Origin of the sequence: Pseudomonas sp. 5P_5.1_Bac1, assembly GCF_025466015.1 — a bacterium.
Classification (GTDB): Bacteria; Pseudomonadota; Gammaproteobacteria; order Pseudomonadales; family Pseudomonadaceae; genus Aquipseudomonas.
This window is the reverse complement of sequence record NZ_JANLNX010000081.1, coordinates 55301-112971: the sequence shown is the minus strand read 5'-3', so window position 1 is coordinate 112971 and position 57671 is coordinate 55301. Positions and strand designations below refer to the sequence as shown.

The 57671-nt window shown below is 58.9% G+C and carries 53 protein-coding genes, 1 other RNA gene and 2 pseudogenes (2 of these 56 running past the window's edge); 35 read left to right on the top strand and 21 right to left on the bottom strand.

All coding sequences use genetic code 11. The features are described 5' to 3' along the window. The 9 genes from ccoO to hemN form a co-directional block, all read left to right on the top strand. On the top strand, positions 1-228 hold the 3' portion of the coding sequence (gene ccoO / locus NTD82_RS16955) for a cytochrome-c oxidase, cbb3-type subunit II (protein WP_262129538.1). The gene continues 381 nt to the left of window position 1, outside the view; 228 of the gene's 609 nt are visible here — the last part of the coding sequence; its start codon lies beyond the left edge, outside the window; its stop codon occupies positions 226-228. A 5-nt stretch (positions 229-233) separates the two neighbouring features. Next, the gene (locus NTD82_RS16950) at positions 234-437 is read left to right on the top strand and encodes a cbb3-type cytochrome oxidase subunit 3 (RefSeq protein WP_095157061.1); all 204 of its coding nucleotides are present in this window, start codon (positions 234-236) and stop codon (positions 435-437) included. Then, entirely contained in the window at positions 434-1414 is a 981-nt protein-coding gene (gene ccoP / locus NTD82_RS16945) for a cytochrome-c oxidase, cbb3-type subunit III (RefSeq protein ID WP_095157060.1), read from the top strand. Before NTD82_RS16950 ends, ccoP begins: the two co-directional genes overlap by 4 nt. Before the next feature lie 286 nt (positions 1415-1700). Then, positions 1701-3119: a cytochrome c oxidase accessory protein CcoG gene (gene ccoG, locus NTD82_RS16940; RefSeq protein WP_262129536.1), complete on the top strand. Its 1419-nt coding sequence runs from the start codon at positions 1701-1703 to the stop codon at positions 3117-3119. Positions 3120-3131: 12 nt separating this feature from the next. After that, positions 3132-3668 (top strand): FixH family protein, encoded by a 537-nt coding sequence (locus NTD82_RS16935; protein ID WP_262129535.1) that lies wholly within the window; start codon positions 3132-3134, stop codon positions 3666-3668. A 91-nt stretch (positions 3669-3759) separates the two neighbouring features. Then, a complete protein-coding gene (locus tag NTD82_RS16930) occupies positions 3760-6213 on the top strand; it encodes a heavy metal translocating P-type ATPase (RefSeq protein ID WP_262129534.1) in 2454 nt (817 codons plus the stop codon). Positions 6214-6225: 12 nt separating this feature from the next. Beyond that, the gene (gene ccoS, locus NTD82_RS16925) at positions 6226-6453 is read left to right on the top strand and encodes a cbb3-type cytochrome oxidase assembly protein CcoS (RefSeq protein WP_262129533.1); all 228 of its coding nucleotides are present in this window, start codon (positions 6226-6228) and stop codon (positions 6451-6453) included. Beyond that, a complete protein-coding gene (locus NTD82_RS16920) occupies positions 6446-7129 on the top strand; it encodes a sulfite exporter TauE/SafE family protein (protein ID WP_262129532.1) in 684 nt (227 codons plus the stop codon). Before ccoS ends, NTD82_RS16920 begins: the two co-directional genes overlap by 8 nt. 82 nt (positions 7130-7211) lie before the next feature. After that, positions 7212-8594: an oxygen-independent coproporphyrinogen III oxidase gene (gene hemN / locus NTD82_RS16915; RefSeq protein ID WP_262129531.1), complete on the top strand. Its 1383-nt coding sequence runs from the start codon at positions 7212-7214 to the stop codon at positions 8592-8594. Between the two features lie 14 nt (positions 8595-8608). Here hemN and NTD82_RS16910 read toward each other — a convergent pair whose 3' ends face one another. After that, positions 8609-9067 carry a hypothetical protein gene (locus tag NTD82_RS16910; RefSeq protein WP_262129530.1) on the bottom strand — a complete coding sequence of 153 codons (459 nt, stop codon included), beginning with the start codon at positions 9065-9067 and terminating at the stop codon, positions 8609-8611. Between the two features lie 154 nt (positions 9068-9221). Between NTD82_RS16910 and fnrA the strand changes: the two genes are divergently transcribed. Together fnrA and NTD82_RS16900 are read left to right on the top strand one after the other, a co-directional pair. Beyond that, on the top strand, positions 9222-9956 hold the full coding sequence (gene fnrA / locus NTD82_RS16905) for a Crp/Fnr family transcriptional regulator FnrA (protein ID WP_095157052.1): 735 nt from the start codon (positions 9222-9224) through the stop codon (positions 9954-9956). Positions 9957-10012: 56 nt separating this feature from the next. Continuing rightward, positions 10013-10561: an adenine phosphoribosyltransferase gene (locus tag NTD82_RS16900; RefSeq protein ID WP_262129529.1), complete on the top strand. Its 549-nt coding sequence runs from the start codon at positions 10013-10015 to the stop codon at positions 10559-10561. A 172-nt stretch (positions 10562-10733) separates the two neighbouring features. On the opposite strand, the gene recR is transcribed toward NTD82_RS16900, so the two are convergent. The 4 genes from recR to NTD82_RS16880 all read right to left on the bottom strand — a co-directional run bounded on the left by recR (position 10734) and on the right by NTD82_RS16880 (position 14530). Further along, positions 10734-11336 carry a recombination mediator RecR gene (recR, locus tag NTD82_RS16895; RefSeq protein ID WP_095157050.1) on the bottom strand — a complete coding sequence of 201 codons (603 nt, stop codon included), beginning with the start codon at positions 11334-11336 and terminating at the stop codon, positions 10734-10736. Positions 11337-11429: 93 nt separating this feature from the next. Continuing rightward, positions 11430-11756 carry a YbaB/EbfC family nucleoid-associated protein gene (locus tag NTD82_RS16890; protein WP_028945400.1) on the bottom strand — a complete coding sequence of 109 codons (327 nt, stop codon included), beginning with the start codon at positions 11754-11756 and terminating at the stop codon, positions 11430-11432. Positions 11757-11820: 64 nt separating this feature from the next. Then, a complete protein-coding gene (dnaX, locus tag NTD82_RS16885) occupies positions 11821-13944 on the bottom strand; it encodes a DNA polymerase III subunit gamma/tau (RefSeq protein WP_262129528.1) in 2124 nt (707 codons plus the stop codon). A gap of 103 nt (positions 13945-14047) precedes the next feature. Further along, a complete protein-coding gene (locus NTD82_RS16880) occupies positions 14048-14530 on the bottom strand; it encodes a DUF2938 domain-containing protein (protein ID WP_262129527.1) in 483 nt (160 codons plus the stop codon). A 78-nt stretch (positions 14531-14608) separates the two neighbouring features. Between NTD82_RS16880 and NTD82_RS16875 the strand changes: the two genes are divergently transcribed. From NTD82_RS16875 to NTD82_RS16865, 3 genes are all read left to right on the top strand, one after another. Beyond that, on the top strand, positions 14609-14989 hold the full coding sequence (locus NTD82_RS16875) for a helix-turn-helix domain-containing protein (protein ID WP_262129526.1): 381 nt from the start codon (positions 14609-14611) through the stop codon (positions 14987-14989). 383 nt (positions 14990-15372) lie between these two features. Continuing rightward, positions 15373-15597 (top strand): hypothetical protein, encoded by a 225-nt coding sequence (locus NTD82_RS16870; RefSeq protein ID WP_095157046.1) that lies wholly within the window; start codon positions 15373-15375, stop codon positions 15595-15597. A gap of 107 nt (positions 15598-15704) precedes the next feature. Further along, positions 15705-16154: a hypothetical protein gene (locus NTD82_RS16865; RefSeq protein WP_262129525.1), complete on the top strand. Its 450-nt coding sequence runs from the start codon at positions 15705-15707 to the stop codon at positions 16152-16154. A gap of 123 nt (positions 16155-16277) precedes the next feature. On the opposite strand, the gene NTD82_RS16860 is transcribed toward NTD82_RS16865, so the two are convergent. The 4 genes from NTD82_RS16860 to NTD82_RS16845 all read right to left on the bottom strand — a co-directional run bounded on the left by NTD82_RS16860 (position 16278) and on the right by NTD82_RS16845 (position 18251). Then, complete coding sequence (locus NTD82_RS16860; RefSeq protein WP_262129524.1) at positions 16278-16817, bottom strand: hypothetical protein; 540 nt, start codon at positions 16815-16817, stop codon at positions 16278-16280. Positions 16818-16907: 90 nt separating this feature from the next. Further along, positions 16908-17498: a hypothetical protein gene (locus NTD82_RS16855; RefSeq protein ID WP_262129523.1), complete on the bottom strand. Its 591-nt coding sequence runs from the start codon at positions 17496-17498 to the stop codon at positions 16908-16910. Next, positions 17495-17869: a hypothetical protein gene (locus tag NTD82_RS16850; protein ID WP_262129522.1), complete on the bottom strand. Its 375-nt coding sequence runs from the start codon at positions 17867-17869 to the stop codon at positions 17495-17497. The genes NTD82_RS16855 and NTD82_RS16850 overlap by 4 nt, the downstream gene beginning before the upstream one ends. A 13-nt stretch (positions 17870-17882) precedes the next feature. Next, positions 17883-18251 carry a PAAR domain-containing protein gene (locus NTD82_RS16845; protein WP_262129521.1) on the bottom strand — a complete coding sequence of 123 codons (369 nt, stop codon included), beginning with the start codon at positions 18249-18251 and terminating at the stop codon, positions 17883-17885. Between NTD82_RS16845 and NTD82_RS16840 the strand changes: the two genes are divergently transcribed. After that, on the top strand, positions 18250-18567 hold the full coding sequence (locus NTD82_RS16840; protein ID WP_262129520.1) for a hypothetical protein: 318 nt from the start codon (positions 18250-18252) through the stop codon (positions 18565-18567). The two genes, NTD82_RS16845 and NTD82_RS16840, sit on opposite strands and share 2 nt — an antisense overlap. A 1247-nt stretch (positions 18568-19814) precedes the next feature. Here the strand turns inward: NTD82_RS16840 and NTD82_RS16835 are convergent. Then, positions 19815-19916, bottom strand: a pseudogene (locus NTD82_RS16835) (hypothetical protein); the annotation flags it as partial. A 622-nt stretch (positions 19917-20538) separates the two neighbouring features. On the opposite strand from NTD82_RS16835, the gene NTD82_RS16830 reads away from it, so the two are divergent. The 6 genes from NTD82_RS16830 to NTD82_RS16805 all read left to right on the top strand — a co-directional run bounded on the left by NTD82_RS16830 (position 20539) and on the right by NTD82_RS16805 (position 28005). Beyond that, the gene (locus NTD82_RS16830) at positions 20539-21867 is read left to right on the top strand and encodes a site-specific integrase (protein ID WP_262129519.1); all 1329 of its coding nucleotides are present in this window, start codon (positions 20539-20541) and stop codon (positions 21865-21867) included. Positions 21868-22362: 495 nt separating this feature from the next. Then, positions 22363-23070 (top strand): phage antirepressor KilAC domain-containing protein, encoded by a 708-nt coding sequence (locus tag NTD82_RS16825; protein WP_262129518.1) that lies wholly within the window; start codon positions 22363-22365, stop codon positions 23068-23070. A gap of 321 nt (positions 23071-23391) precedes the next feature. Continuing rightward, positions 23392-24003 carry an ATP-dependent Clp protease proteolytic subunit gene (locus NTD82_RS16820; protein WP_262129517.1) on the top strand — a complete coding sequence of 204 codons (612 nt, stop codon included), beginning with the start codon at positions 23392-23394 and terminating at the stop codon, positions 24001-24003. Between the two features lie 7 nt (positions 24004-24010). Beyond that, positions 24011-24844, top strand: a complete 834-nt coding sequence (locus tag NTD82_RS16815; protein WP_262129516.1) for a hypothetical protein — start codon at positions 24011-24013, stop codon at positions 24842-24844. 1232 nt (positions 24845-26076) lie between these two features. Then, positions 26077-26649, top strand: a complete 573-nt coding sequence (locus tag NTD82_RS16810) for a hypothetical protein (RefSeq protein WP_262129515.1) — start codon at positions 26077-26079, stop codon at positions 26647-26649. An 873-nt stretch (positions 26650-27522) separates the two neighbouring features. Continuing rightward, on the top strand, positions 27523-28005 hold the full coding sequence (locus tag NTD82_RS16805; RefSeq protein WP_262129514.1) for a GNAT family N-acetyltransferase: 483 nt from the start codon (positions 27523-27525) through the stop codon (positions 28003-28005). A 350-nt stretch (positions 28006-28355) separates the two neighbouring features. Here NTD82_RS16805 and NTD82_RS16800 read toward each other — a convergent pair whose 3' ends face one another. After that, a complete protein-coding gene (locus NTD82_RS16800) occupies positions 28356-29378 on the bottom strand; it encodes a DUF4238 domain-containing protein (RefSeq protein WP_262129513.1) in 1023 nt (340 codons plus the stop codon). A 190-nt stretch (positions 29379-29568) separates the two neighbouring features. On the opposite strand from NTD82_RS16800, the gene NTD82_RS16795 reads away from it, so the two are divergent. Then, positions 29569-30297, top strand: coding sequence for a recombinase family protein (locus tag NTD82_RS16795; RefSeq protein ID WP_262129563.1), 729 nt, complete (start codon positions 29569-29571; stop codon positions 30295-30297). A gap of 438 nt (positions 30298-30735) precedes the next feature. Here the strand turns inward: NTD82_RS16795 and NTD82_RS16790 are convergent, their stop codons facing one another. Then, positions 30736-31263, bottom strand: a complete 528-nt coding sequence (locus NTD82_RS16790) for a hypothetical protein (RefSeq protein ID WP_262129512.1) — start codon at positions 31261-31263, stop codon at positions 30736-30738. A 234-nt stretch (positions 31264-31497) separates the two neighbouring features. On the opposite strand from NTD82_RS16790, the gene NTD82_RS16785 reads away from it, so the two are divergent. From NTD82_RS16785 to NTD82_RS29370, 3 genes and pseudogenes are all read left to right on the top strand, one after another. Beyond that, the gene (locus NTD82_RS16785) at positions 31498-31722 is read left to right on the top strand and encodes a helix-turn-helix domain-containing protein (RefSeq protein WP_262129511.1); all 225 of its coding nucleotides are present in this window, start codon (positions 31498-31500) and stop codon (positions 31720-31722) included. A gap of 297 nt (positions 31723-32019) precedes the next feature. Continuing rightward, positions 32020-32409: a response regulator gene (locus tag NTD82_RS29375; RefSeq protein ID WP_410017062.1), complete on the top strand. Its 390-nt coding sequence runs from the start codon at positions 32020-32022 to the stop codon at positions 32407-32409. Then, positions 32399-32751, top strand: a pseudogene (locus NTD82_RS29370) (helix-turn-helix domain-containing protein); the annotation flags it as partial. The gene NTD82_RS29375 and the pseudogene NTD82_RS29370, both read left to right, overlap by 11 nt. Positions 32752-33214: 463 nt before the next feature. On the opposite strand, the gene NTD82_RS16770 reads toward NTD82_RS29370, so the two are convergent. The 6 genes from NTD82_RS16770 to NTD82_RS16745 form a co-directional block, all read right to left on the bottom strand. Then, positions 33215-35272, bottom strand: coding sequence for a hypothetical protein (locus NTD82_RS16770; RefSeq protein WP_262129509.1), 2058 nt, complete (start codon positions 35270-35272; stop codon positions 33215-33217). Between the two features lie 290 nt (positions 35273-35562). Continuing rightward, an RNA gene (ffs, locus tag NTD82_RS16765) (signal recognition particle sRNA small type) lies at positions 35563-35659 on the bottom strand. 121 nt (positions 35660-35780) lie between these two features. Further along, complete coding sequence (gene ligA / locus NTD82_RS16760; protein WP_262129508.1) at positions 35781-38138, bottom strand: NAD-dependent DNA ligase LigA; 2358 nt, start codon at positions 38136-38138, stop codon at positions 35781-35783. Between the two features lie 87 nt (positions 38139-38225). After that, the gene (zipA, locus tag NTD82_RS16755; protein WP_175651577.1) at positions 38226-39092 is read right to left on the bottom strand and encodes a cell division protein ZipA; all 867 of its coding nucleotides are present in this window, start codon (positions 39090-39092) and stop codon (positions 38226-38228) included. Between the two features lie 201 nt (positions 39093-39293). Further along, entirely contained in the window at positions 39294-42782 is a 3489-nt protein-coding gene (gene smc / locus NTD82_RS16750) for a chromosome segregation protein SMC (protein WP_262129507.1), read from the bottom strand. Between the two features lie 2 nt (positions 42783-42784). Beyond that, entirely contained in the window at positions 42785-43444 is a 660-nt protein-coding gene (locus NTD82_RS16745) for a GntR family transcriptional regulator (RefSeq protein ID WP_095157038.1), read from the bottom strand. A 398-nt stretch (positions 43445-43842) separates the two neighbouring features. On the opposite strand from NTD82_RS16745, the gene xdhA reads away from it, so the two are divergent. The 4 genes from xdhA to guaD all read left to right on the top strand — a co-directional run bounded on the left by xdhA (position 43843) and on the right by guaD (position 49984). Continuing rightward, positions 43843-45297, top strand: a complete 1455-nt coding sequence (gene xdhA / locus NTD82_RS16740) for a xanthine dehydrogenase small subunit (RefSeq protein ID WP_262129506.1) — start codon at positions 43843-43845, stop codon at positions 45295-45297. Beyond that, positions 45290-47689 carry a xanthine dehydrogenase molybdopterin binding subunit gene (gene xdhB, locus NTD82_RS16735; RefSeq protein WP_262129505.1) on the top strand — a complete coding sequence of 800 codons (2400 nt, stop codon included), beginning with the start codon at positions 45290-45292 and terminating at the stop codon, positions 47687-47689. Before xdhA ends, xdhB begins: the two co-directional genes overlap by 8 nt. Positions 47690-47823: 134 nt before the next feature. After that, entirely contained in the window at positions 47824-48669 is an 846-nt protein-coding gene (gene xdhC / locus NTD82_RS16730; protein ID WP_262129504.1) for a xanthine dehydrogenase accessory protein XdhC, read from the top strand. A 10-nt stretch (positions 48670-48679) separates the two neighbouring features. Further along, on the top strand, positions 48680-49984 hold the full coding sequence (guaD, locus tag NTD82_RS16725) for a guanine deaminase (RefSeq protein WP_262129503.1): 1305 nt from the start codon (positions 48680-48682) through the stop codon (positions 49982-49984). A gap of 90 nt (positions 49985-50074) precedes the next feature. On the opposite strand, the gene NTD82_RS16720 is transcribed toward guaD, so the two are convergent. Then, complete coding sequence (locus NTD82_RS16720; protein ID WP_095157033.1) at positions 50075-50845, bottom strand: GntR family transcriptional regulator; 771 nt, start codon at positions 50843-50845, stop codon at positions 50075-50077. Between the two features lie 355 nt (positions 50846-51200). Between NTD82_RS16720 and NTD82_RS16715 the strand changes: the two genes are divergently transcribed. After that, a complete protein-coding gene (locus NTD82_RS16715; RefSeq protein ID WP_410017061.1) occupies positions 51201-52550 on the top strand; it encodes an NCS2 family permease in 1350 nt (449 codons plus the stop codon). Between the two features lie 172 nt (positions 52551-52722). Here the strand turns inward: NTD82_RS16715 and uraH are convergent, their stop codons facing one another. Then, positions 52723-53076 carry a hydroxyisourate hydrolase gene (gene uraH / locus NTD82_RS16710; protein ID WP_095157031.1) on the bottom strand — a complete coding sequence of 118 codons (354 nt, stop codon included), beginning with the start codon at positions 53074-53076 and terminating at the stop codon, positions 52723-52725. Positions 53077-53466: 390 nt separating this feature from the next. Here uraH and puuE point away from each other — a divergent pair, with 390 nt between their 5' ends. From puuE to NTD82_RS16690, 4 genes are all read left to right on the top strand, one after another. Continuing rightward, entirely contained in the window at positions 53467-54396 is a 930-nt protein-coding gene (gene puuE, locus NTD82_RS16705) for an allantoinase PuuE (protein WP_262129502.1), read from the top strand. Continuing rightward, positions 54393-54908, top strand: a complete 516-nt coding sequence (gene uraD, locus NTD82_RS16700) for a 2-oxo-4-hydroxy-4-carboxy-5-ureidoimidazoline decarboxylase (RefSeq protein ID WP_095157029.1) — start codon at positions 54393-54395, stop codon at positions 54906-54908. The genes puuE and uraD overlap by 4 nt, the downstream gene beginning before the upstream one ends. Positions 54909-54976: 68 nt before the next feature. Further along, entirely contained in the window at positions 54977-55480 is a 504-nt protein-coding gene (locus NTD82_RS16695; protein ID WP_095157028.1) for an ureidoglycolate lyase, read from the top strand. A gap of 48 nt (positions 55481-55528) precedes the next feature. After that, entirely contained in the window at positions 55529-56881 is a 1353-nt protein-coding gene (locus NTD82_RS16690; protein ID WP_262129501.1) for a urate hydroxylase PuuD, read from the top strand. Positions 56882-56927: 46 nt separating this feature from the next. On the opposite strand, the gene NTD82_RS16685 is transcribed toward NTD82_RS16690, so the two are convergent. Continuing rightward, complete coding sequence (locus tag NTD82_RS16685) at positions 56928-57062, bottom strand: hypothetical protein (RefSeq protein ID WP_256680109.1); 135 nt, start codon at positions 57060-57062, stop codon at positions 56928-56930. Here NTD82_RS16685 and NTD82_RS16680 point away from each other — a divergent pair. Next, a protein-coding gene (locus NTD82_RS16680) for a nucleobase:cation symporter-2 family protein (RefSeq protein WP_095157026.1) crosses the window boundary here: on the top strand, positions 57061-57671 show its beginning. 745 nt of this gene lie beyond the right edge of the window; only the first 611 of its 1356 coding nucleotides appear in the window; its start codon is at positions 57061-57063; its stop codon lies off the right edge, out of view. The genes NTD82_RS16685 and NTD82_RS16680 overlap by 2 nt on opposite strands.

Below are 57671 nucleotides of genomic sequence, written 5' to 3'. Positions count from 1 at the left end.
CGCAACGTCGTACCCGAGTCGAAAATGCCGTCCTACCCGTGGCTGGTAGAGAACAAGCTCGACGGCAAAGACACCGCCAAGAAGATGGAAGTCCTGCGCACCCTGGGCACGCCGTACACCGATGCTGACATCGACGGTGCTCGCGACGCGGTCAAGGGCAAGACTGAAATGGACGCCCTGGTCGCCTACCTGCAGGGTCTGGGCACCATCATCAAAAGCAAACGGTGATTGCGATGGATATCGGGATGATTCGTGGCCTGGGCACCGTCGTGGTGATGGTGGCCTTCGTGGGCCTGGCGTTGTGGGTGTTCAGTTCTCGGCGCAAGTCCGAGTTCGACGAAGCGACACTGCTGCCCTTCGCGGATGATCCCGAAGCCAGCGAGCACGTCGAACAAGCGCAAGCGCAAGCGAAAGCGTCTAGGAGTAACAACGAATGACTACCTTCTGGAGTCTGTACGTCACCGTTCTGAGTCTGGGTACCATCTTTGCCCTGACCTGGCTGCTGCTGTCCACCCGCAAGGGCCAGCGTAGCGAAACCACCGAAGAAACCGTGGGCCACTCCTTCGATGGCATCGAGGAGTACGACAACCCGCTGCCGAAATGGTGGTTCATGCTGTTCGTCGGCACCATCATCTTCGCTCTCGGCTACCTGGCGCTGTACCCGGGCCTGGGCAACTGGAAAGGCATCCTGCCCGGCTACCAGTACCTGGACACCGACAAGAAGACTGACTTCGCCAACGGTCAGGCCGGCTGGACCGGCGTTCACGAGTGGGAAAAGGAGATGCAGCGGGCCGACGCCAAGTTCGGGCCGATCTTCGCCAAATTCGCAGCCATGCCCATCGAAGAAGTAGCGAAAGATCCGCAAGCCCTGAAAATGGGCGGGCGCCTTTTCGCCTCAAACTGCTCGGTCTGCCACGGTTCCGACGCCAAGGGTTCCTACGGCTTCCCCAACCTCACCGACAGCGACTGGCGCTGGGGCGGCGAGCCGCAAACCATCAAGCAGACCATCATGGCTGGCCGCCACGGCGTGATGCCGGCGTGGTCTGAAGTGATCGGCGAGCAAGGCGTGGCCGACGTTGCTGCATTCGTGCTGACCAACCTCGATGGCCGCACCCTGCCGGAAGGCACCAAGGCTGACGCCGCCAACGGCCAGAAGATCTTCGCCGCCAACTGCGTGGCCTGCCACGGTCCGGAAGGCAAGGGGACTCCAGCGATGGGCGCGCCGAACCTGACTCACCCGCAGGCGTTCATCTACGGTTCGAGCTTCGCCCAACTGCAGCAAACCATCCGCTACGGCCGTCAGGGCCAGATGCCGGCGCAGCAGGAAATCCAGGGCAACGACAAGGTCCACCTGCTGGCGGCGTATGTCTGGAGCCTGTCGCAGAAAGACCAGAAACCGGCTGAGGCTCAGTAAGTTTCACGGCTGACAAAAGGCTCCGTCAGTGCAGACTGGTGGGGCCTTTTTTCTTGGTGGGGATGCAGAGGTGTTTTTTCAGGGGCTCAATCACCCTGGTCATGACCTGGATCAATTGACACCGCCAATACACCATTGTCGAGCATTACCCAACGCGACCCAGTGTCGCACCCGCGCCCCAGAATGCCAGCACAGGCGTATCATGCGGGCCAGAGCAGAAACACTTCTGACTGCGGTCGGCATGCACTGACCGCGGCATCTTTCCACTGCCGTGGGACTGTAAACGATGAGCAAGCAGATTCCTGTACAAGACATCACCCCGCCTGCCAACAAGAAGAAAAACGAGAGCGTGGACCTCTACGCCGCGCGGGAAAAAATCTACACCCGAGCCTTCACCGGTATTTTCCGCAACCTGCGAATGGCAGGCGGCGCACTCCTCTTTCTCCTCTATTTCGGCACCGTCTGGCTGAACTGGGGCGGTCACCAGGCCGTCTGGTGGAATCTGCCGGAGCGCAAGTTCTACATCTTCGGCGCCACCATCTGGCCGCAGGATTTCATCCTCCTCTCCGGCATTCTTATCGTCGCCGCCTTCGGCCTGTTCTTCATCACCGTATTCGCCGGGCGCGTCTGGTGCGGCTACACCTGCCCGCAGAGCGTCTGGACCTGGATCTTCATGTGGTGCGAAAAGGTCACCGAAGGCGACCGCAACCAGCGCATGAAACTGGACAAGGCGCCGATGAGCGCCAACAAGGCTGCCCGCAAGACCGCCAAGCACACCCTCTGGCTGCTGATCGGCTTCGTCACCGGCATCACCTTCGTCGGCTATTTCGCACCGATCCGCGAACTGATGGTGGACTTCTTCACGGGTGAAGCGGACGGCTGGGCCTACTTCTGGGTCGGCTTCTTCACCCTCGCCACCTACGGCAACGCCGGCTGGCTGCGCGAACAGGTGTGTATTTACATGTGCCCGTACGCCCGCTTCCAGAGCGTGATGTTCGACAAGGACACCCTGATCGTTTCCTACGACCCGCGTCGCGGCGAGACCCGTGGCCCGCGTAAAAAAGACATCGACTACAAGGCCAAGGGCCTCGGCGACTGCATCGACTGCACCATGTGCGTCCAGGTCTGCCCGACCGGCATCGACATCCGCGACGGCCTGCAGATCGAGTGCATCGGCTGTGCTGCCTGCATCGACGCCTGCGACAACATCATGGACAAGATGAACTACCCGCGCGGCCTGATCAGCTACACCACCGAGCACAACCTGTCCGGGCAGAAGACCCACATGCTGCGGCCGCGGCTGATCGGCTACTTCGTGGTCCTGCTGGTGATGATCGGCGCGCTCGCCAGCGCCTTCTTCATGCGTTCGCTGGTAGGCTTCGACGTCAGCAAGGACCGGGTGCTCTACCGCGAAAACGCCCAGGGCCGGATCGAGAACGTCTACAGCCTGAAAGTGATGAACAAGGATCAGCACGACCACGTCTACGTGCTGGAAGCCGAGGGCCTGCCGGGACTGCGCCTGGAAGGCGCACGGGAGATCCGCGTGGCGGCCGGCGACATCGTCAGCCTGCCGGTACAACTGTCGGTGGCGCCGGAACAACTGCCGTCGACCACCAACGACGTCACCTTCATCCTCAAGGACGCCGACGACAGCGGCACCGAGGTTGAAGCCAAGAGCCGGTTCATCGGCCCGCAAATCCGCTAAGAGAGTCTTTCAATGCCTGCAGCAAGCGCTCACAGCCCCTGGTACAAGCACCTCTGGCCCTGGATCATCATCGGCATTTTGGCCACCTCGGTGACCCTGAGCCTGACCATGGTCAGCATTGCCGTGAACAACCCGGACAACCTGGTCAACGACAACTACTACGAGGCCGGCAAGGGCATCAACCGCTCACTGGACCGCGAACTGCTGGCGCAGACCCTCAACCTCAAGGCCAGCGTGCACCTGGACGAAGTCATCGGCGAAGTCGAACTGCGCCTGAGCGGTGACAGCCAGCCGCAGGCCCTAGAGCTCAATCTGATCTCGCCGACCCAGCCGGAGAAGGACCGCAAGATCGCCCTGACCCTGAGCAGCGAGCCGGGTCGGTATCTGGGCCAACTGGATGATCGGGTCGAAGGTCGTCGCTTCGTCGAACTGCTGGGAACCCAGGAAGGCAAGACCTGGCGGCTGTTCGAAGAGGAAGATGTTGCACACGACGTGACCCTGATGCTGGGTGACGAGGCGCTCAAGGGGGCTGAGCACCTCGATAAATAAACCGCCAACGCACGCACGCTCGCGCCTTACCTCTGTAGGAGCGAGCGTGCTCGCGATGCGACCCACACCATAAATCTGCACTAAGACAGCCATGACCACCCCCACGCCTTGCTACCACTGTGCCCTGCCCGTCCCGGCCGGGAGCCGCTTCACCGCCGTGGTCCTCGGCGAGGCGCGGGAATTCTGCTGCCCTGGCTGCCAGGCGGTGGCCGAGGCCATCGTCGCCGGCAAACTGGAGAGCTACTACCAGCACCGCAGCGAAGCCAGCGCCAACCCCGACGCCCTGCCGCGGCAACTGGTGGACGAACTGGCCCTGTACGACCGCGCCGACGTCCAGCAACCCTTCGTCCGACATGATGGCGAGCTGGCGGAAACCACCCTACTGATCGAAGGCATCAGTTGCGCGGCGTGCGGCTGGCTGATCGAGAAACACCTGCGCGGCGTACCCGGGGTCGCCGAGGCCCGCCTCAACCTGTCCAACCATCGCTTGCTGGTGAGTTGGGCCGACAGCCAGTTGCCGCTGTCGAAGCTGCTCGCCGAACTGCGCCACATCGGCTACGCCGCCCATCCGTACCAGCCCGACCGCGCCGCCGAACAACTGGCCAGCGAGAACCGCACCGCCCTGCGCCAACTCGGCGTCGCCGGGCTGCTGTGGTTCCAGGCGATGATGGCAACCATGGCCACCTGGCCGGAATTCAACATCGACCTCAGCCCCGAGCTGCACATCATCCTGCGCTGGGTGGCGATGTTTCTGACCACACCCATCGTCTTCTACAGTTGCGCGCCGTTCTTCCGCGGCGCCGCCCGCGACCTGCGCACCCGCCACCTCACCATGGACGTCTCGGTCTCGCTGGCCATTGGCCTGGCCTACGGTGCCGGTATCTGGACCGCGATCACCGGCAGCGGCGAGCTGTACTTCGACGCGGTGGGGATGTTTGCCCTGTTCCTGTTGGCCGGGCGCTACCTGGAACGCCGCGCCCGCGAGCGCACCGCCGCCGCCACCGCGCAACTGGTCAATCTGCTGCCGGCCTCGTGCCTGCGCCTGGACGACACCGGCAACAGCGAGCGGATTCTGCTGCGCGAACTGCAGATCGGCGACCGCATCCTGGTCCAGCCGGGCGCGGTACTGCCGGCGGACGGACGGATCGTCGAAGGTCAATCGAGCGTCGATGAATCGCTGCTGACCGGCGAATACCTGCCCCATCCGCGCCAGCGCGGCGATGCCGTCACCGCTGGCACCCTCAACGTGGAAAGCGCGCTGACCGTGGAAGTTATGGCGCTCGGCCACGACACCCGACTCTCGGCGATCGTGCGCCTGCTGGAGCGGGCTCAGTCGGAAAAACCGCGACTGGCAGAAATCGCCGACCGCGCTTCGCAATGGTTCCTGCTGTTCAGCCTGATCGCCGCCGCAGGCATCGGCCTGGTGTGGTGGCAGATCGATCCGTCACGGGCTTTCTGGATTGTTCTGGCGATGCTGGTGGCCACTTGCCCTTGCGCCCTCTCCCTCGCCACCCCGACCGCCCTCACCGCCGCCACCGGCACCCTGCACAGCCTCGGCCTGTTGCTGACCCGCGGCCATGTGCTGGAAGGCCTGAACCAGATCGACACGGTGATCTTCGACAAGACCGGCACCCTCACCGAAGGCCGCCTGACCCTGCGCTCGATCCGTCCGCTGGGCGCGCTGGACGCCGATCATTGCCTGCGCCTTGCCGCCGCCCTGGAAAACCGCTCCGAGCACCCCATCGCCCGCGCCTTCGGCCGCACCGTGGCGGTGGCGGACGCCGTTCAGAGCAGCCCCGGCCTGGGTCTGGAAGGCCGAGTCGAAGAGCGCCTGCTGCGTATCGGCCAGCCGGCATTCGTCTGCGCGTTGAGCGGTGCGGCAGTGCCCGCCATGCCGGACGAACCCGGACAATGGCTGTTGCTGGGCGATAGCCAGGGCCCGCTGGCCTGGTTCGTTCTTGACGACAGGCTGCGCGTCGATGCCGCCGACCTGCTGGACGCCTGCCGCGCCCGTGGCTGGAAAACCCTGCTGCTGTCCGGCGACAGCTCGCCGATGGTTGCCAGCGTCGCCGCCGAACTGCGCATCGACCAGGCTATCGGCGGCCTGCGCCCGGACGACAAGCTGCAACAACTGAAAGCCCTGCAGGCCGAAGGCCGCAAGGTGCTGATGCTTGGTGACGGGGTCAACGACGTGCCGGTCCTGGCCGCCGCCGACATCAGCATCGCCATGGGCTCGGCCACCGACCTGGCCAAGACCAGCGCCGACGCGGTGCTGCTGTCCAATCGCCTGGACACCCTGGTGCAGGCCTTCAGCCTCGCGCGGCGCACACGGCGGATCATCATCGAAAACCTGCTCTGGGCCGGTCTGTATAATGGCCTCATGCTGCCGTTCGCCGCCCTGGGCTGGATCACACCGATATGGGCGGCGGTCGGCATGTCGGTCAGCTCGCTGATCGTGGTCCTCAATGCCCTGCGCCTGACCCGGCTGCGCGGCGCGCCGGCGTCAAACCGTCCGGCCAGCGCCACCCACCCCGCAACGGCCTGACCAGGAGATCCCATGCCCGCCCTCTACGTGATGATTCCTGCCGCCCTGGTACTCGTCGGCATCGCCCTGTACATCTTCTTCTGGGCGGTGGACAGCGGCCAGTACGAAGACCTCGACGGCCCGGCCCACAGCATCCTCTTCGACGACCAGGACCCAAAGCACCAAGCCGCGGTGCAAGAACGACAGGACCCGCCGAACGCCAACCCCGACGAGCCGAAAGAGCCCAAGCCCCGTGTCTGACCTGCTACCCCTGGTGAGTTCGGCACTGATCCTCGGCCTGCTGGGCGGTGGCCACTGCCTGGGGATGTGCGGCGGTCTGATGGGCGCCCTCACCCTCGCCATCCCGCCGGAACAACGCGGCCGTCGCCTGCAACTGTTGCTGGCCTACAACCTCGGTCGCGTACTCAGCTACGCCAGCGCCGGGCTGCTGCTGGGCCTCGCCGGCTGGGCGCTGGCCGGGAGCCCCTTGGCCACGGCGATGCGCGTGGTCGCGGCGCTGCTGCTCATCAGCATGGGCCTGTACCTGGCCGGCTGGTGGAGCGGCCTGACCCGCATCGAAAGCCTCGGCCGCGGCCTGTGGCGGCATATCCAGCCAGTGGCGACGCGTCTGCTGCCGGTCTCCAGCGTGCCGCGGGCCTTGCTGTTGGGCGCGCTGTGGGGCTGGTTGCCGTGCGGTTTGGTCTACAGCACCCTGCTCTGGGCCGCCAGCCAGGGCAACGCGGTGGACAGTGCCCTGCTGATGCTGGCCTTCGGTGTCGGCACCTGGCCGATATTGCTGGCCACCGGCCTCGCCGCCGAGCGCAGCAACGCCCTGCTGCGCCGCCGTGGCGTGCGGGTAGCCGGGGGACTGCTGGTGATCCTGTTCGGGCTGTGGACCCTGCCCGGCCCGCACCAGCACTGGCTGATGGGTCACTGAAGCGGATTTGATACAAATCAACACTGATGTACGTGTGGCTCCCTAGACTCCGGACACTGCCGCAATTCCTGGGACTGCCACCATGCACGACGCCCTCCAATGGGACTCTGACCTGATTCGCCGTTACGATCTGGCCGGCCCGCGCTACACCTCCTATCCGACCGCAGTGCAACTGCACAGCGAAATCGGCTCCTTCGACCTCCTGCACGCCCTGCGTGACAGCCGCCGAGCGGCGCGTCCGCTGTCTCTCTACGTCCATGTGCCGTTCTGCGCCAACATTTGCTACTACTGCGCCTGCAACAAGGTCATCACCAAGGACCGCGCCCGCGCACAGCCTTACCTGCAGCGGCTGGAACAGGAAATCCAGTTGATCGCCTGCCACCTCGACCCCGGCCAGACCGTCGAGCAACTGCACCTGGGCGGTGGCACGCCAACCTTCCTCAGCCACGTCGAACTGCGCCAGTTGATGGCGCAACTGCGCAAGCACTTCAACTTGCTAGACGATGACTCGGGCGACTACGGCATCGAAATCGACCCCCGCGAGGCGGATTGGTCGACCATGGGCCTGCTGCGCGAACTGGGCTTCAACCGCGTCAGCCTCGGCGTGCAGGATCTCGACCCGGTCGTCCAGCGGGCGATCAACCGCCTGCAAAGCCTGGAACAGACCCGCACCATCATCGAAGCGGCGCGCACCCTGCAATTCCGCTCGATCAACCTCGACCTGATCTACGGCCTGCCCAAGCAGACCCCGGAAGGCTTCGCCCGCACCGTCGAAGAAGTGATCAAGCTGCAGCCGGACCGGCTCTCGGTATTCAACTACGCGCACCTGCCCGAGCGCTTCATGCCGCAACGGCGCATCGACAGCAGCGACCTGCCAGCACCGGCGGCGAAGCTGGAGATGCTGCACAACACCATCGAGCAACTGACCCGCGCCGGCTATCGCTACATCGGCATGGACCACTTCGCCCTGCCCGATGACGAACTGGCCATCGCCCAGGAAGAGTCGACCCTGCAGCGCAACTTCCAGGGCTACACCACCCATGGTCATTGCGACCTGATCGGCCTCGGCGTGTCGGCCATCAGCCAGATCGGCGACCTCTACTGCCAGAACAGCAGTGACCTCAACGAATACCAGAACGCCCTGGATGCCGCGCAACTGGGCACCAGCCGCGGGCTGATCTGCACCCAGGACGACCGCGTGCGCCGGGCCGTGATCCAGGACCTGATCTGCCATTTCGAACTGGATTTCGAACGCATCGAACAGGCCTTCACCATCGATTTCCGGGGCTACTTCAAGGATTTGTGGCCGGCACTGGAAGGCATGGCCAAGGACGGCCTGATCGAGCTGCGCAACGACGGCATCAGCGTGCTGCCAGCCGGTCGCCTGCTGGTGCGCTCGGTGTGCATGGTGTTCGACGCCTACCTGGACCTGAACAACCGCCAGCGTTTTTCGCGAGTGATCTGAGTCGCGTGCGCGGCTCAGGCATTTAGCAACTTGATTGCCTTGCCGACCTGGTCCGGCGTCAGCGCCAACTGCCCCATGGCCCGGACCAGGCCGAAGTTGACGGTGTTCAATGAAGCAGACAATGCACTGACCCGGGCTTCCAAGGCCGCCGTCTTTTTCTGCATTTCCACCGGATCAAGGGAACGATCCCGCATCAGAGACTGCAACTGACGCTGGGCTTCAGCCAATTCCCGCTGCAGCTTGCGGATCATCTTCAACAATTGGCGAACCGACTCCGGCAAGCCGCTTTCGTCGATATCCGCGTCATCTTGACGCTGGCCCGACACCTCCAGCCCCTTGAGAGAAAGGCTGACCTTCACCCCTTCACCCGGTGTTGTGGTGCCCTCACCTTCTTCTCCGCGCTTCGCCTGAACGGGCTCGGAATGCCCGGAAACAGAGGCCTGGCGAGTGGCCTGAAGATCGACGGTCAACATGCTGGTTCTGCCTGAGAGACGTGATGCAATTGTTATCGGCTTGAAACCCGCGAACTTGAGCGGGGAGCGCACCAAAACAGAGCACGCTGGCCTCAACCGTCCCGGCTGAGTTACCCTTGTGTTCTATGTGTGCTTTCCCACAAGGAATGATGAAATGTCTGAGCCTGTTAAACTGCGCCCTCACAACCAGGCCCATTGCAAGGATTGCAGCCTGGCGCCTCTGTGTCTGCCTCTGTCACTGAACATGGAAGACATGGATTCGCTGGATGAAATCGTCAAACGTGGGCGCCCGCTGAAAAAAGGCGAGTTTCTGTTCCGGCAGGGTGACAACTTCGGTTCGGTTTACGCGGTGCGCTCCGGCGCCCTGAAAACCTTCAGCCTGAGCGACGGCGGCGAAGAACAGATCACCGGCTTCCACCTGCCAAGCGAACTGGTGGGTTTGTCGGGCATGGACACCGAAACCTACCCGGTCTCGGCCCAGGCGCAAGAGACCACGTCGGTATGCGAAATCCCCTTCGAGCGGCTGGACGAACTGTCGGTGCAATTGCCGCAACTGCGCCGGCAACTGATGCGGGTGATGAGCCGGGAAATCCGCGACGATCAGCAAATGATGCTGCTGTTGTCGAAAAAAACCGCCGACGAGCGAATCGCCACCTTCCTGGTCAACCTCTCCGCGCGGTTCCGCGCCCGCGGCTACTCGGCCAACCAGTTCCGCCTGAGCATGTCGCGCAACGAAATCGGCAATTACCTGGGCCTGGCGGTGGAAACCGTGTCCCGCGTGTTTACCCGCTTCCAGCAGAACGGCCTGATCGAAGCCGAAGGCAAGGAAGTGCGGATTCTCGACCCAATCCAGCTCTGCGCGCTGGCCGGTGGCGCACTGGAAGCCTGAAATCCTCGGCAAACGGGTATACTGGCGGGCGTTTTGCCTTTCAGGATACCCGCTCCATGCCCAGCGAAAGCTTTGACCTCAAATCCCTGATCCGCCCGGTTACGGACTTTCCCAAACCCGGCGTGATCTTCCGTGACATCACCCCGCTGTTCCAGTCGCCACGGGGCTTGCGCCATGTCGCCGACCAGTTCATCGAGCGCTACGTCGAGGCCGAGTTCAGCCATATCGGCGCCATGGATGCCCGCGGTTTCCTGATCGGCTCGATCATCGCCCACCAGTTGAACAAGCCGCTGATCCTGTTCCGCAAACAGGGCAAGCTGCCGGCCGACGTGATTTCCGAGTGCTACCAGACCGAGTACGGCGAAGCCTTCCTGGAAGTGCATGCCGACAGCCTGTGCGAAGGCGACGCCGTGCTGATCTTCGACGACCTGATCGCCACCGGCGGCACCCTGCTGGCCGCCGCGAACCTGGTCCGGCGCATGGGCGCGGCGGTGTTCGAAGCCGCGGCAATCATCGACCTGCCAGAGCTGGGCGGTTCGCAGAAACTGCAGGACGCCGGGATTTCGACCTTCTGCCTGACCGAGTTTTCGCTGAGCGAATATTGATCCCCCGATAACGCAGGCCGCCGCCCGGTAGGAGCGGATTCATCCGCGATTGGGCGCGCAGCGGCCATAAAACCTGAGCCCCGGGTGTGCCAGACAAACTCGTGGCTCAGACTCTGCGACCGCTTCACCGCCGTTCGCGGATAAATCCGCGCCTACGGGGCCCGCGTCAGACTCAGAGCGACATCGGTTTGCGCCCCGCAAACGAATGCGCCAGCGTCCCGCCATCCACCAGTTCCAACTCGCCACCCAGCGGCACCCCATGGGCGATCCGCGAGCCCACCAGGCCCTTGTCCGCCAGCAACTGCGCGATGTAATGCGCGGTCGCCTCGCCTTCAACGGTGGGGTTGGTCGCCAGGATCACTTCGGTGAAGGTGCCCTGCTCCGCGATCCGCGCCATCAACTGCGGAATCCCGATCGCCTCCGGCCCAAGCCCGTCCAGCGGCGACAAATGCCCCTTGAGCACGAAGTAGCGACCGCGGTAACCGGTCTGCTCCACCGCATACACATCCATCGGCCCTTCCACCACGCACAACAGCGTGTCGTCGCGCCGTGGATCGGCACATTGCGGGCAAAGCTCCTGCTCGGTGAGGGTGCGGCATTGCCGGCAGTGGCCGACCCCTTCCATGGCCTGGCTCAGGGCCTGGGCCAGACGAACACCGCCGCTGCGGTCACGTTCGAGCAACTGCAAGGCCATGCGCTGGGCGGTTTTCTGACCCACGCCCGGCAAGGTGCGCAAGGCATCGATCAACTGGCGAATCAGGGGACTGAAGCTCATGGTAAAAGGCCTGGCAACTCATCGAATGGGGAGAAACGACGATGGGAGCGACGGCCTTGCAGCCGTGCTCCCACCGGGTGAAACAGATGCGTCTTAGAACGGCATCTTGAAGCCTGGCGGCAACTGCATGCCCGCAGTCATGCCACCCATTTTTTCCTGGCTGTTCTGCTCGACCTTGCGCACGGCGTCGTTGACGGCGGCGGCGATCAGGTCTTCCAGCACTTCCTTGTCTTCCTGCATCAGGCTGTCGTCCAGGCTGATGCGCTTGACGTCATGACGACCGGTCATGACCACGCTGACCAGACCGGCGCCGGATTGACCGGTCACTTCGGCGTTGGCCAGTTCTTCCTGCATCTTGGCCATTTTTTCCTGCATCTGCTGTGCCTGCTTCATCAGGCCGGCCATGCCACCTTTCATCATGGGAATCACCTCGGTATCAAGTTACTTGGCACACCGCGCACCAGGCGCGGCGCTGGGTATCCGGTTATTCGCCCTGGCTGGCCAGGGCATCGACAGGTTCAATAGTATCGTGGCGCACGGTGGCACCGAACTTCTGGATCATCTGCTGGATGAACGGATCGTTCTCGATCGATTCCTCGGCCTCGCGCTGGCGATCGGCGCGCTTGCGGGATGCGGCCTGGGCCGGCGTTTCCTGCTCGGGGCGGATCAGCTCGATGGTCAGCGTCAGGTTGCGGCCCAGGTGCTGGTTCAGCGCGTCATTCAGGCGGCGCTGCTGGGTAGCGTTGAACAGCGCGCTGTGGCCCGGATCCAGGTGCAGCAGCCAGTGATCGCCGTCCACGGCCATCAGCGTACAGTTGGCGGCGATATTACCGGTCATGCCGGAGATCGGCAGGCTCGGGAACATTTCCAACCATTGTAGAGCCAGGCCGGTCGCTGGCTGTGCCGCCGGTTCGGGCTCCGGCTCGGCAGCCGGCTCAGCAGCATGTTCGCTGGCGAGTTCGTCCAGGTAGCTGTAGCTCGCCGGATCGACCTCGCCGCCATAGTAATCATCATCCAGCGGCGGCTCGTCATCGCGATCCATGCCGGCTGGGCTGTAGCTGTGGTCGTCCGGCGGCGGCTCGTCGTACCGCTCGGCCGCTGGTGCTGGCGTAGCGACCGGTGCGGGTTCGGGCTCGGGAACAGGGGTCGGCTCGGGCTGTGCTTCAGGCTCGGGCTTGGGTTCCGAAGCGGCTTCAACTGCCGGTACCGGGCTCGGCTCGTCCCACGGAAGATCGATTTTCTCCGCCACCGGCTCGGGCTCGGTCTCGGGCTGAACCTCGGCAACCGACTCAGGTGCAGGCTCCGGCTCGACGGCTGGAGCTGGAGCTGGAGCTGGAGCTGGAGCTGGAGCTGGAGCTGGAGCTGGAGCTGGAGCTGGAGCTGGAGCTGGAGCTGGAGCTGGAGCTGCAACAGGCTCGGGGGCTGGTGCGGCAATCGCAACCGGAGCCACCGGCGCTGGGGAATCAGTTGTGGCCTGGCTGATTCCCACTGGCTTTAGCGTCGTGCCCGGAGCATCGCCGCTGTCCGCCGGGCGGAACGCCAGCATGCGCAGCAACACCATCTCGAAACCACCACGCGGGTCCGGCGCCAACGGCAAGTCGCGGCGACCGATCAGGCCCATCTGGTAGTAGAACTGCACATCCTCGGCCGGCAGCGCCTGGGCCAGGTCCAGCACCCGCTCGCGATCGCCCTGGCCGTTGTCCACCGCCTCGGGCAGCGCCTGGGCGATGGCCACGCGGTGCAGCACATTGAGCATTTCCGACAACACGCCGTTCCAGTCCGGCCCCTGCTCGGCAAGGTGCCGTACCGCTTCGAGCAAGGCACGGGCATCGCCTTCCAGCAATGCTTGGAGCACACCGTAGACCTGACCGTGATCCAGCGTGCCAAGCATCGCCCGCACGTCGGCAGCCAGCACCTTGCCTTCGCCAAAGGCGATGGCCTGGTCGGTGAGGCTCATCGCGTCGCGCATCGAGCCATCGGCGGCGCGACCCAGCAGCCAGAGCGCATCGTCCTCGAACGGCACGTTCTCGACACCCAGCACATGGCTCAGGTGCTCGACCACACGCTCGGGGGTCATGTTCTTCAGGGAAAACTGCAGGCAACGCGACAGGATGGTCGCAGGAAGCTTCTGCGGGTCCGTGGTAGCCAGGATGAACTTGACGTAGGGCGGCGGCTCTTCAAGCGTCTTGAGCAAGGCATTGAAAGAGTGGCTGGAAAGCATGTGCACTTCGTCGATCAGGTAGACCTTGAAGCGCCCGCGGCTCGGCGCGTACTGCACGTTGTCCAGCAGTTCGCGAGTGTCCTCGACCTTGGTCCGGCTCGCGGCGTCGATCTCGATCAGGTCGACGAACCGGCCCTCGTCGATCTCCCGGCACACCGAGCAGGTGCCGCAGGGGGTCGAAGTAATGCCGGTTTCACAGTTGACACATTTGGCGATGATCCGCGCGATGGTGGTCTTGCCGACACCGCGGGTACCGGTGAACAGGTAGGCGTGGTGCAGGCGCTGATTGTCCAGCGCATTGATCAGGGCCTTCAGCACATGGGTCTGGCCGACCATTTCGCGGAACGAGCGCGGACGCCATTTACGTGCAAGAACCTGATAACTCATGAAAAACCATCGCAGCCTGAACGAGCGGGAAGATCGCTAATGCTAGCGGAGCGGGGGCAAAATTGCATCCTGCCATTCCGTCTCGGGCCCGGAAATCGCGGCATCAAGGGCTGCACGTCAGCAACAACGCCGCCAGATACAGCCCCAGACCGAAAACACCGTGGGTCATCAGGCTACGCAGACGGTTTTTCCCCGGCGTCGGCGTCCGCGAGGCAAAGAACCCCGCGCCCATCGCCGGCTGCATGACACAAAACGGCGCAATCACCGAAACAATGCCGAACAACAGCGCGGGCAGCAGCGTCGGCGCCCGCAGCCAGCCCTGCCCCATCACCGCCACCAACAGCGCGGCGAACAGCACACCCACCGCGTAATGGATGATCCAGCCCCACATCAATTCGTTTGCCACAGGCTCAGTCCGGGCAATCGCCGCATGGTGAAAACGACCGCGAAACAGATGCCCCGCCCAGCGCCCGACCATGGCGAAATTGAGGGTGGTGATACCCAGGCGCTTGAGCAATAGGGCCCACAGGTCCATGACCAGCGTGGCGCCGATACCGATCAGCAGAGTGGAAAGAAGGATGGACATGCAAAACTCCTCGGCACGTTGACGAAACATGCCGCGCAGCTTAGAAGTTGAAGTCAACTTCAAGTCAAGGACATGCCGATGGACATTGCCGACGTCGCCAAAGGCACCGGAGTACCGGCCTCGACACTGCGTTACTACCAGAAGAAGGGCTTGCTCGAATCGCTGGCCAAACCGGGACAGCGCCGGCAGTTCCCGGCGGACGTGGGAGATCGGCTGGCCTTGATCGCGCTAGGACAAGCGGCGGGGTTTTCCCTGGATGAAGTGGGAGCGATGCTGGTCAATCTGCAGGTGGATCGCGAGAAGCTGGCGGCCAAGGCGGACGAGATCGATGCGCAGGTCAAGCGCTTGCAGGCGATGAGCAAGGGGTTGCGGCACGCGGCGGCGTGCCCGGCGGACGATCATTTGGCGTGTCCAACGTTTCAGCGGTTGATGAAGGTGTCGTTGCTAAAGCGCTCTTGAGGGCTGCATAGAACCCTGTGGGAGTTGGCTTGCCAGCGATGAAGTCCTGATTGGCAAAACAGGCCAATATCCTGTTGCACTTGCCTAAAAACTTCACCGATATCCGGCTTTCTTGTAGGCAACTTCCCAAGCATACTCCCGCCCCCTGCCAGCTTGTTGCGCTCCCTGGAAACGCTGCCTAGTCTTCGCCGGTCGTCGCAAATCGACGATCGGATTAGCAGTCCGAAATATGGACGTAACAGCAAGCCTGTCATGGCGGCTGTGCGCGTGGGCACCTCCGGGTGCGCCGGTTTCCATATTTCCGGTCTGCTAACCCGCGTACAGTCGCCACCCCCTCGTTTAGCAGCGACCCGTGGTGACTTCATCAAATATGGAGATTCGCCATGAAAAAACTCGTCCCCGATCCACCCCTGATTTCCCCTGAAAAGAAAGCCATCCGCACCGCCGCGGAGCATCTCGAAAATGCAATCTTCGCCGCTGCGGCGCTACTTGCCCTGCACAACCAGCACCACGAAGGAATGCTCAATGACGCACTGGTGGAAATGCGAATGTCCAGGGCACTTCTCACGGTTGCGCTGACGGCTCCGCCAGAGAGCCCACCAATGTGAATGAAGACCGCGGAGTTCAACTCCGCGGTCTTCCCGCCTCAATACCCGCCCCATACAGGTAGAATCCCGCCCCACACATTCAGTCGATCGATAGGGAGCAGTAATCGATGAAGTCGCTGTACAAGTTGGGCGTGGCACTGACCCTCGCCGCCGCGCTCGCGGGTTGCAAAAGTGATCGGGAAAAATTGGTCGAATCGCGATTTGATTTTCAAAAGACCTATGACGAACAGACCGAAAAGTCCGTGAAAAGCTTTGCAGCGCTTCGCGAGAACATTCCGGAGAGCAAAGTCCGCGAAACCATCAAGAAGCACCACAGCCTGGAGCAAGGGCGCCAGGACATCCTTGCGCTCTACAGCGAGGAAAACTTCACCGACGCCGAATTCACCCAGATCATGGACGCCCGGCAACGCATCATGGCCGGCCAGCAACCCAGCGCGGAACAGAAGCCAGCGATGGAAAAGCTGGTGACGCTGATGCAAAAGCGCTACGAGGATCCTGGCTATAAGGAAAAAGGGAAGGCTCTGTACGACGCCATTCTTGCTGACCTGGATAAGTAAGACCGGAGCCCACAAGCTTGTCATGGTGGCTGTGCGCGTGGGCACCTTCGGGTACGCCGAATTCCATGTTCCCGGGCGGCCAATCCGCTGGCAGTCGCCACCGAATGGCAGTGGATCAGAAATTTACTGTGGGGCAGGACAACTCTTCACGGCTGCTTCGAATGCTTTGGTGTAATCAACGTAGGTTTCTGGGTTGTAGGGCCTTGCCGTTACAACGAAGCGATAAGTTCTACTCAAACGGAGGATCTGGTCAACTTCTAAAGCCCATTTGAAGCCCGCATGATCAGTCAAAAGAAAGAACTTATGACTCCAGATCTCGCTGCTTTCACCGCCCCCAGAGTAAGCATATTGAAGATCCCCATACCACTCAGGCCTTTCAATAATAGCGCGGATTGCTTCCTTGACAGAGCCAGCATCGCGACGACTCAAATAGTTCATCTCCCCGATAGCCACATCGTCTAGCGCACTCAACTCTGCTAATGGTACGGGCAAGCGCTCGCGACTTATGACACGGGAATATTTGCAGTCAAACACCCAAAGACCACTTTTCACATATTCATCACCGTAAATCACTACGCCGTTGCCTAAGTCAGTTTTATATACACTGGTCAAAACCCTTATTCCATAGTCGACCCCAAGCAACAAAAACGGGGTGAAAACCATGACTGCAATCCACAAGCCTTTATTTTGGGAAAAACTCAAAAATATGCCCCCAGGTCATTAAAGAATCGCGCCGCGACGGAGAGCAAAGGATCACAAACCTTGCTGCGGCGCAGGACAGCTCTTCACGGCCGCTTCAATTGCCTTGGTGTGATCAACATAGGTTTCTGGATTGTAGGGCCTTCCTGTTAAAACGAATCGGGCGCTTCCACTCAAACGAAGTGACTCGGAGACTTCTACAGCCCATTTCACACCAGCGTGATCCGCCAACACAAAAAATTTGTGACTTACAATATCGCCGCTTGTTGCGCCAACGCCAGAATAAATATACTGCAGGTCTTTGTGCCACTCCGGCACTGCAGTTATAGCCGTGATCGCTTCCTTGGCAGAGGCGACATCACGACCATTGAAATAATACATTTGCCCAAACGTTAGCGTTTCCAGAACACTCAGCTCCGCTAATGGTGCGGGCAAGCGCTCTCGACTGATTGCGCGAGAATATTTACAGTCAAATACCCAAAGACCACTTCTCACATAGTCATCACCGTAAATTACCACGCCGTTGCCCAAGTCTTTTTTATATACGCTGGTCAAAACTCTTACGCCATAGTCGACCCCAAGCAGCAGAAACGGAGAGAAAACCAGAACTGCAATCCACAAAGCTCTATTTTGGAAGAAACTCAAAGTACCCCTCCGGCGCGCCAAATGGAGTGCTCGATCGGCGACTGCCGCCTCTCCTTTCCATGGTTCAGATAGTCAATGAATTCCTGAGTCGTTGTGATTTCGACGATGTCCGCACCATAAACATCAGCGGAGCCGCGTGCCTCAATGAGCATGTCTTCGTTGTACGAAGGCGTGAACACCACCAGCGCCCGAGTCAACGCAGGATTGAAACGCTTGAACTGGGCCAGCTCGCGCACGGCCTGGCCGATGAATATCATCTTGTTGCCCGAGCCATTGTCGTGCTGGCTACCGGCGACTGCGATCAGTTCAGGCGTCAGTGGTTTGCCAGACGCTGTCGAGCGCGACTTATTGGCCGCTGCCGAGGCGATCACCGCCTGTTGGTGGCTAGAGAAGGATTGTTGCCCCGGCTGGACTGGCCGGGCTGGTCGAAGCCGTGGTCGAGGGCTGATTGTGCCTCGGCGCCATGACGCTGTTGGTGGACTCGTAAGAGAAGCCGAAGTCCGAGGGAATCAACCCGGCGTAACACGGGCAGCCACTGAAGCTGTCCAGGCTTCCCGCGACCAGTACGCCTTCGTTGATAAATGACGGAATGCCGCCGTGGATCTGATAGGTCTTCCCGGTCACGCCGCACGTCACCGAGTCACCCTGACGGGCCGACGGCAAGCCCTCGATGATGAATTCGCTGTCGCCGGTTAGCACCTGACCACCACAGGTGGTCTTGTCGCCAATGCGAATGAGGTAGCCGAGCACCATGAATCTGCGTCCTTCTGCTTTGTCCAAAACCTCCCGGGAAATAGCTCCCAAGGCCAAGGACAGATGCTTGCAAGAGGACAGCTTGATGGTAAGCAGGCGGATTCCGAGCGCTAAGCAGGATCTTTCTGACAGGGCTATCAGTCACCGCAAAAAAGGTCCGCAGGATAATGCCTGCCCCCTTACCCGCTCAGGGCGGCAGGCGACACCAAAACCATCTGGCACAACCACTGGTGAGATTCCATTACGGATTCATCGCTTTTATCGGGACAAAGGAATTCAGAAAAGAGAAGACGACGGAACAGGCAATGCTGCCTAACCCGCAGGTCAGTACAGGCTATGCAGCACACCCCGCCAACATCAGGACAACGCCTGCGGCCAGTCCCTTCAGCGTCCGTCCTTTCATTTCTGCCCTCCCAGTAGTGTGCCCACCAACCCGGCAAAGAATCGTAAAAAAGGCATTTAGAAATGCTTCTGAGGCGCGCATTTTCGGTCGCCGGACTGCACGGCGTTGCATGCATCCTCGGCGGCGCTGTAGGCGTCCAGGTATTGCTTGCGTTCATCGATACGCTGTTGAGGGGTGCCGCCAGGACATCCTCCGTCGATCATATCGATAGCCGTCTTGGTCATGAACATTACCGTCTCGGTGCTGCTGGTGACGGAGGCGTTATCGGGGATCTTCGTGTTGATTACGATTTGCTTGCGGGTTTCGCAGTCGCCGGAGGCGAACGTCAGACCCGATTCGCCGCCGCCAACGATTTCAGGCGCTTTATTGTCAGGGTTGCCGGTGGCCTTGAGCGCACTCAGTTTATAGTCCTTGGCGCACGCCATGAGCAATTGGTACTCGGCATCACCATTGCCGTATGCGGCGGTGCTGTAGCACGCCTCGTCTGCGGCGCATTCATTGAGCTTACCTATGTCGTACTGGATGAGGCCAAGGCGTTTTTCGTAGGGGTGCATGGACCACGTATTGTTGTCTTTCGCCCCGCCGAGAGCGGCCTCTATGTACTGACCGCAGAACTGGGGATAGGTGGTACAGCTTTTCGCCTGTGTCAGGGCAGCAATCTCTGCCTGGCAGTGAGCCGCGACCTGCTCCTGACCTGGACTCACGGTGTAAGTGGTTGCCGATTGTTCCGCCGCTGCGGCGACGTTTTCCGTGCCTTCGTCATCCGAGGTGTCGCTCGAGGTGTCGCCCAAGGTGACGACATCCATGACAACCATGAAAGGCAGGGCAACGCTCATGATTCCGACACCAAGAACGTCGCCGTCCTTGGCGGAGTCGACGATCATCTGACCAGTCTGGCCGGTATGGGTAGAGCAGCCGGCAAGCGCCAGCATCGCCATGACGGTTAGAATTTTCCGCATGTTTGATTCCTGTAGGGACGGGACACTGGTTTCTTGGCCAATGGCTGCGCCCTTCGGAATTTCTGCCCGCAAGCGTTTGTGATGCCCGGATAGGCCTCGACTCTCTTTGGCCGCCCCGGTCAATGCCAATGCGCCTTTATCGTCTTCCATTTCCCAGGGGCTATACGAATACGGAGTTCTGCCTGGATGGATTGCGCCGAAGTCTGCTACCCGAACTGGGTTTTCTTCAGCTACGTAATCGTCCAGACACTTCGGCAGCAATGTGAACGGCGTCCGAACCTCACCCTCAATGAATCGCTTCATGATTGTCCCTGCCACGATCACGATAATCAGGAGGTTAGACAATCGCTGATGTTTTCACACAATCTGGGCCGTTTTCTGCCATAGGCGCCCCCTCAAGCAGCGCCCCAAAGGCCCCTATCTGCTCGCGATGCAGGTCAGCCGCCAAGCGCATGACCGCAAAAAAAGAGAGTTACCCCATTCCGATCAGACGCGCTTTTCACCCAAGGCAGCGTCAAGACAGGCACGAATGTAGGACACATCCCGATTCAACACCGGACGCTTACTGACTTTTATTGAGAGAAGAAACCTCAGAAAAGAGGCAATGACAGAACAAGCGATGCAGCCTGATCCGCAGGTGAAGGGTGTTGCCGACAGGGTCAGAGAGACTTTCAGACCCCGGAATGGAGGCGGCCCCACCAGCCACACCCCGGCACACGATGTTCCCGCTATGGCTGCTGCCTTCCGGCTCTGACCAGGTGGCATCCACGGATGCTCGGTAATCGTTGCGGGCCTTATGGGGCAAGGGTTTCAAGCTGATGGGACTCCAATAGTTCTACCGTGCGGATACGATGCACGGGCGAGATGATACCAAGGGTGTGGCTAGCACTGTCACACTTTGCTGTAACACTTTGGTGTCACACCTATGGCCTACATTATCAAACGCGGGGCGCTCTACTACCTGAATCTCAAGCTGCCGAAGCACCTCTTCCCGAGGTGTAACACTCTGCGATTGAGTCTGAATATTCGGCATCGTCAAAGTGCCTTGTTCGTTGCCACGTCTCTCGTCCAGCGGCTGCATGCCCACCTCTCCGAGCACCCTTTAACAGACCTTCGAACGCTTCGTGTGCTGTGTCGGGAATGGAGGGATGCCACCCCAGCACCACTGGTTCGGCTCAGTCCAAGACCAGCTCAAACAGCTACCGCGAAGCAGGTAAGCGATGGCCCCACACTGGCCACCCTGTCGAAGCTATATATAGAAGAAGGGAAACGCGGCGGCACATGGCGCCAAGGCAGCACCGAGGAAGTCGAACGGGCAATGGCTGATCTGTTCGATCTGATGGGTGACATGCCTCCCTCTAGCTTCGACGTGCAACAAGCCCGCCTGCTGAAGGAACGGCTGAGCCTGTGCCCGCAGTACTTCGCCCTACGGCCTGAGTTCAAGGGCAAGACACTGAAGCAGGTCGTGGAGTCAGGTGGCACGTACAAGACCATCACTGCCGTCACAGTGAACAACCGGCTACGCAAGCTCACCGCGTTCATGAACTGGTGCAAGGCGAACGGCTACGTTGCGGAGAACCCGCTAGCGGGAATGAAGGTGATGACGGGATCGGCCAAGGAAGCCCGGTTGTCCTTCGACCGGCACGACCTGACCGTCCTGCTCGACCAGCAGCAGTTATTAAAGGAAGGCCGCAAGCATCCGTGGCGATACTGGTTGCCGCTCATGGGGCGTGCCACTGGAGCTCGCCTAGAGGAAATCTGCCAGTTACGGATAGACGACTTCATCGAGCAACAGGGCATCCAGTGCATACGCATTGACGACAGCCGGGACGGCCAGAACCTGAAGAACGCCAGCAGCCGGAGAATCATCCCCCTACACCCCGCCCTGATCGACTTGGGCCTGCTGCATCACGTCGAGTCCGTCAGGGCCACAGGTGCTGATCGCCTATTCCCCGAACTGGAAGCCGTCCGAGGCAAGCTGGGCCATGCTCCTTCGAAGTGGTTCGGTCGCTACAAGACTCGCCTCGGCATCACCGACGCCAGAAAGACCTTCCACAGCTTCCGCCACACGCTCATAGACGACCTACGGGATGCCGGGGTGCAGGACTCTCTCATCAAACGCATCGCTGGACACGAGGACGGTGCAGTCACGTTCAGCATCTACGGCAGCCGAAGCCACCTTAAAGCCATAGCGGATGCCCTGACGCATATCGACATCCATGCCTCCATAACGAACAGGCTTCCATGCCACTAGCCGCCTTGGCAGCACTGCGACTCACCGAGCATCGCTGTCGATGCTCAGCTACCACTCAAACAACTATAAATTAACATTTGTAGTCTACGTGATAGAAGAAAGTTCCAGGGGGGGAAACTTCCGTCAAAGCCAGCAAATACGGAACAATACACATGAACAGCAAAAACTAAACTTATAAAAAACTTGCCTTTAAAAAGCGTTTCGCTAGGATGGCGCCACACAGAGCAACGACGGACCAACAGCAAGAAGACTGTATCCCGCACTGATACAAAAAGCAACCAAACACAAGAGCAAAGACCATGACATAAGAACGAAGCGAGCGATACACACGAATTGTATGCAAAACCAAAGGAGAACCCCCATGAATTAGCCACCCGCATATAACCCACACCGGCAAGACACACCAATAATATTCTCCCACTTATATATGTTCACACATAGAGCACGGGAGAGCTTTGCTTTAAATAAGGTAAGATAATGAATCAGAAACATAGCATGCACATCACTGCTCGCCAACGTCGCCGGGCTTCCTCACAGCGTCCAGGCTATAGCACACATCAGCCACCGATGAAGGTAATTGCTGAGCTCAACCAGGTAATAGCAACGACAGTGTACAGCACAGAAGTGGCGCTGCTAGCTGGAAAAACACACAATCAGATTATGTCGGAAATTTACACAGCACTTAAAATCCTTAATCTCTGCCCAAGTAAATTCCTCACTGAATTCACCGATAGCACAGGCACGGTAGTACCTTGTTTCAAGCTGCATCGCTGCGACCCAGACATTATGATCTCGGGATCCAACATGGTGCAGTCCATCTTGGAGCAATTTGTATTCGACCACCAAGAGCAGGTGCGTGAACTTCAGAAAGAGCTCGATATGAATTCTGAGAAAATTGAATTCTACGACGCCATGAACGAATCAAATGATGCAGTCAACTTTGGAGTCGCTGCCAAGACTCTTGGCACCGGAAAAATTCGGTTCATAAACTACCTTCTCGCTCATGGGATTATTACAGGAGGCGGTTACAAGAAGAATCTTCCATACCAGCGCCACTTGGACTGCGGACGTTTTAAAGTAGAGTGGGGGTTTTATAAGGACTCCAAAGGGAATCGTAATATCAAACCGATTCCACTTGTAACTGGAAAAGGACTGATCTGGCTTAAACAGTTTATCGAGAAGCATGGCCGCAACGGACTGTAAATAACCAAACGGACACAGAAATCTATTGCTGCACAGATAGCTTAAAACAACATAGCGCTAGAACAGTAGTTGCATTCCGCCTGGACGAATACATTATTCGACCTATACGATATATGATTCAGGGGTGACTCGTACCTGAGCAAGCCACCCCCTAGCGCCGACATCAAGTTATATTCAGTGCCCTAACTAGCTGAGCATTCACAACGGAACAGCATCATTGCAGCGACCACGCTGGACGTAAAACAAACCAATGCGCCACCAACCAAGCTAAGTAAATATTTAAACCGAGCCACGAAAACCCATAACCTGAAGAAACAAAAAATGAAAATCGAGAAAATGAATAATACCCAACCCCAGAGCTTTGTAACCATTGGCCCTTCTAAGAACATCCTTGTCAAGCAACTGATATACACTCAATACGTTGTTCCAGCAACCGGGCCAATTGGAGGAATTGACGAATACGGTGAGCTAACTCAAATTCTCGCTGATGCAACAGCTAAAGATGAAATCCACATTCAGCTGTTCTCACCAGGGGGCAGCCTTGAGACCTGCGACTATCTCTGCCGTCGCATGGATGAATGTACAGCAAACATCGTTGTCGAAATCGGCATGACTTGCGCCTCGGCCGCCTCTGCTATTGCACTGCACGCTGATGAGTGGGTGATACATGACAGCAGCACAATGATGGTGCATGCCTGTTCCTACTCGCCGGGTTACGGGAAAGAATCGGATGTACGACTGAGCGTTGCTTACACAGAGCGTGTAAACCGTGAGTGGGTACAACGAACTTACGCAGGGTTCCTGACTGAAGAAGAATTCTCAGCCATTCTGGATAACGGGAAAGACTTGTACTTCTTCGCAGATGATCTGCGACAGCGTCTACCTAAGTACGCGAAGCATCGTGCACAACGCGAAGCAGAGAGCGTTTACTGAGAGAGTCATGACAACCAGCACCACACCTGAAGCAACTGAAACGACCATTGCAGAACAGACCGCCATCGAACTTCGCAAGAAAGGTGCGACTCAAATCCAGATTAGAGCAGCCACCGGACTTACTGAGCGGCAAGTTAAAGAAATAGTGAAAGGGACACCAAAACCAAAACGAACACGAAGCCCTATTTCGAGAGCTGAGTCACCGTTTTCCAAATCTATCGAACGAGCACTTCCACTAGCGATCCGAACCCAAGGTATCCGAGACCATGAGCTGCGAAATATTCTACACAAAGAGTATGGCAGCACATGGAGCACGTCAAAAGGCCGATATGAAAGTAAGTACACCGCCGACCACCTCAAACGTGTGAAAGAGAAAGTCCATGAACAAGCACATGAGTTAGGTTGCAGCGCGTTCTTTCTACCCGACTGGATTGATGAAGGCAACCCACGGGTAAGTAACGAATTCTTGATAAGCGCAGCTACCGACTTGATGAGCAGGGTGGATGAGTATGTAAATGAATACATGGTTTTTCACGGCACCTCACAAGATGCTGACGGCCAAGAGGGCGGGTTTGGTCGAAGGAAGCAATGCTACGCAGTGCGACAGTATCTGCTAAAGCTGGCGTTCCGAGATTACGGCCCAGAGCCCATAGAAAAGCTCTTGCATAGAACAGCCACTCTCGTTGATGCCTTGGAAGGAACCCCCGATGTCACGGTTACTAATGGCACACATCACAAGGGGGACCGAGTATCGAAAAAGCCTACGGAGTATTACCCCGAACCTTCCCGGCTGGACGCTTTTCTTGATTTCGTAGAGGCAAAGGGATGGATTAAAGCCTGAACAACAGACCGCATCCGAGAACCAGTCTCACTTGTCCTGAAACTGACATTCACGCCCACCATACTCAGTGCATGGCAGATTTTGGACATGCAACCGCATATCAGAAATTTCATCTACTGAAGTTAACTGTTAGCGGCGTCAACGTCAGATATATAAACCTGTGCCCTTGGGCACGAATGACATCTCTATATTTTTAATGGAAGAGATGGGGCGGGCAGCCCCCTCCCGCTCTGGCTCTTGACTTTATATACCGTACAAAGAGTGGTAGATGTTGTTTACTTGTGGCGCCTACGCCACAACAGAAACAACTGTGCTTGAAGCACGGGATAACAACTCTATTATGCAGGGGAAGAAAGGGGTGAACCCCTCCCCCCATTCTTGGTCTTGCTTTCAACTCTATAGACTTCTCGTGCTACATAACATCGTAACGGGACGTTACATATAACCACAGCTTAAAACCAAGCAGTAAGGGGGCTTTCGCTCCTGCCCCCTCTCTATTACCACTATGCCGTGAGGCATCATATATTGATTCTAACTGTACAAAGCAGTGTGGTGCACCACCGCCCACCCACTAGCTTAGACCAACCTAGAAGGGGTCTTAACTCGTGACGAGACGTCACACACTAACACGCACCGTGCAGGACCTATAGTAGCGTAAGGCTATCCCCACCTACTACATAGTATAGTGCTTTGAGCAAGGCATCACTACTTGGGCACACTGACAGGCTGTTAACGGCACATATCAAAACAGAAACCAAAACACGAGACATACCACAAGCCCCCCTGAAAATAAAGTTTCCAAATAGAGCCTGAAGCACTTGACAACCTTACCACCGTGGTAAGATTAGTATTAATTGAACGGAACTGGCCACCAGTTTAAATCGTTGCCTGCAACGGGCAATAGCGTACAAACGAACAGTACGCAGCAAGACAACTCAATAGATACTAACCCGAAGCTCGCAATGAGTGACGGGTTTTCTATTGCCACTAAGAAACATCTACCCAAACAAGAGTATAAACATGCAAAAGAGTTATCCATTGCAGCGAAAGTCTTGCGACCACTGCAACAAGACCTACTACAGTCGGTCACACCGTTCCCGCTGGTGCAGCTCAACCTGTCAGACGAGAAACCATAGAGCAAACAATGTAACCACCAGAGACCAGCTAGAACAACAGTATCTTGCTCAGGAAGCAACAAACAATGAACCACAACAACAGGAAACACCCCAACAATGAATAGCACAGAATATTCATATGGCGAGAAGGTCGTCGAGTTCTTCAAGCATGATGAAGCAGAGCTAAGCCAGTTGATAGAGCAGAAGGTTGCACGCTACAACGCTAACGCTCAAGGGCTGTTCTTCAAAGACTCCGCTGCCAATATCGAGTGGGTGTGTAAGAAGCCTCTTCATCTCGCCCTGCTCGACTTGCAGGAAGAATGGCGAAAGGGGTATACCCTCGTCAATGCCCGATACGACACCCTCGACTTCAAAGCCCAGTTGCGAAAGCCAGATAAGGTGATTAAGTCTGAGCTTCGCACGCTAACATATGAAGTACGAGCCGATTACGAAAAACATCGATATGAGCTAAACGCAGCCGAGACAGCTCGCCAAGTTGAGATCACATTATCCATTCAGCGTCGTCGTGAAGAGAAAGCCCTTGCTGCAACCAAAGTAGAAACAGCAGAAGCTGAAGCCGCAGCAGCCGAAGCAGCAGCACTGGCAAAAATCCAACAAGACCTATTAGACGAAGAGGCAGCCTTGGCTGACCTCGTCAGTGCGTATTCACAATCACCAGAGGCGAGCTGAACGCCCTACCCACTTGGAAACACCCTTGAACTATTTCGCAGTACACAAGCAGTCGAACACTATTCAACGCGTTATCTCTTCTAGCTTTACACCTACCAGCACAGAAGAAACAACTTTCTATCCAGCAACCGATGGGCGATTGAATCAGTACTACGCCAGATTAAAATATGATACCCCTATCGACATATACTCAATCATCGCCAAACGAAAGACTCCAGAGATCCTGCCACTTACACCAGACGACAAGATCGCCCTTAGAGACTATGTATTGAAGCATCGCCAACATGAGACAACTGAAGGAATGGCATCAGCATGGCGTGTATCAGAGCGGACCATCAGAGACGTATTGTCCGACCTTACCACCCCCCTACCCTTGGCTACCCTACAGGGCTAGGGGGTGGTAGCTCTGTGGAGGCCCCGTATATTGGGGCTTGTAGAGGTACTGTCGGACGAGTCTGAGATGCTGACCACGGAGTTGTAACCCGGTGCATATGCCCACCCCATCCCCAAACAGCATTGACAGTTGATGTGACAAAGCTCTGCTTCATGAATTCTCAACAGATCAGACAGCTCGAAGCAGACGGCAAGAATAATGGATGTCAATCTGAGCGACCCTGGGAAGTTGTTTAGTTTTTGGGAGGAGCCGAACGCGCTAGTTGTGGAGTTTTTGAAATACATAAACAGCGGTTGCTTTGCCAAAAGAAAAGACCAACACTTCGTGCAAGAGAGAGCATTGGTTGCGTGTACGAGTTAACTGTAAGACGCGTATGTATTCACCCCTTCCCGCCCTCAGAAAAGCTCATCCAAGTGCTTGACAGAACTGCGAACCGCTCGCTAGCCTGAAGATCAAATCAAGCCACCGGGAGTATGTCAGTGAATATCAAAAAGCCAGAGCCAACTGCTCACGAAGATGATTGGCATGAGTACGCAAAACAGGGTTGCGACCGCCTACTCTGCGAACTACTCCCCTACTTGATGGAGAACTTTGATTACTCTGAAAGATGGGTTAAGAGAATCCTACACCCAGGCCATGGCAGAACGGTAAAAGCTGAAACTGCAAAATACGATCTTTACTTCAGACTGTTCCCCCACCCGAAGACGATTTGGCCAAGAGACACCTTGGTTATCGCAAGAATCAACTTCAAGGAGCAGCGGAAAGGACACGGCCGCAAACTGTTGACTATGCTCGTAGACCTTTCAGCAGAGATTGGATACGACAAAATTGCGATTGAAACCACAACATCTGAAGCCTCTGCAAGATTTGCAGAACGCTTTGGGTTTCAGCCTATCAACAAGGGTGATGACTGGATCGGTTCGATAACTGATGTGCGTGATGCTCTCGAACAGGCTGCATAAGCTCTACGAATAGCAATACTCTTCACCCGGTCGGACTGGCAAAAGAAAACCATCATAAACTAATGCCTGAACTAACCCTGGCAGACGGCATCGCTGTGCCCGAAGTAGTTTAGCGAGACGGCAAAGCCCCTAATCACGGGGCTTATGCTCAGTACGGGTTAAGCAAATCGCTCCAATCACACAATCTCCACAATAATACAGGTGAAAGAGCCTGCGTCAGTTTCAGCTAATCATGGGAACGGTCTCGGAAGCAGCCAACGATAAGACCGCGACCAAACCTACCAATGCGGAGCTGAGACATCCCCCTCTTTACACAACCGAAACGGCTCGGCTTAGTCAGTCTCTCCCAGTCAGTTCCCGAAAGCTCTTTCCGCCTCACTTTGCTGTGAGTGCCAATTTTGCCAAGCTGCACGCTCAGCAGTGAACGTTGCTGGACACACTAGACGCGGACGAATCAAGTGTATGTCGCCAGGTTCCGTTGCAAAAACGTAGCGATCAGCATGCTCGATGATCATCCTTCGGATAAGCCCAGCACTGGTTAAATCAAGCACACTTCCTCTTGGTCTAGCCCTGTTACCCATGCAGGTGTAAAGCAGGTGCTTTGGCCCCAAGGGAAGCAATATGTCACCGTTCTTGACCCCCCAACCGCCTTTAAAATCGTAGTTTCTAGAGTCTTGGTAGTTAAGCCGTATCACCGGATTGTCGGAGGTTGGCCATGACATACCGGATGGGGGCCGCAAGATAGTCCACCTATGGGTAGGTAGCTTGCCAAGCGTTTCGGTAAGCAGGTGTTTCATCTGCCAAACCCACATCCGCCGGCCTACATGCGCTTCCGCTTTCAGCTTTCCAGTTCCATCCCCCCTTTCCTCAATGGTAATGCTGAAGGGAGCAAGCGAATCGACATCCTCACATGGAACAGGCAGTGGCTTTCCTAAGCGAGCGGCACTCTCCAATCTGGAAACTGATTGCTGAACGAGGTTATTCATCAGAGCAGGCAGAGTCTCATTTTGGCGTTGGAGAAACTCACGCAGACGAGCTGGCGTTCGTACATCCAGGGCTACCGCGAAGCGAACAAGGCGCCTCCAATCCTCGGGGCACATCTGCTGGCCCTTAACGGCTCTCTGAATCGCCTGCTCCGCAGGCCCCTCAAATTCACTATCCAGCCACCGCTCGAATTCGTCTGTTTCCTCTTGTCCAATTACATATGTGTAGAGGTGCTGATGAAACGCGATTCCTTTCAGAGACTGGTGCTTCCACAGAGGGGCTTTTTCGCTGGGGACTAATAGCCGGTATGTTGGGATCTGGCCATCCTTCGCCCACTGTTTTAGGTAGAGTTTTGGAACGTAGTGATTGTCTTTACGCAGTTGCTGCATCGCCTATTCGCTCAATGAGAAGACACCAACCCTGCGGGGCTATATGGGACAGATGGTAGCGAACTAGCTCTGATCTATGGAATCCGCCCCCATATGAGCAATGATTCGAACCAAAATGAATTTACACCTGTTGATCGGTCGTTCTAACAGATGTAAAATTCGTCTATCACCATTAGCCGAGTTCACCAGCATGGAAGTTGTCGCTTACTACCGAGTCTCTACCAAAGGCCAGGGTGAGTCCGGCCTGGGTCTTGATGCCCAGCGAGAGTACGTCCGATTCGCTGCCGAGCAGCAAGGTTGGGTGGTAGTAGCAGAATTTGAAGACGTGGGCGTCTCAGGCTCTATTCACCCGCTGGAACGTCCGGCAGCGACCAAGGCGTTCGCAACCGGGCATCCAGTGGTGGTGGCAAAGCTCGACCGGCTGAGCCGCGACGTTGAACACATAGCCGGGCTAATGAAGCGCCACCAGTTTCGCGTAGCCACAATGCCAACCGCCGATGCGTTCCAGCTTCATATCTACGCCGTACTGGCTGAACAAGAACGCCGCTTCATCAGCGAACGCACCAAGGCCGCTCTCAAGTCGCTAGAAGCCCGTGCCGCTGGCGGTGATGCAGATGCCGTGAAGAAGATCAGCAATCGCTCTGAGGCTCTCGCCAAAGGCCGTAGTAAGTTGAACAGGGCGAAGGGGCACGATACACAGCGTCAGCAGGCAGACGACCGTGCAGCACTGGTCAAGGACGCCATCGAGCTATGCGTTCTCAAGGGAGCCGGTAGCTTACAGGCAGTAGCTGATTGCCTGGTTGCACGCAACATACCCACTGCACGCGGTGGTAAATGGTCGCCAACGGCTGTCATGAGGATGATGCACCGCCTAGGTTTGGAAATAAGCAAGGCTGCTGTGAGCCCTGCAAGCCCCTAGGAAGCGATTTCAGCGACCTAGCCAAGCAGGCCTCCACACCCCGTCGATATTCTGAAATCGTACTGTAGGGCTTCCTGTGGAGCTTCCAGCGACATTAAACACTGCCCCATTGGTGGCTAGGTTTTGAAGATTTCGTAACCCCTTGAAATGCCGCCAGCCGGCCTGTAAGCTCAAGGGAGAAATGCGGTACGTAGTACCGAAAGACTGTAAGGCCGAAAGACCGAGAGTAAGAAATTCAGAAAGACCGTAAGACCGAGAGTAAGAAATTCAGAAAGACCGTAAGACCGTGAGTCAGAAAGACCGTAAGCCAGATAGAAAGAAGCCGCCTTCGGGCGGCTTTTTGTTGTCTTCGATATTCTGTTTTCCTGCCGGCCAGTAGCCAGTGTGTCGGCGCTTGGGTTAGATGCCGACCCACTTTAGTTTGCGTAGCAGGATATTCTAATCCTGTGCTATGGAGCTTACAGTTAAAGCTGGATGCGACGAATCTACGCAATACTTATTCCAATAGACATGCTCAAAGTTTGAAAGCATGTTCGCATCATGAAACTGCCTTGCTTCCAACGGATCTTCCATCTTAACCATGGACGTTTCAAAAATACCATACTTTCTATTTGAAAGGCTTTTAGATGCAAACCTAACAGGACCAGAGTAAGCACCAAAGCTGTTTCGACCATCAACAAAGCCGCAGATAGATATTTCCTCGCCAAGCTCTGTTTGCCGTTTAACTACATAAGATGAACGGATCTCCATCGAATCGGGGTCTTTCATTTTCATCCGAAGTGCTTTCTCAACATCATCTTTAGCCCACCCGACTGGTCCAATCACCTTATTCCTTATAAAAGAGCCCGCAATCAGTACCACGGGAACCAGGCATATCACGCCAATCCAATCTAGAGCCTTCATATTTCCCTCGATGACAATGTTCGCTTTCGCCTTAAGCAAGCGTCTTTGGGTCAGTGCCTTCACCGCCTTTTCCTAAGTTCACACAGCGACCAGCAAGCCCTACTCTGGACTGTTCGTCCCTGACCTCCCCCTCCAGGCTTGATCAGCAATTGGCCATGTCCTGACGGACACAGCGGTGGAGCACCAATCCGCAGCGACGAGCATGGTGCCACGGAAGCGATCAAATTCACAATATACTGTGAAGACCCGCAGATCTCTACGACCGAGAGTTCACCCCTCTAAGAAAAGGGTTTCGGTGTGGACGCAGGTTTGGCATTCGGCAAGGTCTTACGGGAGCGAAGAAAGCTCGCCGGGCTCACCCAAGAACAGTTGGCTCTGGAAGCCGACATACAGCGAAACTATGTCAGCCTGATCGAGCGAGGCGTAAACCAGCCAACCATCACAGTCATCTTCAGGCTGGCTGCTGCACTAGGATGCTCTCCATCAGCTCTTATAGCTGACGTGGAGGCAAAGGTGCAGTGAATTCCGTACATCAAAGAACGTGTCGGAGCCATTGAGCGAGAGAAGTGGACTCGAGTCTCGACCGACCCACCTCCAGAACCGCACAGGCCAGAAGCCACCGTCATTTCTCAGATATCTCGACGATAATGGAAATTTTTCGAACGCCTAGCCGACAATGCTGTCTAAATGGTGGCACGAAGCTAACACCTCAACCTCTTGTCCGTTGTGTTTGGCCTCCTACCGTTTCCATCAGGTAATAGTTCAAATCTCCACCTACAGCGTTCCGAGCCTACAGCCCCTTGCTGAAGCCTTGCACCAATGACAACGCCCATAAGAACATCGGCTTCCATCCTCATCGTCGAAGACGATCCCGTCCTACGATTTCTGTTGCAGGAAGTCCTTTCGGATCTTGGGCGGGAGATAATCGCTGTTGAATCTGCTGACCAAGGACTGATGGCACTTCAAAATCAGCAGATTTGCCTACTGGTTACAGATGTTCAGACCCCCGGTCAAATCAATGGCTGGGAACTGGCCTGGCTGACAAATCGGAAAGACCCCAAGATTCCGATCATCATAGCCAGCGGCTACCATCGACACTCACATGTCTCAACGCAACCAAACGCTGTGTACTTACAGAAGCCGTGGCCTGCTGGGCGTCTGCATCAATTAGCGGCGGAGCTACTTCAGCGATCCAGTGAAGCAACTTAAGCTGTCGCTAGTGGCCGATCTGCCCACCAGCCATATGCTCGTGAACGACAAGGGAATCACCGGGCAAGTGATGCACGTAATCAACAGCATGCTGATCGACCTGATGGCTACGATCGCCCGACTGGACGGGAGAAGTGCGTAGAGCGGATCAAGCAGGGGCTGGAGAACAAGCGTGCCCGTGGAGAGAAGGTCGACGGTAAAGGCCGCGATCAGAGGAAGTGGGAGACGGTGGCTGAGTTGCTGAAGCGGGGCAGCTTGACGATGGACGAGATTGCAAAGCTCGCTGGCGTAGGAGTCGCAACCGTCTACCGTATCAAGCGGGAGCTGTCTCAGTCAGCCTGAGGCGCCATAAGAGCCCCTGGGGAAGCGTAAATGGACGACAAGACCGACTTGGTAGCCGACACCTTGGAATTGCTACTGATGAACCAGACAGCTCTCAGAGCAGCCCTGGAAGAAGTGTCGTTGTGGGTGAGCCAGCGAGGATCGACCCAGGTCCACGATAGCGTCTTGGCAGCTCTCAGAATATTAGACACAAATGCTGAGGGCATAAATCAGAACTTAGCTAGCTTACGATCAGAGCCGCGTTGAGACCGCGACAGACAAATCGACAAAGCCGCCCGCTATAACAAGCACAATTAAGCCGCCTTCTCGGGCGGCTTTTTATGCCTGGAATATTTCCAGATTATGGCAGGCGATACGCAAGGCCGCACGCAACTCGTGTTAAGCACCACCTGAATCTAAAACAGTAGTTTTTGCCACTTAAACCCTGCCAGCTTGCCGACGCAATGGACCGGCAAGTAACAGATTAAAAATTCAACTCAGACAAATAGTCTTTCGTCGCCTGCGAGTATCGCTTAGCCTGAGCATCTTGGAACGAAATACCAACTTTAGCGCCAAGCTCATTAGCATTTAAACAATACATAGCTCCTTCCGTCCAAATGATATTGTCGTCAATCAACTTTTGAAGAAGCGCTTCACCAACCCTCCCTTTCAGCATCCGATAGTGATCAATCTTATCTCTGAACCTTGCAAGCTGCCCCTTACTGTGAGAGCGGAACGCCATCACTAGCCGCCTTAATGTACGCAACCCCTCAGAAATATGGGCGGGTTCATTCTTGTCATCCAGAGCAGAGTATGCGGACCATGGATAAGTCTCAGCACCGGGCCAAGCTACACTGAACAGCACACCAGCCCTCACAACTGGAGCAGCGATGGTTCCACCATGGCTCAATGATTCCGCCTCTAAAACAACAACCTCTTCCTGCCTTCGAGAATCAGACTTTACAATAAGCTGATCACAGTTGAGCTTAAGCTCCTTACACTTTATCGCGGTAGGGGCAATAAGTTCAAGCTGCCCTCCCGACCCTAGGGATACATCTCTCGACTCGCAGTCAACCGATACTCCGGATATCTTGCGTGCGAGGGTAATCACGCCGGTCTCAGGTGAAACAAGATGATGCGTGTTCACCTTTCCATCTTCACGCTGGAAAACGATCTCGTATTCTAAAGAGCCATCCTCCCCTTCGCCAACATAAAGCCTAACTTGATCCCCACCACTGGCCTTCGACGCCACCGAATCGAAAACTATACCGATGTGCTCGGCAGGTACATGCTTATGCTCATTACGTGAAAGGTAGAAGTCTATCAGAAACGGGTTTGATGTATGTGTAGCAGACGCGACATACCGCACTGCATTGCTACGCAACTCCATCAATCGACTCTTCAAACTATAAGATACGATCGCCGCCTCAAATATCGAGCTAGATGCTTTACGTCCATCGCCACTTAAGAAAGGATGCTGCGGCAGAAGGTTCTTTACTGCTTCCTCATAAACCGGTATCAAGCCTGGGGACACTGAACTAGGCACCGGTGGCGCAGGCAAATTAAAGAGAAGGCAGGACAATCGATGCAACTGCTCACTTGGCTCGTAAAGCCCATCCGGGAATCCCGAATTCGTGTTCTTTAGTTGAGCTGTGAGTTTGCCACATTCGCGAACAAGAATCTGATCAGCCAAGCTGGTTAATACCTCACCCTCAAGGACTCGCTCCAAATCTTCTCTGATGCGTGCAGGATTGGGTTCAGAAGCGATAACTTTTGCAACGGCGTCCAAAACAGGAGCATACCCGACAAAGCGATCCGCGTCCGCCTGAGAAAGCTCACTTATCCCTTGAATAACTTGAGTTACCGCATCATGATAAACCTGCCTATGGTTAACCAATGCGTTCTTCAAGTGCGCGTACTCTGACTTCACCCCCTCGGAACTAGCAAGGGCATCAAGTCGAGCCATTACGAATAGCTTCGCTTGTTCAGCATCAAAAAACGAAATATCAAGAATAGGCGGCGATATTTTTGATCCTTCGTTAAGAATCAGCCAAGCCTCTTCAATTATCCCAACTCGCCCCAAAAGAATAATAGGAAACTTACCCATCTCTGCGACTTTTGCCACATCAGCGAGAAAGTCTTCAAAGCCAGCCTGCGTAACTCGTAGCCGTGCTTCGTCCAGTGCATCAATAACAACCGCAGTGGTCCCCGCAGCCCACGGGGTTAGTAGATTAGTGTAGACCAAGCCACCTACTAAATAGTTTCCGGCAACAGTAGATGCCTCGGCCAGATCCAAATATACCGCCCCAGTCTGAGCACAAATCTCCTTTGCCAAGGTCGACTTGCCTACGGCGCCAGGAGCAGCAATCAACCAAACACGCTCTTTCAGATTATTGTAATCCGATCGAGGGGCGACATTCGCTGCAACAAAGGACTCAAGCCGGGGTGGGTTCCCATCCCAACCAGCCAAAGGGGCCAGCGCCGGGTTTTTCTGTAGGCCGGCCAACTTCTCTGGCCAGAAATCATCGAAAGAATAGTCCATCACTCTAGCTCTCAGGGGGGAGATTATGAGTGTATGAACATACCAAAAGGAGATCAAAATGACATCCTTGTGCCACCACAAGGAAATGACAACTCTCGGATTCATCGAAGCAGGCTGAAATTCAACGATGCGGGGGTGGAGGTGTCACTGAGAAGAAGTGGAAATGAGGACATCCAAGCGATAGCATATTGCTCATAGCGCACCACTAAGGTGTGCCTAGACGCTGGTCCACTTCTGGATTTTCTTGCGAAGAATCCTTGATAATTCAAGGACTTATAGAATGGAGGCGGCCCCACCAGCCACACCCCGGCACACAATGTTCCCGCTGTGGCTGCTGCCTTCCGGCTCTGACCAGGTTCACGGGTAATCGTTGCGGGGGGACCGATGGGGCCACCACTACGCGACTCGCCAAGTGGCGAGCCGCGCCATTGTACCGGTCTGAGAGGGAGTTACAACCTCCAGCGCGAGAAAAAACCATCATTTCTCAATGACTTGTCCCGCTGGCCAGTCAGACGCTGATGCCCTGCTCCGCCAAAAAGGCCACGAATGCGTCCTCGTCCATCACCTTCACCCCCAATTCACTGGCCTTGGCCAGCTTGGAGCCGGCACCGGGGCCAGCGACGACGCAGTGGGTCTTGCCCGACACGGAACCGGCAACTTTCGCACCGAGGCTTTCCAGTTTGTCTTTGGCGATATCACGGCTCATGCGCTCCAGCGTACCGGTCAGCACCCAGGTCTGGCCGGCCAGGGGCAAGCCTTCAGCAACTTTCTTCTCGCTTGCCCAGTGCATGCCGAACTCCAGCAACTGGGCTTCGATGGCACGTGCCAGTTCGCGGTTGGCTTCAATCAGGAAGAATTCCCGCACGGCTTCGGCCTGCTTGGCCGCCAGGGCCTGGCGCAGGTCGATGCCGTCGGCTTCGATGATTTTTTCCAGACTGCCCAGCTTGGCCACCAGCTTTTCCGCGCCGGTGGGACCGACCGAGGAAATATCCAGCTTGGCGATCATTCCGGCCAGGGTCGTGCTGGCGGCGAACTCGGCGCTCAGTTCGCCTTCGTCCTGAAGCTGCATGCCGCAGTCCAGCAGTTGCTGGATGACGTTGCGGTTGTGCTCGTCCTCGAAGAAGTTGTGAATCTCGTAGGCAACTTCGAGACCGATGTCCGGCAGGTAGGTCAGCACCTGCGGCAACGCCTTCATCACGCGCTGTAACGAGCCCAGCGAGCGAGCCAGGACCTTGGCGGTCTCCTCGCCCACATCAGGGATGCCCAGCGCATAGATGAAGCGCGCCAGACCCGGACGCTTGCTGTCTTCGATGGCGGCCAGCAGTTTGTTGCTGGAGACTTCGGCGAAGCCTTCCAGCTCGACCACCTGTTCATAGGTCAGGCGATACAGATCAGCCGGCGAGGCGATCAGGCCCTCGTCCACCAGTTGCTCGACGCTCTTCTCGCCCAGGCCTTCGATGTCCATGGCGCGGCGCGAGACGTAGTGAATGATCGCCTGCTTGAGTTGCGCCGCGCAGGCCAGGCGGCCAACGCAGCGGTACACCGCGCCTTCGCTGACGGTTTCCTTGCCTTTGCTGCGCTTGACCAGTTGCGTGCGCTCGACCTGCGAGCCGCACACCGGGCACTCGGTGGGAATCTGCACCGGACGGACGCTGGCCGGGTCACGCCGCTCGGTGACCACTTGCATGACCTGCGGAATGACGTCGCCAGCGCGGCGGATGATCACCGTGTCGCCGATCATCACGCCCAGGCGCTCCACTTCGTCCATATTGTGCAGCGTGGCATTGGCCACGGTGACGCCAGCCACCTTGACCGGCTTGAGCCGCGCCACCGGCGTGACGGCACCGGTCCGGCCGACCTGGAATTCCACATCGAGCACTTCGGTGAGTTCTTCCATGGCCGGGAATTTGTGGGCGATGGCCCAGCGCGGCTCACGGGCGCGGAAGCCCAACTCGCGCTGGGAGGCCAGGCTGTTGACCTTGAACACCACGCCGTCGATCTCGTAGGGCAGATCGTTACGTCGCGCGCCGATGTCATGGTAGTAGGCCAGGCACTCCTCGATTCCGGCGGCGTGTCGCAACTCGCGGCTGATGGGCATGCCCCAGGTCTTGAGCTTTTCGAGGATGCCGATATGGGTGTCGGCGATCGCCTCGGACACCTGGCCCAGGCCATAGCAGCAGAATTCCAGCGGGCGGCTGGCGGTGATCTTCGAATCCAGTTGGCGCAGGCTGCCGGCAGCGGCGTTGCGCGGGTTGGCGAAGGTCTTGCCGCCGATCTCGGCCTGGGCGGCGTTGAGTTTGTCGAAGCCGGCCTTGCTCATGAACACTTCGCCGCGCACTTCCAGCACTTCGGGCCAGCCGGTGCCGTGCAACTTGAGCGGGATATTACGGATGGTGCGCACGTTGACGCTGATGTCCTCGCCGGTGGTACCGTCGCCGCGGGTGGCGCCTTGCACCAGTTGACCGTTGCGGTACAGCAGGCTCACGGCCAGGCCATCAAGCTTGGGTTCACAACTGTAGTCGACGGGCGAGCCGCCACCGAACAGGTCGCCAGCCGGCAGGTCCAGGCCCTCCACCACGCGGCGATCGAATTCACGCAGGTCGGTCTCCTCGAAGGCGTTGCCCAGGCTGAGCATCGGCACTTCATGACGCACCTGGCTGAAGGCAGACAGCGCCGCGCCGCCCACACGCTGGGTCGGCGAATCCTCGCTGACAAGTTCCGGGTGCTCAGCTTCCAGCGCCTGCAGTTCGCGAAACAGGCGGTCGTACTCGGCATCCGGCACGCTGGGCTCATCGAGCACGTAGTAGCGGTAGTTGTGCTGGTCGAGTTCGGCACGCAGTTCGAGGATTCGGGTTTCGGCATTCATGGCGGGATTCTCGTGCAAAGCAAAAGAGCAGCCGGGGCTGCTCTTGCATGTTTCGGTGAGGCTGGCGGGGCATGCCCGCCATTGTTCTTAACGTTTCTGGGTCAGGGCGCGGCGCTCGAACTCGACGATGCGCTGACGGTAGTGCTCGATGGTCTGGGCGGTCATGACGCTGCGCTGGTCATCTTTCAATTCGCCGTTCAGCTCGTGGGCCAGTTTGCGCGCGGCGGCGACCATCACGTCGAACGCCTGCTTCGGATGCCGTGGACCCGGCAGGCCGAGGAAGAAGCTGACGGCGCGGGTGCTGAAGTGGTCGATGTCGTCCAGGTCGAAGACGCCCGGCTTGACCGCGTTGGCCATGGAGAACAGGACTTCGCCATTGCCCGCCATGCTTTCGTGACGGTGGAAGATGTCCATTTCGCCGAAGCGCAGGCCGCTTTCGAGGATGTTCTGCAACAGGGCCGGGCCCTTGAAGCCACCATCGTCGCGGGAGATCACGCTGATCACCAGCACTTCCTCGACTTGCGGCAGTTCCTTGCCTTCGCTGGCGGAACCGTAGCCGGTGGTCTTGGTGTTTTCCGCAGGGAAGTCGTCGTCGATGTCACCGAACAGATCAGGCTCGCGCGAATCGGCGCTCAGGTTCAGGTCGCCCTGCTGTGGCTCGGTGCCACGTTTGCCGCGTTTGTTGGCCTTGCCGGCCTTTGGCTCGCGTGCAGGCGCGCTCATGGACGGCAGATCATCCTCGTCGAGTTGCGGCTCCTTGTGCGTGTCCAGTACGCGGGGTGGCCCCAATACTTCGGCGCTGGTTTCTTCATCCGGGATATTGGACAAACTGCGGTCCAGACGGAACTTCAACTTGCCCTTGCCGCCGCGCATGCGACGCCAGCCGTCAAAGAGAATACCGGCAATGACTATGATGCCGATGACGATCAGCCATTCGCGCAGACCGATTTCCATGTAATCCCGTGCCTCTGTGAAAAATGCTGAAAAATAAAAGGGTTAAAACCCTTTAAAACGTGGCGCCAACTCTATGTTCTGACTGACGTTTTACCCACGTACGAAAAATTGACATTAAGCTAGCACGACCAAAGATAACTTTACACCGTCTGTCGCAACGGACAGGTTCATTTAGCCCGGGTTCGTGCTTCATATCTCGTATCAGGCGTCGACCATGGCCATCGCCTCCTCCACATCCACCGCCACCAGCCGCGAGCAGCCTGGCTCGTGCATGGTTACCCCCATCAGTTGATCGGCCATTTCCATGGCGATCTTGTTATGGGTGATATAGATGAACTGCACGGTCTGACTCATCTCTTTTACCAGGCGCGCATAACGGCCGACGTTGGCATCGTCGAGCGGTGCATCGACTTCATCGAGCATGCAGAACGGTGCCGGGTTCAATTTGAAGATGGCAAATACCAACGCCAGGGCGGTCAGCGCTTTTTCACCGCCGGAGAGCAAATGAATAGTGCTGTTCTTCTTTCCTGGCGGGCGCGCCATGATCGTTACCCCTGTATCGAGTAAATCTTCGCCCGTCAGTTCCAGATACGCACTGCCGCCACCGAAAACTTTTGGAAAAAGTGCCTGCAAACCGGCATTTATCTGATCGAAGGTATCTTTGAAACGATTACGCGTTTCCTTGTCGATCTTGCGAATGACGTTTTCCAGCGTGTCCAGGGCTTCGACCAGATCGGCGTCCTGGGCATCGAGGTAGCGCTTGCGCTCGGACTGTTGCTGGTATTCCTCGATTGCCGCGAGGTTGATTGCGCCCAAACGCTGGATGCGCCCGTCAAGGCGCTCCAGTTCGGCCTCGGCCTCCTGTTCGTTGGCCTCCTCGGTCAGGGTCGCCAGCACGCCGTCCAGGTCGTAGCCGTCGGCATGCAGTTGCTCGTGCAGGGTCTTGCGCCGCACGCTCAGGCCTTGCCATTCCATGCGGTGCTGCTCGAGCTGGCCGCGCAGCAACTGGGATTGTTGCTCGGCCTGGCTGCGGCGCTTCTCGGCGTCACGCAACTCGCGGTCGGCATCCTCCATGTGCAGACGCGCCAGACGCATTTCTTCGTCGACGCTCATGCGCTTTTCCAGCAGTTCTTCGAGCTTGAGGCGCAGCTCTTCCAGCGGGGCCTCGCCCTCTTCCAGGTTCAGGCTCAACTGTTCGCGCTTTTCGCTCAGGCGCTCGGATTGCAGCTCCAGGCGTTCCAGGGCCTGGCGGGTGGAATCGTGCTGGGCCCGCAGCGAGCCGAGGCGCACCGCGAGCTGGTGGGCGTGATCCTTGTGTTGACGCGCTTCCTGGCGCACCCGGTCCAGGTGTTCGCGCAAGCCGTCGCGCTGGGCCAGGAGCATTTCCCGCTGCTCGGTATCCTGAGCCATCAGTTCCAGCGCTTCCTGCAGCACCAAACGGGACTCGCCCAGTTGTTCCTGCTCGATCCCACGCTGCTCCGCAGATTCCGCCAGTTCGTCTTCAAGACGCCGACGACGCAGGCCCAGTTGCTCGGCGCGGGCCTTGCCAGCGGACAGGCGCGCCTTCAGCTCACCTTGCTGGCGGGCTTCGTCCTGGGCACGGCGGCGCAGTTGTTCACGGCCGTCTTCAAGCTGGCGCTGCTGGTCGCGCTGGTCGTTCAGTTCTTCGTCCAGTTGCGCCAGCCGGGCTTGCTGTTCTTCCTGTTCCAGGCCAAGACGCTCCAGCTCCTGGCCGCGGGCGAGCACGCCGCCCTGAGCATCACTGGCACGGCTGACCCGCAGGAAGTTGCGGCCGACCCAATAACCGTCGCGACTGACCAGACTCTCGCCCTCGGCCAGTTGTCCGCGCAGCGCCAGCGCCCGATCGAGACTCTCCACCGGCTTGACCCGGCCCAGCCACGGCGACAGATCCACCGCGCTTTCGACCTTGTCCAGCAGACTACCCGGCACCTGCGCGGCGCCAAGGCTGGCGTCCAGCAGGCGCAGTTCGCCCTGGTCGAAACCGTCGAAGCCCAGATCGCTGAACGAATCCACCAGCACCGCTTGCAGGTCGGCGCCCAACACGGTTTCCACCGCCAGTTCCCAGCCCGGCTCGACGCGCAGGCCTTCGGCCAATCGCGGGCGCTGCTCCAGGCCATGCTCGCGCAGCCACTGGGCGGCGCCGCTGCCAGGTTCCAGCGCAGCCTGTTGCAAGGCTTCCAGCGATGCCAGACGACCACCAAGACGCTGCAACTCGCCCTGCGCCTGCTGCTGGGCCTGGGTGGCCTGTTGCAGGCGTTCGCGCAGGTGATCGAGGCGCTCGGCAGACTGTTGTTCTTCCAGTTGCAGGTCTTCCAGCAGCAGTTCGCTGCTGGCAACTTGCTCGGCCAGCTCGAGGATCGCCGCGTCTTCCGGGTCGGCGCTGAGCTGATCGCGTTCTTCGCCCAGCTTGCGCTGGCGCTCGGCCAGGCGTTCGAGGCTGTGTTCCAGTTGCTGGATGCGCGACTGCTGCACCTCGGCCTGGCGGCGCGGCTCGGCGGAACGGGCGTTGAAGCTGTCCCATTGTTCCTGCCAGCCGTGCATGGTGGTTTCGGCTTCTTCAAGTGTCGCGGAGGCTTCCTCGGCCGCGGCCAGGGTCATTTCCTGTTCCGGGTCGAGCATCTCCAGTTCTTCGCCAAGGGTCGCCAGCAAGGTGCGGTCGTGCCCCAGGTGCGATTCGGTTTCCTGGCGCGAGCGCTCGGCTTCCTTGAGGTCGTCCTGCAATTGGCGCAGGCGCTGCTGGCCGTGCTGGATACTTTGCTCGACCCGGGCGATGTCGCCGCCGACCGAATAGAAGCGGCCCTGGACCAGATTGAAACGCTCGGACAGTTCGTGATGACCATCGCGCAACCGCTCGATACTCGCATCGGCGTTGCGCTGCTCGGCCACCAGCGCCTCGAAGGACACTTCCTGGTCGCCGATAACGCTTTCGCGCTGGCTGACCTGGGTGTCCAGCGCGCGCCAGCGCAGGGCCGACAGTTGCGCCTTGAGCTGGCGTTCTTCGGCCTTGTATTCCTTGTATTTCTCCGCCGCCTGGGCCTGCCGGTGCAGGCGTTCGAGCTGGCGCTCCAGCTCTTCGCGCAAGTCGGTCAGGCGCTCGAGGTTTTCGTGGGTGCGGCGGATGCGGTTCTCGGTTTCGCGGCGGCGCTCCTTGTACTTGGAGATGCCCGCGGCTTCCTCGATGAAGTTGCGCAGTTCTTCCGGCTTCGCCTCGATGAGCTTGGAGATCATGCCCTGCTCGATGATCGAGTAGCTGCGCGGGCCCAGGCCGGTGCCGAGGAAGATATCGGTGATGTCACGGCGCCGGCACTTGGTGCCGTTGAGGTAGTAAGTGTTCTGCGCGTCGCGGGTGACCTTGCGCCGGATCGAGATCTCGGCGTAGGCGGCGTATTCGCCCACCAGGGTGTTGTCGCTGTTGTCGAAGACCAGTTCGATGCTGGCCTGGCTGACCGGCTTGCGGCTGGTGGAGCCGTTGAAGATGACGTCGGTCATCGATTCGCCGCGCAGGTTCTTCGCCGAGCTTTCGCCCATGACCCAGCGCACCGCATCGATGATGTTGGACTTGCCGCAGCCGTTAGGGCCGACTACCGCGGCCATGTTGCTGGGAAAATTGACGGTGGTCGGGTCGACGAACGACTTGAACCCCGCCAGGCGAATGCACTTCAGGCGCATGGTCAGTCAGTCACCAGGGCCGACAGCACCAGTTCACAACTGCGTCCGCAGTACTCGGTGAGCACCTGGCGGATTCGCGCCAGGTCACCGGCGACCACCGCCTGCAGCAATTCGGTGAACAGCACCAGGAAGTCGTTCATTTCCGCCTTGCGCTGGTCCAGGGCCAGGTAATAGGTGCGACTCATGGCCGGCTGCAGGTTCTCGACGGTTTCCTGCAGGTAGGGATTGTTGGCAAACGGATAGGCGGCGCGCATCACCGCGAAGCTCTCTTCGACGAAGGCCTTGATGTCCTGACGCGCGCAAGCCTCTTGCAGGCGCTGCTGAATGGCCAGGAACGGCGCCAGCTCGGCATCGCTGGTGCGCCGCGTGGCGACGGCATTGCCGAGCAGGATGTACAGCTCGCTCATCAGGGTGCACAGGCTGCGCACGTTGAGTTCGTTGAGAACGGTCACGTGGGCGCCACGGCGCGGCAGGATGGTCACCAGATGACGGCGTTCGAGAATCAACAGGGCTTCGCGCACCGAGCCACGGCTGACATTCAGTGCCTGGGTGACCTTCTGTTCCTGGATGCGTTCTGCAGGCTTGAGTTCACCCCGGATGATCCGTTCGGCCAGGTAGTGGGCAATTTGCTCGGAGAGGCTGTCCGGCGCCTTGAACGTCATGGTTTTCCTTCAAAATCGTTGAACGGCTAAAAACGCGGAAGTGTAACGCAAATGCCCACTGCCAGCATGCTGGAGCCGTCATCCCTGCGAGGCTTTTCCTACAACACGCTCTCCCCCTCTGGAACGGCCTCCCGCCGTGCGCGCTTCACCCTTCGCGAAAGGATCCCCACAAGGCTAGCTGACGCTTCAACAGCCCGCATCAGTCGTTTCACTCGTCTATTTAGGAATTCAGCTACAGAAAGCCTGCTTAACTGAAACACAGGGATTAGCGCTTTGGGAGAGCGGCCGAATGGATTTTCTTGACTTACAGGTCAGAAAATCATTGACCGGAAAGTCAAGGCTGAATACATTTCGCCTCAGTCCGCTCAACAACAATAATTCGCTTGTGAGGCCCTTCCGTGATCCAGTTTCTCTTGAACCAGGAGTTGCGCAGTGAGCATGCCCTGGACCCCAACCTGACGGTACTCGAGTATCTGCGCGAGCACCTGGGTAAAACCGGCACCAAGGAGGGCTGCGCCAGTGGTGACTGCGGCGCGTGCTCCGTGGTGGTCGCCGAACGCATTACTGACGAAAACGGCCAGGACAGCCTGCAATACCGCAGCCTGAACTCCTGCCTGACGTTCGTCTCGTCGCTGCACGGCAAACAGTTGATCAGCGTCGAAGGCCTCAAGCACCAGGGCAAGCTGCACAGCGTGCAACAGGCGCTGTCCGACTGCCACGGCTCGCAGTGCGGTTTCTGCACGCCGGGCTTCGTCATGTCTCTGTTCGCCCTGCAAAAGAACAGCGATCAGCCCGACCTGCACAAAGCCCACGAAGCCCTCGCTGGCAACCTGTGCCGCTGCACCGGCTACCGGCCGATCCTCGCCGCCGCCGAGCAGGCCTGCTGCCAAGCCCAGCCCGACCAGTTCGACGCCGCCCAGGCGCAGACCATCGCCCGCCTCAAGGCCATCGCGCCGACGGAAACCGGAGAACTCAACAGCGGCGACAAGCGCTGCCTGGTGCCGCTGACCGTGGCTGACCTCGCCGATCTCTACGGCTCGCATCCGGAAGCCCGGCTGCTGGCCGGCGGCACCGACCTGGCGCTGGAAGTGACCCAGTTCCACCGGACGCTGCCGGTGATGATCTATGTCGGCAACGTCGCCGAACTCAAGCGCGTCGAGCATTTCGACGACCGCATCGAGATCGGCGCGGCCACCCCGCTGACCGACTGCTACGAAGCCCTGCACACTGAATACCCGGACTTCGGCGAGTTGCTGCACCGCTTCGCCTCCCTGCAGATCCGCAACCAGGGCACCCTCGGCGGCAACATCGGCAACGCCTCGCCGATCGGCGACTCGCCGCCGCTGCTGATCGCCCTCGATGCGCAGATCGTCCTGCGCAAGGGCGACAGCACCCGCACCCTCAAGCTGGAAGACTATTTCATCGACTACCGCATCACCGCGCGGCAGGAGAGCGAGTTCATCGAGCGCATCATCGTGCCGAAAGCCAAGGCCAACTGGGTCTTCCGCGCGTACAAGGTGTCGAAACGGCTGGACGACGATATTTCCGCGGTGTGCGCCGCCTTCAACCTGCGCATCGACAACGGTGTGATCGAGCACGCCCGGGTTGCCTTCGGCGGCATGGCGGCGATCCCGAAACGCGCCCGCGCCTGTGAAGCCGCGCTGACCGACAAGCCGTTCAACCAGGCCACCCTGGAGAAAGCCTGCCAGGCCCTGAGCGAAGACTTCACACCGCTCTCGGATTTCCGCGCCAGCAAGGAATACCGCCTGCTGGGCGCGCAGAACCTGCTGCGCAAGTACTTCATCGAACTGCAAACACCGCACATCGAGACCCGGGTGACCGATTATGTCTAACCACCACGCGCCCAAGAGCCAGGCGGAAATGGCCGAGCTGTTCGCCCAGGACCTGACCACCGGTGTCGGTCGCAGCGTCAAGCACGACAGCGCCGACAAACAGGTGTCCGGCGAGGCCGTGTACATCGATGACCGCCTGGAATTCCCCAACCAGTTGCACGTGTACGCCCGCACCGCCGACCGCGCCCACGCGCGCATCCTCAGGGTGGACACCACGCCGTGCTACGCCTTCGAAGGCGTGCGTATCGTCATCACCCACGAAGACATTCCGGGCCTGAAGGACATCGGCCCGGTCGTGGCCGGCGACCCGCTGCTGGCCATCGACAAGGTGGAGTTCTTCGGCCAACCGGTGCTCGCCGTGGCCGCCCGTGACCTCGACACTGCGCGCCGCGCGGCGATGGCGGCGATCATCGAGTACGAAGACCTGGAGCCGGTGCTCGACGTGGTCGAGGCGTACCGCAAGAAACACTTCGTGCTGGACAGCCACACCCACCAGCGCGGCGACTCCGTTACCGCCCTGGCCAGCGCCCCGCACCGTCTGCAAGGCACTTTGCACATCGGCGGCCAGGAACACTTCTACCTGGAAACCCAGATTTCCTCGGTGATGCCCACCGAAGACGGCGGCATGATCGTGTTCTGCTCGACCCAGAACCCCACCGAAGTGCAGAAACTGGTCGCCGAAGTGCTCGACGTGCCGATGAACAAGATTGTCCTCGACATGCGCCGCATGGGCGGCGGCTTCGGCGGCAAGGAAACCCAGGCTGCCAGCCCCGCCTGCCTGTGCGCGGTGGTTGCACGCCTGACCGGCCAGCCCACCAAGATGCGCCTGCCGCGCGTCGAAGACATGATGATGACCGGCAAGCGCCACCCGTTTTACGTCGAGTACGACGTCGGTTTTGACGACAACGGTCGCCTGCACGGCATCAACTTCGACCTGGCCGGCAACTGCGGCTATTCGCCGGACCTCTCGGGCTCGATCGTCGACCGCGCGATGTTCCACTCCGACAACGCCTACTACCTGGGCGATGCCACGGTGCACGGCCACCGCTGCAAGACCAACACCGCGTCCAACACCGCCTACCGTGGCTTCGGCGGCCCGCAAGGCATGGTCGCCATCGAAGAAGTGATGGACCATATCGCCCGCCATCTGGGCCGCGACCCGCTGGACGTGCGCAAGGCCAATTACTACGGCAAGACCGAGCGCAACGTCACCCATTACTACCAGACCGTCGAACACAACCTGATCGAGGAAATGACCGCCGACCTCGAAGCGAGCAGCGACTATGCCGAGCGCCGCGAGTCGATCCGCCGCTTCAACGCCCACAGCCCGGTATTGAAAAAAGGCCTGGCGCTGACCCCGGTGAAATTCGGCATCTCGTTCACCGCGACCTTCCTCAACCAGGCCGGTGCGCTGATCCACATCTACACCGACGGCAGCATCCACCTGAACCACGGTGGCACCGAGATGGGCCAGGGCTTGAACACCAAGGTCGCCCAAGTGGTGGCCGAAGTGTTCCAGGTCGATTTCGACCGTATTCAGATCACCGCCACCAACACCGACAAGGTGCCGAACACTTCGCCGACCGCGGCCTCCAGCGGCGCCGACCTGAACGGCAAGGCCGCGCAGAACGCTGCCGAGATCCTCAAGAAACGCCTGGTCGAGTTTGCCGCGCGGCAGTGGAAGGTCACCGAGGAAGACGTGGAATTCCGCAACGGTCACGTGCGCATCCGCGACGAGATCGTCAGCTTCGAGACGCTGGTGCAACAGGCGTACTTCGCCCAGGTATCGCTGTCGAGCACCGGGTTCTACAAGACGCCGAAGATTTTCTATGACCGCAACCAGGCGCGTGGCCGGCCGTTCTACTACTTCGCCTTCGGCGCCGCCTGCGTCGAAGTGATCGTCGACACCCTGACCGGCGAGTACAAGATGCTCCGCGCCGACATCCTCCACGACGTTGGCGACTCGCTGAACCCGGCCATCGACATCGGCCAGGTGGAAGGCGGCTTCGTTCAGGGCATGGGCTGGCTGACCACCGAGGAACTGGTGTGGAACGCCAAGGGCAAGCTGATGACCAACGGCCCGGCCAGCTACAAGATCCCCGCGGTGGCGGACATGCCGCTGGATATGCGGGTGAAGCTGGTGGAAAACCGCAAGAACCCGGAAGACACCGTGTTCCATTCCAAGGCCGTGGGCGAGCCGCCGTTCATGCTCGGCATCGCCGCCTGGTGCGCGATCAAGGACGCCGTGGCGAGCATCGCCGACTACCGCGAGCATCCACAGATCGACGCGCCGTCGACACCGGAGCGGGTGCTGTGGGGCTGTGAGCAGATGCGCAAGGTAGTCGCGGCAAGGGCAGTTGCAAAACCGCAAGTGGAAACCGTGACCCACTGACGCCGCCTACCCCGTAGGAGCGAGCTTGCTCGCGATAGCGAGCTTGCTCGCGATAGCGATCGAACAGGCGCCATCGCGAGCAAGCTCGCTCCTACACAAGGGGCGACATCGAATCCTGAAGAGGATCAGAAATCATGCACCAATGGATCAACGCCCTCGCCGAATTGCAGGAACAGGGCGAGCCCTGCGTCCTGGTGACCATCATCGAGGAGCGCGGCTCGACCCCGCGCAATGCCGGCTCGAAGATGGTGGTCAGCGCCAGCCGTCTGTTCGACACCATCGGCGGCGGGCACCTGGAATTCAAGGCCATGCACATCGCCCGCGAGATGCTCGCCGAAGGCCGTGAATCGCCGCACCTCGAGCGCTTCAGCCTCGGCGCCAGCCTCGGCCAGTGCTGTGGCGGTGTCACGGTGCTGCTGTTCGAGCCCATGGGCGCGGTGCAGGCGCAGATCGCCGTGTTCGGCGCGGGCCACGTCGGCCGCGCTCTGGTACCCTTGCTCGCCGCGCTGCCCTGTCGGGTGCGCTGGATCGACTCGCGCGAGCAGGAATTCCCCGAGCACATTCCCGCCGGCGTCTGGAAAGTCGTCAGCGAGGAGCCGGTGGATGAGGTCGACGAGCTGCCCCCCGGCAGCTACTGCATCGTCATGACCCACAACCATCAGCTCGACCTGGAACTCACCGCCGCCATCCTCAAGCGCAATGACTTCACTTGGTTCGGCCTGATCGGCTCGAAGACCAAGCGCGCCAAATTCGAACATCGCCTGCGCGACCGCGGCTTCGACGCCGAGCGCATGCAACGCATGCGTTGCCCGATGGGGCTGGCCGAGGTCAAGGGCAAGCTGCCGATCGAGATCGCCGTGTCCATCGCCGCCGAAATCATCGCCACCTATAACGCCAGCTTCGGCCTGCACAACCCGGCCGCGAACGCTGAACCCATCGCCCAACTGCTGCCGCCCTCACGGCGCAGCCACGCCATTTGACGAGAGTGTTATGAGCGCAACCCGCAAAGCCTACCGATCCGCCATCCTGCACAGCGTCGCCGACCCGGCCGAAGTCGGCATCGAGGCCTCCTTCGAGTATTTCGAAGACGGTCTACTGGTGGTCGACAACGGCAAGATCAGCCGCCTCGGCCACGCCAGCGACCTGCTGCCGACGCTGCCGGCCGACATCGAAGTGGTGCATTACCAGGACAGCCTGATCACCCCCGGCTTCATCGACACTCATATCCACTTCCCACAGACCGGCATGATCGGCTCCTACGGCGAGCAACTACTGGACTGGCTGAACACCTACACCTTCCCGTGCGAACGCCAGTTCGCCGACAAGGCACATGCCGACAAGGTGGCGAAGATTTTCGTCGAAGAGCTGCTGCGCAACGGCACCACCACTGCCCTGGTGTTCGGCAGCGTTCACCCTGAATCGGTCAACGCCTTCTTCGAAGAAGCCGAGCGCCTGGAACTGCGGATGATCGCCGGCAAGGTGATGATGGACCGCAACGCCCCGGACTACCTGACCGACACCGCCGAATCTGGCTACGCCGAGAGCAAGGCGCTGATCGAGCGCTGGCACGGCAAGGGCCGCCTGCACTACGCGGTAACCCCGCGTTTCGCCCCGACCAGCACCCCGGAACAACTGCAACTGGCCGGGCAACTGCTGGGCGAATACCCGGACCTGTACATGCACACCCACCTGAGCGAGAACCTCAAGGAAATCGACTGGGTGAAATCGCTGTTCCCGGACCGCAGCGGCTACCTGGATGTGTACGACCACTTCAAGCTGCTGGGTCAGCGCTCGGTGTTCGCCCACGGCGTGCACCTGTGCGACGCCGAATGCCAGCGCCTGGCCGAAACCGGCTCGGCGGTCGCCTTCTGCCCGACCTCCAACCTGTTCCTCGGCAGCGGTCTGTTCAACCTGTCGCAGGCCGAGCAGTTCAAGGTCAAGGTGGGCCTGGGCACCGACGTCGGCGCCGGTACCAGCTTCTCGCTGCTCAATACGCTGAACGAGGCCTACAAGGTCATGCAGCTACAGGGCACTCGCCTGCATCCTTTCAAGTCGCTGTACCTGGCCACCCTCGGCGGCGCTCGCGCACTGAGCCTGGATGACCGGATCGGCAGCCTGCGGGCGGGCAATGACGCCGACTTCGTGGTGCTCGACTATAAGGCCACGCCGCTGCTGGACTACCGCCTGCAACAGTCCAACAGCATCGAGGAAACCCTGTTCGTGCTGACCACCCTGGGCGACGACCGCACCATTCGCCAGACCTTTGCGGCGGGGAACTGCGTGCACCAGCGCTGATCTTTCCTGACGGAAACGACACGGGGCCAGTTCCCGCAAGCCTTCACTCAGGCTTGCGGGGACTGGCCCCGTGTTCATTGGTGGCGCTTATCAGCTCTTGGCCGAGACCGAACCACCGCGTTTCTTGCTCTGCAGCAGGTGCGAGAACACTGCGTGCAGGTCGTCCGAGGCGCTTTCCTCGTCGAGGTTGAGCTTGCTGTCGATGTGATCCATGTGATGCATCATCAGGTTCACCGCCAGGGTCGCGTCGCGGGCCTCGATGGCATCGATCAACTGCATGTGCTCGTCATAGGAGCAGTGCGAGCGGTTGCCGCTTTCGTACTGGGCAATGATCAGCGAGGTTTGCGACACCAGGCTGCGCTGGAAACTCACCAGCGGCGCGTTGGCGGCGGCTTCGGCCAGCTTGAGATGGAACTCGCCGGAGAGACGGATGCCGGCGCCACGGTCACCGCGGGAGAAGCTGTCGCGCTCTTCACGGACCATCACGCGCAGTTCGTTCAGTTGCTCGACGGTGGCGTGCTGCACGGCAAGTTCGGTGATCGCCCGCTCCACCATGCGCCGGGAAAAGAACACCTGACGCGCTTCTTCCACGGTTGGGCTGGCAACCACGGCGCCGCGGTTGGGGCGCAACAACACCACACTTTCATGGGCCAGACGCGACAAGGCGCGGCGGATGATGGTGCGGCTGACGCCGAAGATCTCGCCCAGGGCTTCCTCACTCAACTTGGTACCCGGCGCCAATCGCTGTTCGAGAATGGCCTCGAAGATATGCGCGTAGACGATGTCATCCTGGGTACCGCTGCGGCCACCGGTCTTGCCGGCCCGCGGGGCTTTCTTGAGGGGTTGTAGCTGTTCGTTCATGGGCACTCGCGCACGAAGATTCGCCTATCGGACCTCGACTGTAATACCAGCCAGTGGGGCGATGGCAAGTCCTGGGTAGAAAATTAACGGCTAAAGGTATTGCCGCATTGTACACAGCAAACTGCATTTCTGCAGGCGGCGATCTCCGTTATAGCGCCCGCCACCTCTAATGTGCGCACACCTAATAAAACAGTATTTGCATTCTTTGTATACAAACGCATAATCCACCGGGCAACTTCCTGACTCAAAGGTCAACATTCGAGTCGGTCGCCTTGCCAACCCTTCCCTCGCAGAGCCCCGAGTGATCGTGCAGGACCAGCTCTGAAAAACAAGAAAGACTTGAGGAGTACACGCTGTGGAAAGCCGCAAATCCGACGCACCTACGCTGGATCTTGCCCCACCGCTCGAAACGAGCTGGCTGGAGCGGATTTTCAAACTCAAGCTACACGGCACTACCGTAAAGACTGAAATGATCGCCGGCCTGACGACCTTCATCACCATGGCCTACATCATCTTCGTCAACCCCAACATCATGGCCGACGCCGGAATCGACCATGGTGCCGCCTTCGTCGCCACCTGCATAGCCGCCGCCCTGGGCTGCCTGCTGATGGGGCTCTACGCCAACTGGCCGGTTGGGCTGGCACCCGGCATGGGCCTGAACGCCTTCTTCACCTACACCGTGGTCGGAACCATGGGTTACACCTGGGAGGCGGCGCTGGGGGCAGTATTTGTCTCCGGGGTGCTGTTCATGTTCCTGACCCTTTCACGCGTGCGCGAATGGCTGCTGAACAGCATCCCGGTCAGCCTTCGTCATGCAATGGGCGCCGGCGTCGGATTGTTTCTCGGACTGATCGGCCTCAAGACCGCGGGTATCGTCGTCGACAGCCCGGCCACCCTGATCAAACTCGGCCACCTGAACGAACCCGGCCCGCTGCTGGCAGCCATCTGCTTCCTGATGATTGCCGTGCTCAGCTACCACCGGGTGTTCGGCGCCATCCTCATCAGCATCATCACCGTCACTCTCGCCGGCTGGGGTCTGGGCCTGGTGGAGTACGGCGGCGTGTTCTCGCTGCCGCCGAGCCTGGCGCCAACCTGGATGGCCATGGATGTCGCCGGGGTGTTCAACGTCAGCATGATCGCCGTGGTTCTGGCGTTCCTCTTCGTGCACATGTTCGACACCGCCGGCACCCTGATGGGCGTCGCCCAGCGCGCCAACCTGGTGAATGCTGACGGCCGCATCGAAAACCTGTCCCGTGCGCTCAAGGCAGACAGTGCGTCGAGCGTATTTGGGGCAGTGGTCGGCGTACCGCCAGTGACCAGTTATGTAGAGAGTGCCGCGGGTGTCGCCGCGGGTGGTCGCACCGGCTTGACGGCGGTAGTAGTGGGTCTGCTATTTGTCGCGGCGATGTTCTTCGCACCGCTGGCCGGCATGATTCCCGCGTATGCCACGGCAGGTGCACTGATCTACGTCGCCATGTTGATGATGGGCAGCATGGCCCATATCGAATGGGATGACGCAACTGACAGCATCCCCGCGATCGTCACCGTGATCATGATGCCCCTGACCTTCTCGGTCGCGGACGGTATCGCCATGGGCTTCATCACCTTCGTCGTGCTGAAGGCCTTCACCGGCAAACACAAGGAAATCTCCGCCAGCCTGTGGGTGCTGTGCGCGATCTTCATTGCCAAGTTCATCTTCCTTTAAGGGATAGATGGCGGGACAGGAGCCTCACCTTCGGGTGGGGTTTTTTTTGAGCTGCACGTTGCAAGCGGCAAGCGATCAGACAAGCTGGGCAGCCCGGCACAAAAACAGCAGACGAAAAAAAGCCCGCCAGTGTGAGCGGGCAAGGACCTACGAAGATTCTTCTAGCGACCAACTAGCTTCCGCGATAGGTCGAGTAACTGTAAGGCGAGATCAGCAGCGGAACGTGGTAGTGCTCCTGCTCGGCATTGATGCCGAAACGCAGCACAACCACATCAAGGAAGGCCGGCTGCGGCAACTGCACGCCACGCGCGCGGTAGTAGTCGCCGGCACTGAACTGCAACTGGTAAACACCGCTGCGGTAGTCATCACCCTGCAGCAGCGGCGCGTCGACGCGGCCATCGCTGTTGGTCAGGGCAGTGTTCACCAGCTCCAGTTGCTGGCCTTCGACACGATAGAGCTCGACCTTGATCGAGCTTCCAGGACAGCCATGTGCGGCATCCAGTACATGCGTGGTCAAACGTCCCATTGCTTGCTCGCCTCATTGTTCAATCTGTGGGCAAAAAATACCCGCACAGCACCAGGATCGACCACGGTGGTGTGCGGAAGCCGGATCATTAAGACATTTTATTGAAAAATTGTACACAATTTTTCTAACCAGATTGGGCTTCAGCCAATCCCCCCTTCTGTAAATAAGCCATCAGTCGCAGAGCCAGGGCTTTGGCAGACACCAGCGTCATTTGCTGACCAATCAGGCAGGTTTCTTGCAGTCCTTTCTTTATAGGTATGCTGAAAGAAATGCGGAAAAACAGGCTTACAAATCGTCAATAAAGTTGTATACAATCACACCATCGACGTGGCCCCACGCAATCTGCGACCGCCACCCTCCCCGTGTTTACGTACAAGAAGGAAGACTGCAGTGAGCGCTGATTATCCTCGCGACCTGATCGGTTACGGCAATACCCCACCCCATCCACGCTGGCCGGGGAATGCCCGTATCGCGTTGTCTTTCGTGCTCAATTATGAAGAAGGCGGCGAACGCAACATCCTTCACGGCGACAAGGAATCCGAAGCCTTCCTCTCCGAGATGGTCTCCGCCCAGCCGCTGCAAGGCGCGCGCAACATGAGCATGGAATCGCTCTACGAATACGGTAGCCGCGCCGGCGTGTGGCGCCTGTTGAAATTGTTCAAGGACAGCGGTGTACCGCTGACCGTCTTCGCCGTGGCCATGGCCGCGCAGCGCCACCCTGACGTGATCCGCGCCATGGTCGAAGCCGGCCACGAGATCTGCAGCCACGGTTACCGCTGGATCGACTACCAGAACATGGACGAGGCCCAGGAGCGCGAGCACATGCTCGAAGCCATCCGCATCCTCACCGAGTTGACCGGTAAACGCCCGGTAGGCTGGTACACCGGCCGTACCGGCCCGAACACCCGTCGCCTGGTGATGGAGGAAGGCGGCTTCCTCTACGACAGCGATACCTACGACGACGACCTGCCGTACTGGGAATCGAACAACCCGACCGACAAACCGCACCTGGTGATCCCCTACACCCTGGACACCAACGACATGCGCTTCACCCAGGTCCAGGGCTTCAACTGCGGCGAGCAGTTCTTCCAGTACCTCAAGGACGCCTTCGACGTGCTGTACGAAGAAGGCGCCGAAGCGCCGAAGATGCTTTCCATCGGCCTGCACTGCCGCCTGATCGGTCGTCCGGCACGCCTGGCTTCGCTCAAGCGCTTCATCGACTACGCAAAAAGCCACGACCAGGTCTGGTTTGCCCGCCGCGAGGACATCGCGCGCCACTGGCACACCAACCACCCTTACACCGCCGAGAACGCCCAATGACCGCTTTCAAGACCCTGACCCCTTCGTCCCTGGACCGCGCCGCGTTCGTCGAGGCTTTCGCCGACATCTACGAACACTCGCCATGGGTCGCCGAGAAAGCCTTTGACCTGGGCCAGCTCGAAGAAGTGGATCAGATCGAAAACCTGCACCAGCGCATGAGCGACATCCTCCTGAGCGCCGACCATGCCGCCCAACTGGCGCTGATCAATGCTCACCCGGACCTCGCCGGCAAGGCCGCCATCAAGGGTGAACTGACCGAGTCGAGCACCAATGAACAGGCCGGCGCCGGTATCCACCAGTGCACCGCCGAAGAGTTCGCGCGCTTCACCACGCTCAACGATGCCTACAAAGACAAGTTCGGCTTCCCGTTCATCATGGCGGTCAAGGGCAGCAACCGGCACCAGATCCTGGCGGCCTTCGAAACCCGCATCCACAACGATGCCGAGACCGAGTTCAAGGAAGCCCTGGCGCAGATCAACCTGATCGCCCTGTTCCGCCTGCTGCAACTGTAAGACCTTGCGCGCCGGCCCGGCCGGCGGCTACAGCCTGATAACAACACACAGAATCAAGAGACCTACGCATGCGCACTTTAGTGATTGAGCCCCTGAGCAAAGAAGCCTTCGCCCCTTTCGGTGACGTGATCGAAACCGACGGCAGCGACCACTTCATGATCAACAACGGCTCGACCATGCGCTTCCACAAGCTGGCGACGGTCGAGACCGCGCAGCCGGAAGACAAGGCGATCATCAGCATCTTCCGCGCCGACGCGCTGGACATGCCGCTGACCGTGCGCATGCTGGAACGCCATCCGCTGGGCAGCCAGGCCTTCATTCCGCTGCTCGGCAACCCCTTTCTGATCGTGGTCGCGCCTGTTGGCGACGCACCTGTATCGGGTCTCGTCCGCGCCTTCCTGAGCAATGGAAAGCAGGGCGTCAATTACCATCGCGGCGTTTGGCACCACCCGGTGCTTACGATCGAAAAGCGGGATGATTTCCTGGTGGTTGATCGCAGTGGTTCCGGCAACAACTGCGACGAGCATTTCTTCACCGAGGACGAGCAACTGGTCCTCAATCCCCACCAATAAGAAAAGGCTGGCCATCGGTTTTCCGGTGACCGGCAAGAGGTAAAGACTGTGGAAGCACATCTGTTGGAATGGCTGAACCTTAGCGTGCGCTGGGTTCACATGATTACCGGCGTGGCCTGGATCGGCGCGTCGTTCTACTTCGTCTGGCTGGAAAACAACCTGAATCGCTCCAACCCGCGCGACGGGCTGTCCGGTGATCTCTGGGCGATCCACGGTGGCGGTATCTACCACCTGGAGAAGTACAAGCTGGCCCCGCCGAAAATGCCGGAGAACCTGCACTGGTTCAAATGGGAAGCCTACTTCACCTGGATGTCCGGTATCGCGCTGCTGTGCGTGGTGTTCTACTTCAACCCGACCCTGTACCTGCTGGCCCCTGGCAGCAGCCTGTCGGGCGCTGAAGGGATCGCCATCGGCGTCGGTTCGCTGATCGCTGGCTGGTTCATCTACGACTTCCTCTGCGACTCGCAACTGGGCAAACACCCTGCCCTGCTCGGTCTGGTGCTGTTCGTCCTGATCATCGCGGCGTGCTACGGCTTCAGCCAGGTGTTCAGCGGTCGTGGCGCGTACCTGCACACCGGCGCCATCATCGGCACCATCATGGTGGGTAACGTGTTCCGCACCATCATGCCGGCCCAGCGTCAGCTGGTCGCCGCCATCGAAGCCAACAAGACCCCGGATCCGGTCCTGCCGGCCAAGGGCCTGTTGCGCTCGCGCCACAACAACTACTTCACCTTGCCGGTGCTGTTCATCATGATCAGCAACCACTTCCCGAGCACCTACGGCAGCCAGTACAACTGGTTGATCCTGGCAGGTATCGCAGTGGCCGCGGTCCTGATCCGTCACTACTTCAACACCCGTCACGACAGCAACAAGTACGCCTGGGCCCTGCCCGCCGGCGCACTGGCGATGATCTGCCTGGCCTACGTCACCGGCCCCAAGCCGGTCTCGACCGCGCCTGAGCAAGCCGCCGCGAAAGTCCAATACCAGCCGCTGCCGGAAACCGCACTGGGTGGCAAGACTGCCGCCGAGAAAGCCGCCGAAGACAAAGCCGCAGCCGAACAGGCCGCCCAGGCGCCAGCCGCCCCTGCCGCGCCCGTCGATGCACCTGCCCAGGCAACCGCCGCGGCCCAGGCTGCCGGTGGTGGTTTCGACAAGATCCACAGCGTCATCCAGGAACGTTGCACCGTGTGCCATTCGGCCAAGCCGACCAGCCCGCTGTTCAGCACCGCGCCAGCCGGCGTGATGTTCGACACCCCGCAACAGATCCAGCAACTGGCACCGCGTATCCAGGCCCAGGCCGTCGCCAGCCAGATCATGCCCCTGGGCAACATCACCCAGATGACTGCCGAGGAACGCAAGCTGGTCGGTGACTGGATCGCCAAAGGCGCTCCCGTCAACTAACAGCAGTCGCAAGTTACAAGCTGCAAGTCAGAGCGGTCCTCCTTTGTCAGGAGGTATCCGCTTCGGCTTGCGGTCGAGATACCAGCAACAACTGCACGCCTGATGGCGGCGGCTTCTTCTTGAAGCTTGCCGCCTGAGGCGTGCAGCTAAAAACAAGAACAAAACCGTTGAGGTGCTGCATGTCCGAGTCTCGCAAGGCGTACATTCCCGTTGCGCCGCCACGACAGCCCCTGCCCTTGCTGCAATTGATCCTCGTCGGTCTGCAGCATGTGTTGCTGATGTACGGAGGTGCCATCGCGGTGCCGCTGATCATCGGACAGGCTGCCGGACTCTCCCGTGAAGAAGTTGCTTTCCTGATCAATGCCGATCTGCTGGTCGCCGGTGTCGCCACCATCGTTCAGTCGTTCGGCATTGGTGCTGTAGGGATCCGCATGCCGGTGATGATGGGTGCCAGCTTCGCCGCCGTCGGCAGCATGGTGGCCATGGCCGGGATGCCTGGCGTCGGCCTGCAAGGGATCTTCGGCGCGACCATCGCCGCCGGGTTCTTCGGCATGCTGATCGCGCCCTTCATGTCCAAGGTGGTGCGTTTCTTCCCGCCATTGGTGACCGGCACGGTCATCACCTCGATCGGCCTGTCGCTGTTCCCGGTTGCCGTCAACTGGGCCGGTGGCGGTGCCTCCGCCAGCACCTTCGGCTCGCCGATCTACCTGATCGTCGCCGGCCTGGTCCTGGCCACCATTCTCCTGGTCAACCGCTTCATGCGCGGTTTCTGGGTCAACGTTTCGGTACT

Excerpts from the sequence above, each read along its gene's own strand:
- NTD82_RS16950 (WP_095157061.1), top strand. The coding sequence starts at position 234 with ATGGATATCGGGATGATTCGTGGCCTGGGCACCGTCGTGGTGATGGTG.
- ccoP (WP_095157060.1), top strand. The coding sequence starts at position 434 with ATGACTACCTTCTGGAGTCTGTACGTCACCGTTCTGAGTCTGGGTACC.
- ccoG (WP_262129536.1), top strand. The coding sequence starts at position 1,701 with ATGAGCAAGCAGATTCCTGTACAAGACATCACCCCGCCTGCCAACAAG.
- NTD82_RS16935 (WP_262129535.1), top strand. The coding sequence starts at position 3,132 with ATGCCTGCAGCAAGCGCTCACAGCCCCTGGTACAAGCACCTCTGGCCC.
- NTD82_RS16930 (WP_262129534.1), top strand. The coding sequence starts at position 3,760 with ATGACCACCCCCACGCCTTGCTACCACTGTGCCCTGCCCGTCCCGGCC.
- ccoS (WP_262129533.1), top strand. The coding sequence starts at position 6,226 with ATGCCCGCCCTCTACGTGATGATTCCTGCCGCCCTGGTACTCGTCGGC.
- hemN (WP_262129531.1), top strand. The coding sequence starts at position 7,212 with ATGCACGACGCCCTCCAATGGGACTCTGACCTGATTCGCCGTTACGAT.
- NTD82_RS16910 (WP_262129530.1), bottom strand. The coding sequence starts at position 9,067 with ATGTTGACCGTCGATCTTCAGGCCACTCGCCAGGCCTCTGTTTCCGGG.
- fnrA (WP_095157052.1), top strand. The coding sequence starts at position 9,222 with ATGTCTGAGCCTGTTAAACTGCGCCCTCACAACCAGGCCCATTGCAAG.
- NTD82_RS16900 (WP_262129529.1), top strand. The coding sequence starts at position 10,013 with ATGCCCAGCGAAAGCTTTGACCTCAAATCCCTGATCCGCCCGGTTACG.
- recR (WP_095157050.1), bottom strand. The coding sequence starts at position 11,336 with ATGAGCTTCAGTCCCCTGATTCGCCAGTTGATCGATGCCTTGCGCACC.
- NTD82_RS16890 (WP_028945400.1), bottom strand. The coding sequence starts at position 11,756 with ATGATGAAAGGTGGCATGGCCGGCCTGATGAAGCAGGCACAGCAGATG.
- dnaX (WP_262129528.1), bottom strand. The coding sequence starts at position 13,944 with ATGAGTTATCAGGTTCTTGCACGTAAATGGCGTCCGCGCTCGTTCCGC.
- NTD82_RS16880 (WP_262129527.1), bottom strand. The coding sequence starts at position 14,530 with ATGTCCATCCTTCTTTCCACTCTGCTGATCGGTATCGGCGCCACGCTG.
- NTD82_RS16875 (WP_262129526.1), top strand. The coding sequence starts at position 14,609 with ATGGACATTGCCGACGTCGCCAAAGGCACCGGAGTACCGGCCTCGACA.
- NTD82_RS16870 (WP_095157046.1), top strand. The coding sequence starts at position 15,373 with ATGAAAAAACTCGTCCCCGATCCACCCCTGATTTCCCCTGAAAAGAAA.
- NTD82_RS16865 (WP_262129525.1), top strand. The coding sequence starts at position 15,705 with ATGAAGTCGCTGTACAAGTTGGGCGTGGCACTGACCCTCGCCGCCGCG.
- NTD82_RS16860 (WP_262129524.1), bottom strand. The coding sequence starts at position 16,817 with ATGGTTTTCACCCCGTTTTTGTTGCTTGGGGTCGACTATGGAATAAGG.
- NTD82_RS16840 (WP_262129520.1), top strand. The coding sequence starts at position 18,250 with ATGAATCTGCGTCCTTCTGCTTTGTCCAAAACCTCCCGGGAAATAGCT.
- NTD82_RS16845 (WP_262129521.1), bottom strand. The coding sequence starts at position 18,251 with ATGGTGCTCGGCTACCTCATTCGCATTGGCGACAAGACCACCTGTGGT.
- NTD82_RS16830 (WP_262129519.1), top strand. The coding sequence starts at position 20,539 with ATGGCCTACATTATCAAACGCGGGGCGCTCTACTACCTGAATCTCAAG.
- NTD82_RS16825 (WP_262129518.1), top strand. The coding sequence starts at position 22,363 with ATGCACATCACTGCTCGCCAACGTCGCCGGGCTTCCTCACAGCGTCCA.
- NTD82_RS16820 (WP_262129517.1), top strand. The coding sequence starts at position 23,392 with ATGAAAATCGAGAAAATGAATAATACCCAACCCCAGAGCTTTGTAACC.
- NTD82_RS16815 (WP_262129516.1), top strand. The coding sequence starts at position 24,011 with ATGACAACCAGCACCACACCTGAAGCAACTGAAACGACCATTGCAGAA.
- NTD82_RS16810 (WP_262129515.1), top strand. The coding sequence starts at position 26,077 with ATGAATAGCACAGAATATTCATATGGCGAGAAGGTCGTCGAGTTCTTC.
- NTD82_RS16800 (WP_262129513.1), bottom strand. The coding sequence starts at position 29,378 with ATGCAGCAACTGCGTAAAGACAATCACTACGTTCCAAAACTCTACCTA.
- NTD82_RS16795 (WP_262129563.1), top strand. The coding sequence starts at position 29,569 with ATGGAAGTTGTCGCTTACTACCGAGTCTCTACCAAAGGCCAGGGTGAG.
- NTD82_RS29375 (WP_410017062.1), top strand. The coding sequence starts at position 32,020 with ATGACAACGCCCATAAGAACATCGGCTTCCATCCTCATCGTCGAAGAC.
- NTD82_RS16770 (WP_262129509.1), bottom strand. The coding sequence starts at position 35,272 with ATGGACTATTCTTTCGATGATTTCTGGCCAGAGAAGTTGGCCGGCCTA.
- ligA (WP_262129508.1), bottom strand. The coding sequence starts at position 38,138 with ATGAATGCCGAAACCCGAATCCTCGAACTGCGTGCCGAACTCGACCAG.
- zipA (WP_175651577.1), bottom strand. The coding sequence starts at position 39,092 with ATGGAAATCGGTCTGCGCGAATGGCTGATCGTCATCGGCATCATAGTC.
- smc (WP_262129507.1), bottom strand. The coding sequence starts at position 42,782 with ATGCGCCTGAAGTGCATTCGCCTGGCGGGGTTCAAGTCGTTCGTCGAC.
- NTD82_RS16745 (WP_095157038.1), bottom strand. The coding sequence starts at position 43,444 with ATGACGTTCAAGGCGCCGGACAGCCTCTCCGAGCAAATTGCCCACTAC.
- xdhB (WP_262129505.1), top strand. The coding sequence starts at position 45,290 with ATGTCTAACCACCACGCGCCCAAGAGCCAGGCGGAAATGGCCGAGCTG.
- xdhC (WP_262129504.1), top strand. The coding sequence starts at position 47,824 with ATGCACCAATGGATCAACGCCCTCGCCGAATTGCAGGAACAGGGCGAG.
- guaD (WP_262129503.1), top strand. The coding sequence starts at position 48,680 with ATGAGCGCAACCCGCAAAGCCTACCGATCCGCCATCCTGCACAGCGTC.
- NTD82_RS16720 (WP_095157033.1), bottom strand. The coding sequence starts at position 50,845 with ATGAACGAACAGCTACAACCCCTCAAGAAAGCCCCGCGGGCCGGCAAG.
- uraH (WP_095157031.1), bottom strand. The coding sequence starts at position 53,076 with ATGGGACGTTTGACCACGCATGTACTGGATGCCGCACATGGCTGTCCT.
- uraD (WP_095157029.1), top strand. The coding sequence starts at position 54,393 with ATGACCGCTTTCAAGACCCTGACCCCTTCGTCCCTGGACCGCGCCGCG.
- NTD82_RS16695 (WP_095157028.1), top strand. The coding sequence starts at position 54,977 with ATGCGCACTTTAGTGATTGAGCCCCTGAGCAAAGAAGCCTTCGCCCCT.
- NTD82_RS16685 (WP_256680109.1), bottom strand. The coding sequence starts at position 57,062 with ATGCAGCACCTCAACGGTTTTGTTCTTGTTTTTAGCTGCACGCCTCAG.